The sequence below is a fragment of the Lentimicrobiaceae bacterium genome, assembly GCA_028697555.1.
In the GTDB taxonomy this organism is placed as follows: domain Bacteria; phylum Bacteroidota; class Bacteroidia; order Bacteroidales; family UBA4417; genus UBA4417.
In genome coordinates this window covers 1-42,117 of the sequence record JAQVEX010000019.1, presented here as the reverse complement: position 1 = coordinate 42,117, position 42,117 = coordinate 1, and the positions used below count along the sequence as shown (strand labels likewise).

Genomic DNA, 42,117 nt, shown 5'->3' with positions numbered 1-42,117 from the left:
ACCAATCACCAATCAGACAGTAATAGTATAATAAATGTTTAGAATAAAAACCACTTAGCTCAATCCTTCAATATTTCCATCAACAATTTTAATGTTTTTAGCTTGCGGTTCCTTTGGTAGTCCGGGAATACGCATCATTTCACCGGCAATAGCTACAATAAATTCCGAACCGTTGTTAATTACAATATCGTTGATTTTAAAAGTAAAGTCTTTTGCAACACCATATTGTTTCGGGTCGGCTGAGAATGAAAATTGTGTTTTGGCTATACATACGGGCATTTTTTCCAATTCTGTACCCCTTATTTTACCAAGTATCTTGAGAGCTTTTTCGTTGAAAACAACATTTTTAGCTCCGTAAATATTAAGAGCAATTTTATTAACCTTAGTTTCAATAGAGTCGTCATCATCGTATGTATAAATCAAATCTTTCGATGGATTGTTTTCAATAACGTCAACTACCAATTTAGCCATGTCAATAGCACCTTCGCCACCTTTGGCAAATCCTTCGTTTATAGCAAAAGGCACATTTTGGTTACGACAAAACTCTTCAATAAGTTTTAATTCTTTCTCTGTATCGGTATGGAATTTATTAAGAGCAACAACTACACTTTGTCCGAAATTTTTAAGATTATCTAAGTGTTTTTGCAAGTTCTCAAATCCTTTTTTAAGACCTTCAATGTTTTCCTTTTCAATTTCATTTATAGGTACATCGCCGTGCATTTTGAGTCCCTGTGCAGTAACAACAATAACAGTGAGTTTAGGTTTAAGGTTGTTTTTGCGACATTTGATATTAAAGAATTTTTCAGCACCCAAGTCGGCTCCGAAGCCTGCTTCTGTGATAACGTATTCGCCATAAGTCATAGCCATTTTTGTAGCCAAAACAGAGTTGCAACCGTGTGCAATATTGGCGAAAGGTCCACCATGAACGAAAGCCGGAGTGTTTTCGGTAGTTTGAACCAAGTTAGGCGAAATAGCATCTTTCATCAAAACAGTTATAGCTCCTTCAATTTCAAGGTCTCTTACTTTAAACGGTTCTCCGTCGAAGGTATATCCTAGCAATATATCGCCAATACGTCTTTCCAAATCGACTTCATCTACTGCAAGGCATAAAATAGCCATAAGTTCCGATGCGGCTGTAATATCAAATCCCGACTCCATTGGAACACCATTTGATGCTCCTAAGCCTGTAACCACATTGCGTAAATTACGGTCGTTAACATCAAGAACTCGTTTCCAAACTACTTCTTTTAAAGCTTTATTGCCCGTTCTGTTTCGCCAAATGTAATTATCAAGTATAGCCGAAATAGTGTTGTGAGCCGAAGTTACAGCATGAAAATCGCCTGTAAAATGCAAGTTTATATTTTCCATTGGCAATACTTGCGAATAACCACCACCGGCTGCCCCGCCCTTCATACCGAACACAGGTCCTAACGAAGGTTCACGTAGGGTAACTATTGCCTTTTTTCCTATTTTGTTAAGTCCTAAAGCCAAACTTATCGACATCGTTGTTTTTCCAATACCTTTCTTAGTCGGTGTTATAGCGGTAACCAATATCAAATTACTTTCGGCTACTTTTTCTTCGTCTATAAGTCGTACCGGCAGTTTAGCCATATACGGACCGTAATTTTGAACATCTTCCTTACAAACTCCTAATTGTTGAGCTACATTTTTAATTTTTTCAAGTTTAGTTTCTCTAGCTATTTGAATGTCTGTCTTCATTTCTTAGTATTATTAGTGATTTATAGTTAATATTTATGTAATTGTAACTGTGTACGTTTTGGCACAAAGATAATACCATTTGTTGTTTTTATGACCTTTTGTCTTTGATTATGAAATTAATTTTTGTTAATTTTCGCTCTCTCTGCTTTTGATAAGCATTGCAAATGATTTTAGGTTGAACAAGCCCAATAAAACCGCTAATAATAGAGAAATTAATCCTACTATTAAAAATTCGGCAATCCAATTATAATCAATGTACTTGAACACGACATTTACAGCAATTACAGATAATACAAAAGCTGTAACTCTTGCAATAAACATTTTTGAAATTTTGATTTTAAAAATTTTTATCACCAAAATAATTTGAACAATTGCCGTAAAAAACTGTGTTGAAACACTTGCTACAGCCGAACCCAAAGCCATGTACTTAGGTATTAGTATCAGATTTATTATCAAGTTTATAATCAATGCAATAGCCGATACAATATTGAGTTCACGCAGGTTGTTATTTGCCGTCAGAAGTGTCCCGAAAATATAAACCATGCCGACCGGAATACAGCACAATATTATTATTCTGAAAACAGCTGTAGATTCGGCTTGCTGACTATAATATAATAAATCGATAATATCTTTTCCGTAAAATGATGACTGAATGCCTGCAATAATTACAAATGTAAAGAGCAATATAAATGAAGTTTTGATTATTTCGTTAACTGATTGTCTTTCTTTTATTAATCTTGAAAAAATCGGTAATAAAAGAACCGAGAATAAATAAGAAACCATGTTCACAGCTTCCAACCATCGGAATGCCTTTCCGTAAACGTTTGCCTGACTTGTTCCCAAGTTATCTCCCAATAGTCTTTCTAACATAACGGCATCAATACGATTGTAAAAAGACATTAGTAGTACCAATAATGCGAAAGGCAGACTTTTTTTCAGTATTACCAAGAAAAAGGTGTAATTCCAAGTAAGTCTTCTGAATTTAGATTTTACCGCTACTATTATAAAGGCAACCAAAGCCGTTAGTACGTACGAAGCGGTTTGTGCGTAAATAAACCAAAGTATATCAAATTGCTTTTCGGTTATTCTGCCCCAAATCAAAACGCTACATATTATTATCATTAGGGTTCGGTCTAACACAGAAATAATACTATCGGTTTTAAACATCAACAAACCAGAAATATTCGACCTTAGATACAATATCAGCGAAGCTAAAAATTGATTTAGCGCTAAGAAAAACAAGAAATACAAATGTTGCTTATCGTAACCGATAATAAGGGCTACAATATAGATAAGAACAAAGTAAATCATTCCCAAAATAAACCTTATAACTATTAAGCTGCTAAAGTGTTTATTCAGAAGGAAACTGTTTTGTGCAATGTTTCTGTTGTTAAAATTTGTAATCCCAAAATCTAAAATAATATTGAAAAGGAAAGAAAAGTTAAGTATAGAAAAGTACAAGCCGTACTGTTCGGGCGAAACTATATTTTGAACAGTCCTGTCAATACCGAATATCCATATGGGTTTTACCAAGAAATTCAGTAAAAGCAGAAATATTAAATTAGTTACAAATTTTCGTTTAAACATTTTTGTTTGAAATAAAACAAACGTCAAAAGTAAACAAAATCTTAATTTGCAAGTGTTTTTATTTACAATAACGATAATTATGTATTTAAAATCATTGCTAGGCTGATAAATGGTGACTGGTGATTGGTGATGAGTGATGAGTGATGAGTGATGGGTGATGAAATTGAAATACTCAACACACGCAACACGCAACACGCAACACGCAACACGTACCGCTAACAGCCAAATAAATATTTTGTATTTTTACAGTCCGATATCTTTTTTAGATAAAAATTTATTAAATTTGCAACATAAAAACTAATAGATTTGAAAATAGCAGTTAATACACGATTATTACTTCCGGACAAGATAGACGGCATAGGCATGTTTACTCGCGAGACTATGAAAATAATTGTTCAGGAAAATCCGGAACACACGTTTTATTTTTTGTTCGACAGGTGTTACAATTCTGAGTATATATTTTCCGATAATGTTAAACCCGTTGTAGTGCCTGTTCCTACAAGGCGTCCTATACTGACTAATATTTGGTTTCATTATTGTTTACCTTTGGTTTTTAAAAGATTAAAACCCGATTTGTTTATATCTACCGATGGAATTTTGTCGGCTAACACAAAAGTAAAGCAACTTTCGGTTATTCACGATTTGAATTTTGAGCACAATCCCGACGACTTACCAAAAATTTATTTAAAATTTTACAAGAAAAACATACCTGCCAGCGTGAAAAGAGCGGTTAGAGTTGCTACCGTTTCTGAATTTTCAAAGCAAGATATTGCCAGAATATACAATTACGTCCTTGATAAGATTGACGTTGTGGGCAATGGAGCAAACGAGAAATTTGTACCAAGTGTTTTTTCGGAACGCAAAAACACAAAAGAAAAATACACCGATGGTGATGAATACTTTGTATTTGTCGGCTCAATGCACCCGCGTAAAAACCTAAGCAGATTGTTTTTGGCTTATGATGAGTTTTGCTCCGAAAGCCCCAGAAAAGCCAAGTTAGTTGTAGTTGGCAGAAAAATGTGGTGGACAAGCGAAATAAACAACGTGTACAATAACATGAAACACAAAGACAATGTTGTGTTTACAGGCAGAGTTCCCGACGACGAACTTGTTTTGTTGATAGGTTCGGCTTTGGCTAGTGTTTACGTATCGTTGTTTGAAGGCTTTGGTATTCCTATTGTTGAGAGTTTTGCTTGCAACGTGCCTGTAATTACTTCAAATATCACTTCAATGCCCGAAATTGCCGGCGATGCAGCTATTTTGTGCGACCCCTACTCTGTTGATAGTATAAAAAATGCTTTAATTACTGTTGCCAACAACGATTCGCTCCGACTAAGTTTGATAGAAAAAGGTACAAAACGATTAGAAAATTACTCTTGGGAAAAATCGGCTCAAAAGCTTTGGGCTTGTGCTATGAAAGCTATTGAAGAGTAAAACCACAGAACACGTATTTTAAGTTATAATATTAACTTCCGGACTTAGTGTTACGTTAAATCTATCGTAAACTGTGCTTATAATATTTTCTGCTAATTTGACTATATCGCTACCTTGAGCATCGCCGTAATGCACAAGAATTAATGCTTGTTTGTCGTACACGCCTACATTACCGAAGCGTTTTCCTTTAAAACCGCAAGTATCTATAAGCCAAGCTGCTGCTAGTTTTGAAGTGTCATTTCCCTGCTTATAATATGGCATATTGGGATATTCTTTCAACAGTTTTTGCAAATGTTCGTTATCTATAATAGGATTTTTGAAAAAACTACCTGCATTGCCCAAAACATCGGTATCAGGCAGTTTCTCTTGCCTTATGGCAATAACTGCGCTGTAAACATCTTTTATATCCGGATTTGTAATTCCTTGCTGGCTCAAATAGCCGTTAATATTGCCATAACTCGTGTTAACTGCACTATTTAAACTGAGCTTAAACGTAACCGAAGTAATAATAAATTGACCTTTAAGTTTTGTTTTGAAAATAGACGAACGATAAGCAAAATCGCAGTCGGATTTGCCTATAACTTCGGTTTTTAAAGTATTCAGATTTAAAAATTCTACTTCTTCTATAACATCTTTAGCTTCAACACCGTATGCACCAATATTTTGTATTGGCGAAGCTCCGACTTTTCCGGGAATTAGAGCCAAATTCTCTACACCGCCGTAGCCGTTATTAACAGCCCAAGTAACAAAATCGTGCCACACTTCGCCGGCTTCAACCTTAACAATGATGTTTTTATCGGTCTTGTTTAATATCTGCCAACCTTTTGTGTTAATGTGCAACATCAGTCCATCAAAATTTTTTGTTAACAAAATGTTGCTGCCACCACTTAAAATAAATAACTTTGCCGAAAAATTATCAAATATTTTATGATTAACAAGTTCGGATATTTGATCTCTGTTGTTTACAGAATAGAAGTATCGTGAGATGTAGTCAAGATTAAAAGTATTGTAATTTTTTAAATTAAAATTTTCGGCAAGAGTAATCATAGGTAAACTGATATAATAATTTTAAACAAAAGTAGTTATATTTTTAATAAACGTAGCGATGAAAAAAAAAGTATTAATATCGGTAACAAACGACTTGGTTAGCGACAACCGTATAGCCAAGACCGCCGATGTACTTTTTGATATGGGTTTTGAAGTTGTTATGATTGGCAGAAAAAGACGTAAAAGTCCGCCAATGCCTGAAAGGAAATACAAAACCAAACGAATGAAGCTTATTTTTGAGAAGGGACCTTTGTTCTATGCCGAATACAATATCCGCTTGTTTTTGTTTCTGTGTTTTAACAGGTTTGATTTGTTGGTAAGCAACGATTTAGATACTCTTTTGCCAAATTATCTCATTCATAAAATTAAGCGTACAAATTTGGTCTACGACTCGCATGAGTACTATACCGAAACACCCGAACTTACAGGCAGAAAAACCGTACAAAATATTTGGAAGTTTATTGAAAGAAAAACCGTACCCAACTTAAAACACTTGATTACAGTCAGCAATGGCATTAGTGATTTATTTTACCAGAAATACAATGTTAAATTTGAAGTTGTAAGGAATATCCCCCAACCTATTATTGTTGATAAAATCAAAAGCAGAAAGGAGCTTGATTTGCCTGAAAGCACTCCTATTCTACTGCTACAAGGAGCAGGAATAAATATAGATAGAGGTGCGGAAGAACTCGTACAGGCAATGCCAAAAATTGATGCTTTGTTATTGATTATAGGCTCCGGCGATGTTATCCCGAAATTAAAGAACATGGTTTCCGACATGAAATTGGAAGACAAAATTTGGTTCATAGACCGAATGACAAAGGAAGAATTGTACAGCTACACTAAAAATGCAACCATTGGTTTATCCATAGATAAAGATACAAATGTAAATTACCGCTACAGCTTACCCAATAAGCTATTCGACTATATTTATGCCGAACTTCCCGTTATGGCTTCCAATTTGGCTGAAGTGAGTAAAATTGTAAACGAATATCAAATCGGTTGTATATTACCAAGCCACAGTACAGAAGATATTGTTTATACTGCAAACAAAATGCTTAGCAACAAAGAACAATTAGGTATATTTGCAAAAAATTGCGTTACGGCTAAACAGTCTTTGAATTGGGAAACAGAAAAGCAAACATTAATAAAAATTTTTGAGAATTTTGTTTAATCATGTACATATAGTTTCGTTTAATGTGCCTTCGCCACCTAATTACGGCGGTGTTATTGACGTATACTACAAACTTAAACATTTGCACGAATTAGGAATAAAAATCCATTTGCACTGCTTTGTTTACGACCGTTTGCCCGACCCTGAGCTGAACAATTTTTGCGAAAAAGTTTACTATTATGACAGAAACACCAACCCTTTGCTCAATTTTTGCAAAACGCCTTATATAGTTTTAAGTCGGAAATCGGAAAAGCTGCTTAATAATTTATTGGCTGATGACGCTCCTATTCTTTTTGAAGGAATGCATTGTTGTTATTACATCAACAATGAAAAGCTCAAAGATAGACTGTTAATTTATCGCGAAAGTAATATAGAACATCATTATTACATGCAGTTGTGCAAAGCCGAAAATAAGATTTACAAAAAGCTATTCTATTTTATTGAAAGTCTGAAACTTAAGTGTTTTGAAAAACAACTTATGCACTCAAAGCTGATGTTTGTAGTTTCAAAAAGCGATTACGATTATTTGCAAAACAAATTTCAGGAAAATAAGGTCGTGTATCTTCCTAGCTTTCATGCCAATAATGAAGTAATATGCAAAGTCGGCAGAGGCGATTATGTTTTGTATCACGGCAATTTGTCGGTTGCCGAAAACGAAAAAGCCGCTATTTACTTGATAACAAATGTTTTTGAGCAAATGCCCGATACAAAATTTGTCATTGCAGGTTTAAATCCTAGTCAGCGATTAAAAAACAAAGTTGCGACATGCAATAACATTGAACTTGTCGAAAGTCCTGACAGTCAGACCATGCAAAATTTGATTTCCGATGCACAAATACATATTATGTTTACATTTCAGGCAACAGGTTTAAAACTCAAACTTTTAAATACCTTATATTCAGGAAGATACGTTATTTGCAACGATAAAATGCTAAGCGGAACAGGACTTGAAAATTTATGTATTACTGCCAATAATCCGAGTGAAATAATTTCTAAAATTAACAATTACATGAATACGGAATTTAGCGTTTCGAACATTGAAAAACGCAAAACGATATTATCTGAAAACTATAGTAATAAAAGAAATGCCGAAAAATTGGTTTCGGAAATAAAAGAGACGTTATTATAAATCTTCAAATCTAACGTCATCAACTTTACCCCTATCGCACCTTAAAATTCTGGCAGGAAACTGTTGTAGCAGTTGGTAATTGTGCGTAGCCATAAATACTGCCCTACCCGATTTGCTGATATCGTACAAAATATTCATAATTTCGTAAGAAGTTTCGGGGTCAAGGTTTCCTGTGGGTTCGTCGGCTAAAATTAGCTCCGGATCGTTGATTAATGCTCGTGCAATGGCTACACGTTGTTGTTCGCCACCCGAAAGCTCGTGAGGTTTTTTGAAACCTTTGGTAATAAGACCGACTTTGTCCAATACTTCGTTGAGTCTGTATCGCATAGCTTCTTGCTTTTTCCAACCTGTAGCACGCATAACAAATAGCAAATTGTCGTTAACCGAACGGTCGTATAGCAACTGAAAATCCTGGAAAACAATTCCTAATTTGCGTCTTAAAAATGGAATTTCTTTGCGTTTCAGTTCAAATAAATTTACTCCCGAAACATTAATTTCGCCTTGTAAAAGAGGAATATCGGCATAAATAGTTTTAAGCAGGCTGCTTTTCCCTGTTCCGGTTTTCCCGACCAAATACACAAATTCGCCTTTGTTTATGCTAATATTAACATCAGAAAGAATGAGTATATCCTTTTGATAAATGTAGGCGTTTTTAGCTTCTAAAATTTTATCTGTAATAATCATGCAACAAAGGTAAACAGAATACTTAGATAATTTTCAAATATAAATTATTTTATCAAACCTGCAAATCCCATGAAAGCCATAGAAAGCAGACCTGCCGTAATGAGCACAATAGGATGACCTTTCATTTTTTCGGGAATAGCTACAAGTTCTAACTGCTCGCGAATGCCTGCAAGAAGCACCAATGCAAGAGTGAAACCAAGTGCCGTTGCTGACGAATACACAACGCTTTCGATTAAGTTAAAGTCTTTTTGAATTGCCAAAATTGCTATACCTAATACAGCGCAGTTGGTCGTTATAAGTGGTAAAAATATTCCCAGAGCTTGATACAAAGCCGGTGCAGATTTCTTTAATATTATTTCTACTACTTGCACTAAAAATGCAATTATTAAAATAAATGATATTGTTTGCAGAAACTCAATATGCAACGGAATCAAAATGAAGTTGTGAACCAGATACGTTACCAAATTCGCCATAGCCATTACAAAAACAACAGCCATTCCCATGCCAAGCGAAGTGTTGACTTTGTTAGACACTCCCAAAAAAGGACATATCCCTAAAAATTGCACCAATACAACATTGTTGACTAATAAGGCTACAATTATAATTTTAATAATATCCATGTTTTTTTACGATTTTAATTTTTTATTGTTTTTATAAATTGCGAGTTATATCTAATTCTTTCTAAACACTTTTGTTAATGCTATTAAGTAGCCGAAAGTGAAAAATGCTCCCGGAGGCAAAACGAATAGCAGTATGGTTGTGGCATCGGCAGGAAGCAGTCTTATATCAAATATACTACCGTTGCCTAAAATTTCTCTAAAACTACCCATAAGTACAAGAGCCAGAGTAAAACCTATTCCCATTCCCAATCCGTCTAACATTGAAGGGATTATTTTATTATTCTGAGCAAAGGCTTCGGCACGTCCCAAAATAATGCAGTTTACAACAATTAGGGGAATAAAGATTCCCAACGAATTGTATAAATCCGGAAGGTACGCTTTCATAGACAAATCGACAATAGTAACAAAAGCAGCGATTACGGTAATAAACGCTACTATACGAACTTTGTCGGGTATAAAGTTTTTTAATGCAGAAATAAGTACATTCGAGCATAATAAAACAAAGGTCGTAGCTAATCCCATACCCAGTCCGTTTGTGGCAGAAGTTGTAACGGCTAATGTCGGACAGGTTCCCAACACTAGAACAAAAGCCGGATTCTCTTTTATTATGCCTTTAGTAAATTGTTTAACATTATTCATTTTAGTATATTTTATTACTATGCTTAGACATTTTTATTTAATAATTCTTGTAATGCGTTGTAAGCTTTTTGGACTCCGTCGCAGAAGGCTCTAGTTGTTACTGTTGAAGCAGTTATTGCATCAATTGTTCCACCGTCTTTTTTAACACCCAAATTGCTATTCGGAAGCTCTTTAATTTTCAGACCCGAAAACTGTTTCATAAAACCATCTTCCGTCATTTTTGAGCCCAATCCGGGAGTTTCGTTATGACCTAAAACAACTATTTTGTTTATGCTACAATCGGGATTGAATCCGACCATCAAGTCGAATCTGCCGCCGTAGCCCATATTGGTATACGTTTTTATCGCGTATCCCACAGTATCAGTTCCACTCATACCTACATATATCAATATGTCATTGATAGTTTGAGGATTTAGAGTTGGGTCATTATCAAAGTTTGGAATTACGTTTTTTATAGCTCCTACTTCCCTTTCCCTATTAGTTTTTTGTATAGGCTCTTGAGTTACGCCATAAACAAAACTTAGAGCCATAGCTACAACAGCAGTAATTATAACTAACGAAAGAACCATATTTGGTAATGTTGAAGGTAATTTCTTGCTCATTGTAATTTATTTAAGATTTAATTTTTACATTTTTAACTTTACCGAATCGCTTAGGCTTAAAACCTCTGTTGATAAGCGGAGTAAATGCATTCATAATTAATATAGCAAACGATACCCCGTCGGGATATGCTCCCCAGACCCTTATCAGCACAGTTATAACTCCGCATCCTACCCCAAAAATCAACATACCAACATTTGACATTGGCGTTGTTACCAAATCGGTTGCCATAAATATTGCTCCTAAAAACAAACCCCCTGTTAGTATGTGAAATAAGGGATTAATATATAAGTCGGGGTTGATTAGCCACAATATTCCTGTAAAACAAAAGACTGTGAAGATATAAGAAAATGGAATATGCCAAGTAATAACTTTCCGTATTAGTAGATATAATCCGCCAAGTACGAGGGCTATAACCGACATTTCGCCAAGCGAACCGGCTCTTTCACCTACAAGAAACTGCATATATCCCGGCATTTCTTGCATTATTGCTTCGATTGTTTTGCCTGCTTTAAGACCTTCTTTAACCAATGTTAGTGATGTAGCACCCGAATAAGCGTCAGCTGCGGGAAAAAATTGATTGGTTGGCGCAGGAAAGGTAGTCATATCGGCAGGAAAAGATATTAACAAAAATACACGTCCTACCAAAGCCGGATGAAACGGGTTGTTTCCTAAACCGCCAAACGACATTTTGGCAATACCTATTGCTACAATAGCCCCAATTACTATTTGCCACAAAGGCAAACTCGATGGAACATTAAATGCTAATAAAATTCCGGTTATCACGGCTGACCCATCGGAAATAGTGTTAGGCTTTTTTAATAGGAATTTGGTTATTAAATATTCAACTGCAACACAAGATACAACGGATACAGCTGTTACAATAAGTGATGATATTCCGAAAAACATTACCGCAACAAATAATGCAGGAACGAGAGCCAATACGACATTCCACATCATTTTTGGCACATTCTGATTATCGTGTATGTGAGGTGAACCTGATATTGTAAGCATATTCATATGTTAATTTTTTCTGTTTCTAATTATTTTTCCAACAGTATTTTTTCCAACTCTAATGTAATCAAGTAGCGGACGATGGGCAGGGCAAACGAACTGGCAGCTACCGCATTCAACACAATCCATAATGTCGTTATTTTCTGCTAATTCCCAATTTTTAACTATTGCTAATTTTTCTAATAAATAAGGTTCTAGACCCATAGGACAGGCTCTAACACATTTGGCACAACGTATGCAATTGACTTCAGTTTTTCTAGCTGAATCTTTTTCGTTGAGAAACAAAATCCCTGAAGTACCTTTTGCAACAACAGCTTCTGTTGAAAAAACCGCCTTCCCCATCATAGGACCACCGCTAACAACTTTATACGTATTGTTTGGCAGACCGCCAATATGGGTTATAATGTCATTTATTGGGGTACCTATTCTAATCGTAAAATTATACGATTTATCCAAAGATTTGCTAGCAACAGTTACAATACGCTTAATTAGAGGAATGTTTTTCATAACAGCCTGATAAATAGCATACGTAGTTCCAACATTTGAAACAACGCAACCAACTTCAAACGGTAGTTTTCCAGAAGGCACTTCCTTGCCTGTGATAGATTTTATAAGCTGTTTTTCTGCTCCTTGCGGATATTTTACTTTTAATGGAACTACCTGTATACCTTTGTACTTCTGAGCAATTTTTTGTATTGCTTCAATAGCACCGAGTTTGTTGTTTTCTATACCAATGTAACATTCATCAACTCCTATTGCTTTCATAATTACCGTAGCTCCAATAATAACTTCTTCGGGATGTTCAAACATTAGTCGGTGGTCGGCTGTGAGATACGGCTCGCACTCTGCACCATTTATAATAAGAGTTGTAACTTTTTTATCTTTCGGAATTGCAAACTTAACGTTGGTAGGAAACGTAGCACCGCCAAGACCTACAATTCCCATTTGCTGAATTTTATGGTTAATTGCTCCCGCATCTAAATCGGTTGTATTAATAATATCCGGCGAAAGGTCGGCAGTTTCAACCCATTGATCTTCTTCAGTTGAAATGAATATGCTTGTGGTTTTATATCCGCTTTGCGAAATATATTCATCTATTTTAGTAACCTTACCTGTTACCGAAGAATGGATGTTTGCTGAAACAAAACCTGAGGCTTCGGCTATTAGCTGACCTGTTTTAACAAAATCGCCTTTATTAACTATTGGTTTAGACGGACTACCTATATTTTGAGATAAAGGTATTACAACTTCTCTAACAATAGGAAATTCGCTTATTGGAATACTCTTTGCAAACTTATTTTCGGGTGGATGTATGCCACCTTTCCTAAATGTTTTAAGTTTCATTAATTCAACTTTTAATTTATATTTTACGATACAATTTGTTCTGTATTTTCTATTTCGTTATTTGTTTCAACTTTCTTCTTAGCCGGAAAATTGACTTCTAATATAGCTCCTGTCGGGCAAACTTCAACACACTTACGACATAGTTTACATTTCTCAAAATCAATGTAAGCGAGGTTGTTTTCAACAGTAATAGCATCAAAAGGACAGGTTTTGGCACATATTCCGCAACCTATACAAGCTACAGTGCAATTCTTTTTAGCAACAGCGCCTTTTTCTTTATTGACACACGATACAAATACTCTTCTGTCTTTAGCACCTTTTTGTCGAAGCTCAATGATACTACGAGGACATGCCTTAACGCAAGCACTGCATGCTGTACACTTTTCTTCGTCAACTACAGGCAAACCGGTTTCAGGATTGATATGTATAGCATCGAATAAGCAACTCTCAACACAATCGCCTAAACCCAAACAGCCGAACGAGCACCCCGACTCTCCGCTAAAAACCATTTGAGCATACAAACAACTGTTTGCTCCCTGATACATTGTTTTAGTGGAAGCATTGGCTTTGCTTCCATTACAACGAACAACAGCAACCGTAGGTTCGCTTTCTGTAGCTTGTAAACCCATAATATTGCCAACGGTTTTCATAGTTTTACTACCGCCAACAGGACAATTTAGCCCTTCAAGGCTTTCGGTTTTTACAATTTGTTCGGCAAAATTTCGGCAACCTGCATAACCGCATCCACCACAGTTTGCACCGGGCAACGCATCGCTAACAAGGTCAATGCGAGGATCTTCTACAACCTTAAATTTTTGTGCTACAAAGTAAAGGATTAAAGCAGCAAAGATGCCTATACCCGATAAGGCTATTACTGCAAAGATGATTGTCTGACTCACGACTTTTTTGTTTTAGTTTCTATAATTGCACAAAGATAACAATTAAATATTATTTTATTTTTAAACCAATAATATTTTACGATATTTTATTAACATTTTTTTGTTGAAAATTAATTTGCACAATTAACATACCTGCAAACATAACCAAACAACCTAATATTTCTTTTAAGGCAAACTGTTCGTGCAAAACTAACCACCCACCCACTAAAGCGAATACTGTTTCGAAACTCATTATCAGAGCTGCAAGCGAAGGTTCTACAAGTTTTTGTCCAACTACTTGTAGCGTATATGCTATACCTACCGATAAAATTCCTGCATATAAAAGAGGTATTAATGTGCTTTGCATGGTGCTTAGTGATACATCTTCAAATATCATCGCAGGCACAAAACTCAGCAATCCGGCAATCAAAAACTGCACAAATGCCAAGTTTAATGGCTGAACTTTTTTTAAACATTTGTCAATTACGTGTATGTGTACTGCCCAACATATTGCACTCAGGAACAACAATATATCGCCTTTCTCCAACCTAAATCCTTTTTGATATGTTAGCATCATAAGTCCTATGAGTACTACCAAAATTCCTATCCATTTTTTTCTGCTAATTTTATGACCCAATGCCAATCCTAATAAGGGAACAAATGCAATGTAAGTACCCGAAATAAATCCTGCCTTGCCTGCTCCGGTATATACTATTCCGGTTTGTTGCAATGTTGACGCAATAAACAATACCAAACCGGCATAAAAACCCATTTTAAAATCAGACTTTGATATGGATTTAATACCCGAACGAATGCATATAACAGCTAACACCGTAGCAGCACCAAGCAAAAACCTAAAAACATTAAAATAAAAGGGACCCATGGTTTCCATACCCTTTCGCTGAGCCACAAAGGCAAAACCCCATATAATTGCAGCAATCCACAGATATGCAAAGCCCGAAATATTTTTTAATGTCTGATTTTTATGTTCGCTGTTCATTTGAATGATTAATTTTGTGCAAACTTATACAATTTTTATTCTTGAAAAAAAATAGGTTTATTTTTATTGAAAGAATTAATTGGCTATTGGCTTTTGGCTGTTAGCTGTTGGCTTTAGCAATGAGCAATTAGTAATGAACAATTAGCAATTATTATTTAACAATTGCTAATTGCACATTGTTAATTGTAAATTGCTTTGCCCCACGCAACCCGAACCACGTAACACGTAACACGTAACACGTAACACGTAACACGTAAACAAATTTAACTCTAATTTTCGCAATATTTAGCCTATAAACGAGAATTATTTTAACAAATTTCATATTTTTGGAGTTTTGAAAGTGAAAGTAAATACAATTAAATAACCTTATAAACACATTTAAAAATGAATTTATTATTATTCAGTAACTCTACAAATGCAGGCGAAAATTATCTCGGTTGGACTCTACCTTATTTGAAAGATTTTATTTCGCGTAAAAATTTAAAAAAATGTTTATTCTTCCCTTATGCAGGTGTAACTGTAACGTGGGACGACTACACAAAAAAAGTTGCCGACGTATTTTCTCAATTCGGTTGCGAAATAATTGGTGTTCACACCCAAAATAACATTGAAGAAGCTATTAATCAGTGCGATGCGATAGTTGTTGGTGGTGGCAGCACATTCCGACTTGTACAAACTATGCAGGATAACGGTTCGCTTGAATTAATCAGAAAGAAAGCGCTTGAAGGCATGCCTTACATAGGTTGGAGTGCAGGTTCAAACATTACTTGTCCTACACTTTGTACAACCAACGATATGCCAATTATTGAGCCGAAAAGCTTTAAAACTTTAAATTTAATTCCATTCCAAATAAATCCGCATTATTTAGATGCTAATCCCGAAGGACACGGCGGCGAAACACGCGAACAACGAATTTTGGAATTTTTGGAAATCAATCAAAAAGTTACTGTTGTAGGATTGAGAGAAGCTACTGCTCTATCGCTTGAAAACAACAATTTAAAACTCATAGGCAAACGAAACATGCGTATTTTTAAATACGGAACCGAACCTATGGAAGTTGACAATGCTACCGATATCAACTATTTAATGCAATTAAACGCATAGTAATAAACTTTTCCGGATAAAATATATGAATCAAACCATATTAATTTTAGACTTCGGTTCGCAATACACTCAGCTTATAGCACGCAGAATACGTGAGCTCAGCGTTTACAGCGAAATTCATCCGTATAACAAAATACCAAAATTGGGTAGTAATATAAAAGGAATTATCCTGTCGGGAAGTCCTTTTTCAGTCTTAGATGAAGATGCACCGAATATAGATATCGATTCGTTAAGAAATCGCTATCCTATTTTGGGTATTTGCTACGGAGCTCAGTATTTATCTCATAATTTGGGTGGAAAAGTCGAAAAATCGACTGTAAGAGAGTACGGAAGAGCTAATTTGAGTTATATCGACAAGAATAGCGTTTTATTCAAAAATGTTGACCTTAACTCGCAAGTCTGGATGAGCCACGCCGATACTATTACTCAAGTCCCCGACAGTTTTAGTATTATTGCAAGCACTGCCGATGTTAAGGTTGCAGCTTATAAAATCAACAACGAAAACACTTTCGGATTACAATTTCACCCCGAAGTGTACCACAGCACAGACGGAAAAGCTATTTTGCAAAATTTTGTTTTAGATGTTTGCGGATGCGCACAAACCTGGACGCCTAAGTCGTACATTTCGGAAATGGTAAGCAAAATCAAAACTACCGTAGGAGACCAAAATGTTATTCTTGGCTTATCCGGTGGAGTTGATAGTACCGTTTGTGCTGTTTTGCTACACAAAGCTATTGGCGAGCAATTGCACTGTATTTTTATTGATAACGGTTTGCTTCGTAAAAATGAGTTCAGTTCTGTATTAGACTCATACAAAGGCATGGGCTTGAATGTAAAAGGCGTTGATGCCGGAAATAAATTTTTAACAGCTTTAAAAGGTATAAGCGACCCCGAAGCTAAGCGTAAGGCAATAGGTAGGACTTTTATAGAAGTTTTCGACGAAGAAGCTAAAAAAATTGACAATGCCAATTGGTTAGCACAAGGCACAATTTATCCCGATGTCATTGAATCGGTTTCGGTTAAAGGACCTTCGGTAAGTATCAAGAGTCATCATAATGTTGGCGGTTTGCCCGACTATATGAAACTCAAATTAGTTGAACCGCTCAGAATGCTTTTTAAAGATGAAGTCAGAAAAATTGGTACCGAACTTAACATAGACCCGAATATTCTTAACCGACATCCTTTCCCCGGTCCCGGCTTAGGTATCAGGATATTGGGAGATATTACAGCTGATAAAGTTAGAATCATACAAGAAGCAGATTATATTTTCATCGACCTTTTGAAAAAACGCGGACTTTACGAAAAAGTTTGGCAAGCAGCTGCAATATTGTTACCAATTAAAAGCGTCGGAGTTATGGGTGATGAACGCACCTACGAAAACGTTGTTGCACTTCGTGCAGTAACTTCCACCGATGGCATGACAGCCGATTGGTATCACCTACCCTACGATTTTCTAGCCGATGTCAGCAATCTGATAATCAATAAAGTTAAAGGCATAAACAGAGTTGTTTACGATATAAGCTCCAAACCTCCTGCTACTATTGAGTGGGAGTGATGTCAATTAGCAATTATCAATGAGCAATGAACAATTAGGGATTGTGAATGGTGGTGGCTTGTCCCGAGAATTCGGGAGTGACGGGTGAGTTAGGAGTTATGAGTTAGGAGTTAGGAGTTGAAACACTTCGGTCATTGAGCTAGTGCCCACCGAGCGTAGCCGAGGTGTCGAAATGCCGAAGTGCTGCGTATTAATTTCGTGCTTACGCTCTATTTGCAAAATCGAGCAAGCGAGGGGATAGAGCGAGTTACGGGTTGCGAGTTGCGTGTTACGTGTTACGGGTTACGAGTTGAAACACTTCGGTCATTTGTGCAACAATTTTAAAATAAACAAGTTATATTGTTAATAATCAAAATTCCTAAAACTTATCAAATTCTTGAAGTTTTAGGAATTTTGGTTTGGGAATATGGATAGTTTAGCAATTGAAGTACAATACTGCCTACGGTTTAGGCTAAAAGCTGGCGAGTATTTTGGAGCACGTCAACACCAACCTACGATAAAGTTTATTAGTTGCAATACTTTTCAAATTGGCACTTTCTGCTCGCTTGATTTTTACCTTTGTTACAGTCTAGTGTTCTGCCTTACGATATTGTGAGCCATTGTCAATATATAGGAACCTTGTCATTGGGCTTTAGTCTATATGACTTCTTGTTTTATTACTGAACAATATTATTTTTTAAAATGTTAGTAATTGTTCGATTTTCTTCCTAAACCAGTATGTAGAAGAAAGCTTTTCAGGCGATAGTTGAAATTCAGCAATAATTGTTCTATCAAATTCAGTTTTGAGACTGTATGATTTTAAAAATATTTCTACATCATTTGATTTAAGATAATCACAAACAATTTCATCTTTTTCACGAAACTTGTTGTCAGGCAATTTAAATTCCTGATATCCATTTCTTGCATTAGTCAGTTTCAATAGGATTGTATCATACCTCGAATTTTTCTGCTTAATCAATTCTTGCACGTATAATTCCCTATCAAAGCCTTTTATTTGCAACTCAGAAATGTTATCGGGATGATATAAGTAGTTTTCAAAGCAGTAGTAGTCAAGTATTATATAGTTACTGTATTGATTTTTTAATTTCATTATTTCGTTGTCTGTGAGAAAATCCCTATCCCTCAAACCAAAATGAGTTGGATTTGCAACCGTTTGTATAAAGACTCCACTACTATTTTTTTCTGGTATAAAGTGAATATTCTGAAAATTTAGTTTATTAAAAAATGTTGAGTTTTGGTTTTCGCAATAAATGATTATTTTCTCATCAATTCTTGGAATTATTAAATTATTAAACTCTTCGGTCAGAGAGGATAATTCATCCTTCATTTTTCTATATTTTTCAGAATCATAGTATTTACTATGGATTTTATCTTTCAGATTAGACTTATATTTAGATTGACCCAGGAAAACAGACTTAATGAGGGTACTGAATGTTTTGTTAATTTGTTCAACTTCTATATCAGCTTTCTTAATTTGTTCTTCATAATCAGAAATTCGAATTTTAACTTGTTCGATTTTTACACTAAGAGTTTCCTTTCTGCTACTAAGTTCTTGTATTCTCGAATTACGAACCAGTTCCAGCTCCTTCTCTATTTTCTTGTTTGTCTTATCTTGAAGTTCGTCAATCTTTTTATTTAATGTTCCAATTTCATTTTTGACCAAACTTAGTTCTTCTGACAAGCTTTCTTTTTTTTCTTTCTCTTGACCAAGTAGTTGTTTAGTTACTTCATATCTTTTAAATATCTCTTCTTTAATAAGTTTAGCGTTTTCTTCAACTGTGTTGCTTACTTTTATCTTTTGACGTAAAGCCTTATTTGTTAGAATTTCTGTAACAAGTTCGCTAGTAAACTTTTCACTATCATCGTACTGGGACATTGCATTCAAAATAGCAAGGCTCACTCTTTCAGATTCGCTATCAACTTCTTTGAATAGAAATGGTAATCTAAAATTGCCTAAAATAGCATTTTCAAATTTTTCTGTTCTAGGAACCCAGAATTGTAGCATTGAGATAAATTCATTAGGGTGCAAACATATGCTAATTTTGGTATTTGTGTCTCTGTATTGCTTATATTTATCATACTCAAGAAAGCTAAAATCTAACGTTAAAATCCAGTTGACGACATCTTTTGTAGAATCAATGTAGGCAGGTCGTTTATCTTTTACATAGTGCCACATTTTGCAATCATGATTGAATTTATCATAAATATTTCGCTTTCTCAATTCCTTTTCTTCTTCATTTAGTCCTACATATTTCCCTGCTCTGTCGTTACGGTCAAATCGATATTCAACCTGATCTAGTAAATCATTAACAACCCGTATATCTGTTGAGTATTTATCCATATTGTCCTGCTGTATTTCAATACCTTTTTTCCTGATATTTACTGTGAAATTATCTAGATAAGGGTCGAAGTAATCGTCTACGTCTAACATTATTCCCTTTTCGTGACACTTCTGAAAATACTTTTTTATAATACCAGAAAAATCCTCCGTATTTTCAGCAGCTATAGCTTGGTTTAACGATGGTTTAAGCTTTTTTAGATAATCTTTAAATTTTGAGATTAGATTTTGAAACTCCATTACCGTTACAGGTAATACATAGAACTTAACTTTTACACGATTTTTTATCTCATCTAGTAGTTCTACGAGTGAATATGCTGCTTCATTAGAAGGGTTATCGTGTAAATCAAGAAGAGTTAATAAAAAGTTCGTATCAACAAAGACTTTCAAATTGGTTTGCGATTTCGATAAAGCATACACTTTATCTACCGTTTTTTGATTTAGATTTGTGGATTCAACAAAAAAATACGCGTTTAATTGATGCAAGACATATTTTTTTACAAATTTATTGTTAAAATCAAAATAGTTTAGAAGCAATGTCTGAATTTTTACTTTATTTTCATTATAACGCGAGAGAAATGAATTAAACTGTCCGTATTGTTCAATTGAAATAGCATTTTCGCCACTAATTAATTCATAAGTTTTAGCTCCAATTTCTCTTATTAAAGGAATAATCAAGTGTTCATTTAACTCACTCCATAAATTTTTTGTTTGGATTTCCGGACATAATTTTCCGCAAAGTTCCTTGAATCTTTTTTCAGCTTCAAATTCAATGTTTTTTTGAAAATCGAATGACAATCTAAAATCTTCATATGTTTCATCAGATAAAGCATATAGCCCTTCGGATACCTTTACAACTTTTTTATGCAATTTCAAAAACTCAAACTGCTTAATAATTCTATTATTATCGAAATCTGAATTAAGCACTTTTCCTAAATTAGATAATAACTCATTTTCATTTTGTGGCACATTTTTATTAATTCCAAAAATTGAAATTAAAATGTTTTGAATAGATTTTTCCCACCAACCACTTTCGTTTAGCTTTACATGGTGAACTAGAGATATTATTTCTGAAGATAAAATTTTAGTCATATTTAGTATGTATTTTATTGGTCAATATTTCACTTTCATATTTTCATAATTATTTATCTTTCAATGCTTCAATATTGTTATTTGTTTCCTATGCTTTCCGTCGACACTTAATCCCCAAAACAAATATACAACAATTTTAAAATAAACAACTAATAAAATTATAAAACACACATTTATTTACCCAATAAACAAATTTAATATCACCTAAATATTATTTTTGTACTTATAGTTTACAACACAAATGGCTAAATCCGAAAAGAAAAAGAAGGTTTTTTTTAATAAGCTTTAAGGGTATATCTCTTTTGGAATATTGTTAGCTATTGGGCATTGTCTGATGCGTGTTGTCCCGAAGTTTCGGGATGTTGCGGGTTATCCCGAAACTTCGGGACTAAAAACCTTTTTACGCAGAATATGTATAAAAGAAACGTTAAAATTTCTGAATCCTGTAAGAAATTTAGTTTCTTTTATACGGTTTTTATTGCCATAGGGCAATAAAAAATTCCTTGTAAAAAGTGTCTTTTCTTTTGTTTCGTTTTCTTTGGACAAGCAAAGAAAATGAAAAAAACAAAATTAAAACCGTAAAAGTTTATTGATTGCAAAAAAAAAGCATAATTTGGATAACTGTTGGTTAGTACGGGGTGCGGTTAGTTCTGTCCCGAAATTTCGGGAGAGTTCTGAGTCAAGAGTTGAGAAACTCAATACTCCTAACTCGTAACTCGTAACTCGTAACTAACTCCAACTACTCATCTATTTTCGGCATTTCGATACACCGATATTTCACTTCGTTCAATATCGGCACTCAATGACCGAAAATATAAAACTCGTAACTAACACCGACCACTCACCACTCACCACTCACCACTCACCACTCACCACTCACCACTCACCACTCACCACTCACCACTCACCAATCACCAATCACTATCTCATGTGTGATATTCATTACTTGCTTGTAAACATGATTTACCCCACAATACTTTTCTAACGATAAGTTGACGGCTTTTTCAACTTTTTCTTTATCAATATTATTGCCTTTCAGCTTATATATAATGTGCATTGCTGTATAATGCTTTGGGTGTTCTTCGGTCATTTCGGCTTCAATAACTACGTCAAATTCGTCGAATTGTACCTTCATTTTGTTTAAAATAGACACGACATCCATTCCTGTACAACCAGCCAATGCAGTTACCATTAAAGGTTTTGGAAGTACTCCGCTGTCTTCTCCGCCGCTTGCGACAGCAGCATCCATCATAATTTCGTGATTGTTAACTTTCGATAGGAATTTCATCTTTCCTTGCCATTTAGTCTCAATAGTCTGTTTCATAATTAGTAATATTAGTATGTTAGTATAAAATGTAAATATAAATATTTTGCAAAAGTACAAAATATCTACACATCTATATGTTTTTATGTTTAGATTTGAAACTTTGTAAAACTTTTCTAATTGTCAAACTTTGTAGGTTATAAAAATGTTATATATTTGCAAGCGAAAATTGGTTCTATTAAAAGATTAAAAGGGAATGCCGTGAGAATCGGCAACAGTACCCGCTGCTGTAAGTTTTAAAAGCATTTTTATTAAGCCACTGTTTTTACGGGAAGGCAAAAATGTACGAAACAAGTCAGAAGACCTACCATTTTCAAATTACATAATACGACTTCCGGGATTAGAGGTCTGAGATGTGTCGATATTTCAGTATATTACCTCCACCCATTTCGTATTTTGTTATAAATAGATATTGAAGTATTTATTAATGAACAATTAAAATATAACAAAATGAGAAAATTTAATCTGTTGCTATTAGCATTAATTGCTATAATGCAAATAAGTGTAGCTCAAACAAAATTGAGCGGAGAGTACATAATTAGCCAAAACGCAGCACATAATCCAAATTATACGAGTTTTCAGGCAGCTATTAACGATGCCACAACCAAAGGTGTACAAGGTATAGTTACCTTTAAGGTTATGCCTGGCACTTATGAAGAGTTTTTAACTATTACGACTATTAACGAACTAAGTGCTGAAAATCAGATTGTTTTTAAAGGTATAGCTCCCGACAACCAACAAGTTGTTTTAACCGGAAATGCAGGATATTTAGAAAAACCAATAATTAAATTTTCGGCGGTAAGATACATTACTTTTAAAAACATGAAAATAGTTACAACATCAAGTAATTATGGGAATTTAGTTGTGTTTGAAAATAAAGTTAATAACTTGACCTTCGACAGTATATATTTTCATGGTATTGATGTTACAACTTCAACCTATAACAACGACAAACATATTATTTACGACAACAGCAAAAGTGCCGACTACACCGATTCGGATTTGCATTTTTTAAATTCGCAATTTGTAAATGGAAACATGGCTTTTTACTTACAAGGCAATAACGCTATAACTCCGCCCGACAGCAACTTAGTAATTGATAACTGCACATTTACAAACCAGTACACAAAAACTATTTATGCAACTTATCAAAAAAATGCTTCTATAAAAAACAACACAATTAGCAACAACGAAGATATAAAAAACGGATTTCAAGCTATTGATTTGTTTCGGGTTTACGACAATAGCGTAATTGAAAACAATATAATCAACATCGATTTTTCGACAAAAGACGGAACAGGCATAGAGGTTCGACCTGCTATTGGCTCAGCAACAGAACCTGTTATTATAAGAAATAATATGGTTAAAATTACTTCCAATTCCAACCTTAATTATGCTTTCAAACTTTCTAACAGTAGTAGCGAAAATGTAATTCTGGCTAACAATACTGCACTTATGCAAGGAACAGGAAGCGGTGCTGTTGTTTACATAGATGCCGTCATCCCTAACTTTAAAATGTACAATAATCTGTTTGTAAGCGAAAATAGCGGATACATCGTCAGGCATAATAAATCGGATATAAGTAATTTTACTTCCAACTACAACAGATGTCTTTTCAACGGTAACTATTACGGCAGAATCGGCTCAAACGAATATGCTACTTTACAGGAATGGCAAACGGCTTCCGGCAACGATAATAACACAGAAATTATAAGTACAAATCCTTTTATTTCGAATACCAATCTGCATATAAGTAATAGCACAAACCTTACTGTTGCTAATCCTTTGAGCTACGTAACTCACGATATCGACAACGAACTGCGTTCGACAACAACACCATGTGCAGGTGCTGACGAAATCGTTTCTGGTGGAAATCTTCCGCCATACGTTGCAAACCCTATAAGCGATGTTGTTTTTGAAAACGCAAACGACAGCACAATTATTTCTTTAAACAATACATTTGCCGACCCCGACGATCCAAATGAAAATATTGTAATAAGCATTGCATCTAATTCCAATCCGCAATTGGTTGAAGCTACGTTACTTGCAGGAAATAGGAATTTAAAAGTCAAACGAATAAGTCCCGATGCAGGCACTTCAACTATAGTTTTATCGGCAAACAGCAATGGACAAACTGTAGAGACTTCTTTTAACGTAATATGTAATGTTCCTGCAGTTGCTCCCGTTATTGCCAATCAGGTTGACCCTGTGAATTTTACCACGTATCCCGAAACTAAAACCATTAATCTTACCAATGCTTTTGCAGTTCCGGGCAACCCCAATGCCAACATGCAACTGGCAATTCAAAATTCTACTAACACTCATGTTCAGTCTTCTCTTTCTGCCAACATATTGACCTTACAGAGAATTAATCCAGTAGCTTTCACTAATCACGAAGTTGTAATACGTTGTACCTACAACAGCTTATTTGTTGATATGACTATTCTGATGTCGGGCACTGAAGCTACTGCAGCACACGGCACAGCGACTTTTGAAGATATTACCTTAAACAGTAACGGTACATGGACTCCACCACATACAGGTGAAAATGCTATGATTAGCGACACTTGGAGTTTCTATAACTATTATCACAGTTCGTATTGGGGTGGATTTACCGCTTCAAACAGGACAGATACGACATTAAGCGGAATGGCTGCTCAATATACTGCTATTGCAGGCGAAGGCGTAAACGAATCAGAGCAATATGCAGTTGGCTTTACAATGGGTTATCCTGCTGATGTAAAACCTGCCGATAATGATCCTGATGTTGTTTCAGGCTGCTACGTAACCAACAATTTATGGGCATACAGAGCAATTTTGGAAGGAGACGGTTACGGACCGGCTTTTGGCGGAAACTCAGGAAACGACCCTGATTATTTCAGAATTTGGGCTGTTGGAAAAAGAGAAAATAACACATACACCGACACATTGTACTACTACCTTGCCGACTACCGTTCGCCAAACAATTCGGAAGATTATGTTGTTAACACTTGGGAATGGTTCGACCTTTCTACTATGGGAATTATAAAATCCATACGCTTCGGGTTGCAATCGTCAAGAAGTAATGCTTGGGGAATGACTACACCAGCTTATTTTTGCATGGACGACTTCAACGGCATACCTCCTACTACACCGAACCAACCGCCTTATGTTGCTAACAGCATCGACGATGTGTTATTTACAACTTATCCTTGTTACGATACATTAGACTTAACTAATACCTTTGCCGACCCCGACGACCCAATCGAAAATATTGTTTTAAGCGTTGGTGGTAACACTAATCCGCAACTTGTTCAGGCAACTATTAACGAAAAAACTCTGTATTTAGAAAGACTTTCAAGCGAAAACGATACGGTTCTCATTACCATTAATGCCGAAAGCAACGGACAGTACGCAAATACATCGTTTAATGTGTTTTGTACCGACCCGCAAAACCTTCCGCCTTATGTGTTGAATCCTATTCCGGATGTTACTTTTGAGTACTATCCCGACTACGATACATTGGATTTGTCTAACACATTTGCCGACCCAGACGACCCAAGCGACAGTATAGTTTTAAGCGTTGCTAATAATACAAACCCTGAACTTGTTCAAACCATTTTAGACGATAAAACATTATACTTAGAACGACTTAGTGCCGATGTAGGCGATGCGGTTATCACCATAAATGCCAATAGTGCCGGACAAGAAGTAGCAACCATATTTACAGTACATTGCTTGCCTTTACCTAACCCCGAGCCATACTTGGCAAATCCAATCGAGCATATTTACATATACGATTATCCTTTCGATACTACGTTCAACCTGATTGGAACCGTTTCCGACCCTGATGTTTGCGACTCTCTGATAGTATATACAGTCATAAATAACAGCTCACCTAACGATATTGAAGCCGTGATTAACAACAATAGCAATATGACTATTTCCAGATTAAATCCCAATCATGCCGAAGTTGTTGTAACCGTCAGAGCTACCAGCAACGACCAATTTATCGACTTCGATATTGATATCACAAACGTGTTGTATGAAAACGTGTATTCGTATGATAATTCAACAGCAATATATCCAAATCCGACTTCGGATTATATTAAAATTAAGAGTTTGAAAGATTTTTCTAGATATATGATATTAAATTCTAACGGAAATGTTATTAAGAACAGCGTTCTTGATAATAAAATAATAGATGTCAGTAATTTAATGCCTGGAAATTACATACTTATAATTATTGATAACAATAGAAAACATACAACACATAAGTTTATCAAAATATAAAATGGCTCACGTGGTTTTTTAAATTTTTTTGTTTTAGTTAATATTAAACACTACACCATTTGCAATACAAGGAGCTATAACGCTCCTTGTGTTGTATTACGAAAATTTAATTAAATCAAGGACAAAATATCAAATTTCATTTGTACATTTGCACAATAAATATGTAACAATAAAAACAACAAAATATGATTACAAATAACTTTATTAAACGACACAACGGTCCTACCGAAGAGCAAATTAAACAAATGTTAAATGTTGTTGGTGCAAGTAGTCTCGACGACCTTATGAACCAAACCATTCCCGATAACATCAGATTGCCCAAGCCGTTAAATTTGCCCAAGGGCATGAACGAATTTGAATACATGAATCACATTACGGAATTAGCCGAAAAAAACCAAACATTCAAATCGTTTATCGGACAAGGATATTACGATACCATAACCCCGGGCGTAATAATGCGCAATATATTTGAAAATCCCGGCTGGTACACATCATATACGCCTTATCAGGCAGAAATATCGCAAGGACGTTTGGAAGCACTCTTAATCTTTCAAACTGTAGTCAGCGATTTAACCGGCTTGCCAATAGCCAACGCAAGTTTGTTAGACGAAGGAACATCGGCTGCCGAAGCTATGATTATGCTTTATAATACGGCTCCCAAAAATAAAAACGGCGAAAAACCAAATACTTTGTTAGTCAGCAATAAAACTTTTGTGCAAACTATCGACGTCCTTAATACTCGTGCTCATCGCCTTGGTATTAATGTAAAGTTAGTTGATGACAATGATTTTAATTTTACCGATGATGTTTTTGCTATATTGGTACAATATCCCGATAAAAACGGAAACATCAATAACTACAAAGCTTTATGCGAAGAAGCTCAAAAAAACAACGTAAAAGTAATTGTAGCTGCCGATATTTTGAGTTTAGCTTTGCTAACTCCTCCGGGAGAATGGGGAGCCGATGTTGTTGTTGGTAGCACCCAACGCTTGGGTATCCCAATGGGATTTGGCGGACCTCACGCTGGTTATTTCGCCACCAAAGATGATTACAAACGTAACATTCCTGGACGTATTATCGGTGTTACTATCGATAAAAAAGGAAATAAAGCTCTAAGAATGGCGTTGCAAACTCGCGAACAGCACATCAAACGCGAAAGAGCTACTTCAAATATTTGTACTGCACAGGCATTGTTGGCTACTATGGCAGGAATGTACGCAGTTTATCACGGTGCAGAAGGTATTAGAGAAATAGCCAGACACATTAATATTCTTACAGGTGTTTTGGCTCAGGAAATTGCAAAATACGGTTATAAACAAATTAATACGGACTTTTTCGATACATTACTAATCCAAATCCCTGATAATGCCAAGATTGAAGACATCAGAAAGATGGCTTTGGATAAAAAAATGAATCTACACTATGTTGATGAAAAACATATCAACATTAGTTTGGGAGAAACCGCATGCCTTAATGATATCAATACACTGTTAGAGATTTTTGCCAAAGCTGCTAACAAAGGGTTTACAAAGTTTGTCTGCAATCCTGAAGTTTGCAAACTGATAAAGACTTTTGACGAAGGTTTCAACCGCAAATCGCCATATCTGACCGATAGCGTTTTCAACGATTATCACTCCGAAACAGGTATGATGCGTTACTTAAAAATATTGGAAAACAGAGATTTAGCTCTAAACCGCTCAATGATACCATTAGGTTCGTGTACTATGAAACTTAACGCAGCTGTTGAAATGATGCCGTTGAGCTTCAGCAAGTTTACCAATGTGCATCCTTTTGCTCCTACCGACCAAGTCCAAGGTTATCTAGAACTTATCAGTAATTTGGAAAGAGATTTGTGCGAAATAACCGGCTTTGATTCTATGTCTTTCCAACCAAACTCAGGTGCTTCGGGTGAATATACAGGTTTGCTGGTTATTCGTGCATATTTGGACAGCATTAATCAAGGACATAGAAACATTTGTTTAATTCCATCGTCGGCTCACGGAACCAATCCTGCTAGCGCAGTTATGGCAGGAATGACGACTGTTACAGTTAAAAGCGACGAAAATGGTAATATCGACATAGAAGACCTTAAACTAAAAGCCGAAAAGCACAAAGACAACTTAGGTGCAATTATGGTTACCTACCCCTCAACTCACGGAGTATATGAAGAAGGTATCAGAAAAATTGTTGATATTGTTCACGAAAATGGCGGTCAGGTTTATATGGACGGTGCTAACATGAACGCACAAGTCGGATTTACCAACCCAGGTTATATTGGAGCCGACGTTTGCCACTTGAACCTACACAAAACCTTTGCAATACCTCACGGTGGTGGCGGTCCCGGTGTTGGTCCTATTGGAGTTGCAAAACACCTTACACCGTTCTTGCCGGGTCATAGCATTACAAAAATAGGTACCGATAAATCTATTAGTGCGGTATCTTCCGCTGCATTCGGTAGCGCTTATGTGTTGCCTATTACCTACGGTTACATTAAACTTTTAGGACAAGAAGGATTGGAAAAAGCTACACAGCTTGCAACACTTAATGCCAACTATTTGAAAAAACGTTTGGAAGGACATTACAAAGTTCTTTATACAGGCAAAAACGATCGCGTTGCTCACGAATTTATCATCGACTGTAATCAGTTTTTGAAAACTGCTAATATTACAGCTGCCGACATTGCAAAACGTTTGATGGACTATGGTTTCCACGCTCCTACTGTGGCTTTCCCCGTTATAGGTACTTTGATGATAGAACCTACCGAAAGCGAACCGCTTAGCGATCTTGACAAATTTGCAGAAGCTTTAATCGATATCAGAAAAGATATTGCTGATATTGAAAGTGGAAAGTGCGACAAAAACGATAACATCATTAAAGATGCACCGTTTACAATTGAAATGGCTACCGCCGATGATTGGGACAAGCCATATTCGAGACAAAAAGCTTTATTCCCACTAAATTGTGTTAAAATAGATAAGTACTTCCCAGCTGTAACACGCGTTGATGATGCTTACGGCGACAGAAACTTAATGCCGGTGTACTCGGATTTTGTTAGTAAAGACTAACGTCTTTTGGTGATTAGTGATTAGTGGTTGGTGAATGGTGTTATGCTCCGTTCACCCATCACCCATCACCCATCACCGACCACCATTTACCATTTACAATCCAAACATCTCAAGCGCCTTAATAGTTTCTTTATGTGCTGTGGGAGCGGCTGCAACTATTTCGGCTCCGAATAGGTAATTATTGCCGTTTTTAAAATCGCTGACTACCCCACCCGCTTGCTTTATTATGATGACTCCGGCGGCTACGTCCCATGGTTTTAGACCAAACTCGTAAAATCCCTGAAATCTGCCGCAGGCAGTATAAGCAATATCGACTGCTGCCGAACCTAAACGTCTGACTCCCGACGAATTGCTTAAAAAGTATTTAAACACTTTTACATACTCGTCCATTTTTTCGTACTCTTGATAAGGAAAACCTGTGGCAAAAAGCGATGAAATAAGTTCGGGTTTGTCGTGTACCGTAATGACTTCGCCATTCAAATACGATTTGGAATTTTTATAAGCATAAAAACATTCATCTAAATTTGGCTCATAAATTACACCGACAACAATTTCCGAATCTTCCATAAGAGCTATACTTGTGCAATATATCGGAACTTTATTAACAAAATTGGTTGTTCCGTCCAAAGGGTCGATAATCCAGTTGTATTTTTCGGCTCTGTGTGTTTCAACACCTTCTTCGGTGATAAATCCTGCTTCGGGCAATATTTTTTTCAATGCCTCGACTATCATTTTTTCGGCGTTAACGTCAACGTAAGTAACAAAATCGCGTACGCCTTTGTTTTTAATATCCGTAACCTTAATTTTTTCAATTTCGGTCATCAAAAAATTGCCGGCGACCTTTGATATTGCTATCACGCTGTCGCATATATCTTTATAATTTATCATGATAAAATTTTAACTGTAAAACATTCATCTTCAATATCTAACAATACAACGTCGGTAATTGTATTTACCAATTCCTCGTTGTATTCTGATTTTACTCTTATATAATTTTCGGTAAAACCGTGCATAATATTGTCTTTATTATCTTTTTCCCACAACACTTTAGCTTTCAAACCTTTATGCTTTTTATAAAATTCCGACTTTTTACGCAAACATAATTCATTCAACCTATCATGCCTCATGTTTTTTGTGTTGCCATCAACTTTAATATCAAAGCCGGAAGCAACCGTATTTGGACGGTCGGAATAGGTGAAAATATGCAAATCGCTTATGTTTAAAGATTTGATAAAATCGTAGGTTTCGTTGAATAATTTGTCGGTTTCGGTAGGAAAACCGACTATAACATCGGCGGCTATGTACGCATCGGGAATAACTTTGTTTATATACTTAACTTTTTCTTCAAAAACACTTCTTTTGTACTTTCTCCTCATATCTTTGAGAATAGTGTCAGAACCGCTTTGCAAAGGAATATGAAAATGCGGCATAATATTTTTTGCCGTCGCAGCCAAATCAATTATTTCAAAAGAAAGCAATTCAGGTTCAATTGATGATATTCTGAGCCGTTCTAATCCATCGACTTGCGAAAGCTGAACAAGCAAATCGTAAAAATTTTCGTTGTTAGGTTTGCCGAAATCTCCAATATTAACTCCCGTCAGAACTATTTCCTTAACTCCCGAACCGACAATCTCATTGGCTTGCGAAACAATATTTTTTATAGTATCGCTCCGACTTTTACCTCTTATATAAGGTATGTAACAGTACGAACAAAAATAATTACATCCGTCTTGAACCTTCAAAAAAGAACGTGTCCGCTGACCGATTGAGTATGAGCTAAAAAAGCTATTTACTTGTTTTATTGGACTTACGTCAACGTGCTTTTCGGAGTTAACGCTGTGTGCATTAAGTATATTTGAAAGTTGATTCTTATTTTCGTTGCCAATTACCCAGTTAACATTCTTCAGATTTAAGTATTTATCAGTATTTCCTTGCACATCGCAGCCAATAACACCAATTAGCGAATCAGGAAATCTTTTAGCCAAACTTCTAACTAAAGTAAGGCACTTTTTCGATGCAACCGAAGTAACCGAACAGGTATGAATAATAAAAATATCGGCATTGCTTTTAATATCAACTACTTCGAATTTATTTTTGTCTAAATTATTAGTAATGGCACTGGTTTCGGCAAAGTTTAATTTGCAACCGAAAGTATGAAAAGCAATTCTTGTTTTACTATTTACCATGTTGCAAAGGTACTTCTTTTGCTTTTTTAAAGTGTATATTTTTTATTTATTGTACTAGAAATATCTTTAATTATGAATTAGCTGTTGGCTGTTGGCTGTTGGCTGTTAGCCGTTGGCTTTTAGCTTCTGGTGATGAGTGATGAGTGATGAGTGACGAGTGGAATTAGTTACGAGTTACGAGTCGGGAGTTTTGAATTCAGAAACTCGGAACTCAGAACTCAGAACTCTAAACTTCCAAAAACCACCAATCACCATCCACCACCCACTAATCACCATTCACCATTCACCATTCACTATTTTAAAGTTTATCTGACTGTATTAATATTTCATTAATCAATTTTTCTTGTTAAAACTTGTTAAGAACTATTCTTAATTAAGAAAAGTTATTTATCTTTGCAAAGTATTAAATAAGAATTATTCTATTTTATGAAAACAACGGAAGAAATAGGAAATATTTTATCGGAAAAGGGCTTGAAAGTTACGCCTCAAAGGATTAGCGTGTATAAAGCGATTTACAATTTGCATACTCACCCAACCACCGAAGATATAATTGAAGAAGTGAAAAAAGACAATGCGTATATTTCTAATGCTACTGTTTACAACGTATTGGACAGCTTTGTCAAGAAAGGTATAGTTGAAAGAATAAAAACTGATAGAGACAAAATGAGATATGATTTAATGCTTGAAAACCATCATCATATATATTGTTCTAATAGTATGGAAATAATGGATTTTTATTCGGAAGATATTGATAAGTTCCTTGAAAAATATTTTACCGACAATCCGATAAAAAATTTTAATATAAAAAGCATACAACTCCAAATTAACGGAGAATATAAATGAAGTTAGAAATTAGAAATTAGAAATTAGAAATTAGAAGTTAGAAGTTGGAAGTTGGAAGTTAAAATATAAACAACAACAATGAAAAATTAAATAAAAACATATATAATAAATAGAAATTAAATTAAACAATAATCAATAAAAATTTTTAAAACAATGGAAGAAAACAAAATGAATGAAACTATTGCAATGCCACGTCTTGGCGAAAAAGCTCCTGAATTTACAGCTGTAACAACACAAGGTACAATTAACTTTCCGTCTGATTACAAAGGGCATTGGACTATCCTATTTAGCCATCCGGCAGACTTTACACCGGTTTGTACTACCGAATTTATGACCTTTGCTACAATGGCAGAAGATTTTGAAAAAGCTAATTGCAAACTTGTAGGTCTTTCGGTTGACGGACTTCACAGCCACATTGCTTGGCTTAGAACCATCAAAGAAAAAATCGATTACAAAGGAATGAAAAATGTTGAAGTTAAATTCCCTTTAATTGATGATGTTAGCATGAATGTAGCTAAAAAATACGGCATGATTCAACCCAACACATCTGCAACTTCGGCTGTTCGTGCGGTATTTTTCATCGACCCGAAAGGTATTATCAGAGCTATGATGTACTACCCACAAAGCACAGGACGTAATTTCCCCGAATTGTACAGAGTTCTTATTGCACTTCAAACCACCGATGAATTTGGCGTTGCAACTCCAGCCGATTGGCAACCAGGAGACGAAGTTATTGTACCTCCTGCAAACACGTGCGGTGTAGCACAAGATAGAACCGAAAAGCCAGGCGATATGAAATGCTACGATTGGTTCTTCTGTACAAAGAAGTTAGAAAAAGAAACTATCATGAAAAAATTAATCAAATAGCAAATGTGAATTTAGTTAATTTTAAAGCTGCCTCAGGTTTGGGGCAGCTTTTTTGTTCATCTTATTTATATAAACTGAATAAAGACTTGTTTCAAAAATTTTGTTTCAAGTGTTTTGGCTATTCGTCTTACAACCGTTCGCCTGATTTCCAAGTCGATGGGCAAATTTGGGTCTTGATGAGCAATATTAATGCGAGTCCCGATAACAAAATGAATTTCGTCCGATTCGATAAACATTTTTACAATCAAATCGGCGGGACCCTTCCCTATTCTATATTGTGGCGAATAATTATTCAAAATATCCGAAACCTTGCTGAGCGTAAGTATACCTTCGGTAACCAAGTCGATACCGGGCATATACGAAATTGGGGGAAGTTCATCATCTTCAAACTCAAAGCTATCAACAATTTCGACACCAAGTTCTCTTGCAACAATATCGCTTGTTGTAGCTCCGCAAACAATTTTTTTGCCTTCAAAATCTTTTATAATATTGCCTAATCTTACGTCGTTGACTTTTTCGTAAGGTGGACCGGTAGAAAGCAATAATTTACGCGGTTCGCGATAATATGTAACCAAGCAACTTGTATCGTCTTTTAACTTGTATCTGCCGTTAAGAACAGCCATATTGACGATTTTATTAGCCAACTGCGAAGCTGATATTGTAGTATCGGAACTAACCAATTTTAAAACATACTCCTGAACATTCTCTTCAGTCCAACCAAAAGGGTACTTTTCGCTTCCCATTCCCGACTGCGTAACTCCGTCGGAAGTGCTGATAATACGGTCTTCCTTTTGATGCTTAAACTTACACAGATGCAGTTTTTTCCCATAATTCTTCTCCGACTCTAAAACTATAGTTTCCCAATTGGGATCAAATAATTTTTTATTTCTAACAATAAAAGTTCTCGGATTGTCGTACTCAAGAATTTGAGTCTCGCCGTCGAAGTTTATATCAATAATTGTAAAAGTTGAATAACTTATTTTTCTTTCGCTACACTCCGGAAGTGTATTCATAATAATTTCGGCAATTTTCCTGAAATCTTTATATTCTTCGGTAAATTTTAAAGCCATAGTAGCCGTTAGAGTGCTTAAAACATTGGCTTTAACGCCATGTCCCATTCCGTCGCTCAAAACTGCAATTATTCTATTTTCTTCCAAAATTCTTTTCGACAGGAAAGTATCTCCACAAATACGTTCCTCATCGTGGTTTTTTTGAACAGCTCTTACCTCAACAAAAAATTGCTCTTCCATTAGCCATTATTGATTTTTATGTGACTCAATTATTGAATTAAGCATTTTTTCGGTATTAGCTCCTGCTTCACCCAACAAAAATGCTATTTTCTGCACTAAGTTTAAGTTTAAGTCTATAACTTCGGTTACTCTACTTACAACTTCCTCGCTTCTAACCTCTGGTGTGTGCATATCTCGCAGTACGCCGCCGGCTATTCTGTTTTTCTTAATGCTGAAAATATTCAGTAAAAGCAATTTATCGTTAAGTGGAATATCTCTACCCACAACGTCTTCATCGCTATTAATAACGTAAGTAAACAACTTATATACCTGAACAGGAAGTATTGTTTTTAAATCGGCTCCTTTTAAGCCGGGAATAATTTCGTTGATTTCCTTAACTTCATCTCCTAAAATATTAATAAAACTTTCGTTAGAAGTTAAGATTTTCAAGTCTTTATCTACTAAAAATATTGCCAACGGAAGTTTTTGAATAAGATTCTGAAAGTCTTCTAACTTGTCTTTATAATCTTGAGCTTCATTAACATTTTTTCTGTTAGCAACAAGCAAATCCGAATATTGCTTTTGAAGTTTTTCGTTGGTACTATTTAAAGTTGATATATATTCGTTTTTACTTTCAACCATATAGGTGGAGCACAAACTAGTGTTAATAACTTTATTGGCAACTGCTTCGGCAAAGTAATCGCAGTTTTTAAAGCCACAATTTCCACAATCTGCACTTTTATCACCATCTTTTTTTATGCTCTTCAAAATTTCTTGTTTTCTTTCTTTGCTGACAGCTGGGAATTTTTGATTGTTTTCGGCATAATCAATATCCAAGTCCAGGTCGGAGTACTTTTTAAGTTCGTTATTCCATTCGGCTATATTAAAGTCCTTCATACGTTTTAAAACGTATTTGTTGAGTGATGAAACTCTTTCCTGCCTTTTTTTATCGGTTTTCATGCCAAGACCCATAATACAGTCGTCGCAGTAAAACAAATTGAAATGCTTGTGAATATCTTCAAAATTGTTTTCAATTTCTTCTAAAGTTTCAATAACCGATTTGTTTCCTCGAGAGGTAATAACGTTACTGTTTAGCAATTGATAATCGATTCCCGAAGCTGTTAATATTCCTTCAGCTATGGGATAAATACCGCCTTTGTGCCCGTATGGTGGCGAAAAATCAGAGAACTCTATGGCGCTTTCTTTAATGTTGAAATGATTAAAAAGTTCTCTCAACTCTTTAAAAGTAAGCACCGTATCAATAATGCCGTCATACTGTTTGCGATGAATATCCATTTTGGCTGCAACACAAGGTCCAATGTACGTTATCTTTATTTCTTCGCCGTACAGCTGTTTCATTATTTTTGCAGTAGCTATCACAGGATTGACAATAGGAACCAAGTTTTCGACCAAGCCAGTATAGTATTTTTCAACAAGTTGCGTAACAACAGGGCAGCAGGAAAACAAATAATACTTACCCATAAAATTGTTAACGAGTTCGTTGTATTTTTTCCCGACAACATCAACTCCAAAAGCTACTTCATGAATGTTTTCAAAGCCAATAGATTGTATCATTTTTACAAACTTGCGATAATCGGCAATATCTGCAAATTCGGCGGCAATAGCCGGATCGACAATAGCAACAACCTTATTCGACGATTTTATTAAATTTATTGTTTCGGGTTTCGAGTCGTAATAAGTTAATGCATTAATCTTGCATGCAATTACACAATCGCCGCAACCTGTGCATCTATCGGAATTGATAGTTGGAAAACCTTCGTTTGACGATATTGAAATAGCTTGAACAGCACAATTCCTAATACAAGCATAGCACTTGATGCATTTTTGGTAGTCTATAGAAATAAATGGACTATTCATAAATTAATAATTTAACAGATCCAACTTAAAAAATTCATCAAGAATAGATTTTATATTGTTTTCGTTAACATTTTCCAAAACTTTACCGTCAAGCATAATTGTGGGACCATTGGCACAATTGGCAAAACAGCGTTTACCATAAAATTTAACCTTAGCCTCTAATCCGTTTTCTTTTAAATAGTTTTTTATAATTTTAACCAAGCTTTTATTACCCCTCGAAAAACACGAACTACCTAAACAAATAACAAATTCGGGTATTTTATAATTATCCATATTAAATTCTTGATAATCTTCCATTGTTTGTTTTTTTGTGAATACAAATATACATTATTTTTCGTGTTGATGGAAAAATTAACAGTTTGGCAAAACTATTTTTGAAAACAAACTATTTCCACACTTGTAATTATAAGGGTTTTGTAAAATGTTTAGAATTTGTAAATTTTTTATAATATTAAAATAAATATATATGTCATCAACAAAGTTGTAATTTTATTATATATTTGTATAAAAAATCCGACAATGTCCGACACAATAAAATCAATTATCATAAGCTATCCTCCTGATGCTCAGGAGCAGTTACTATCAATACTTCAATCGTTGCAAGACGTAGAAGGTTACCTTACCGAAGAAGCCATATCGGAAGTATGCAGTTACCTTAAAATTCCTAAAACAAAGGTCTACGGTATTGCCTCATTTTACGACCAATTTAGGTTTAAGCCTAAAGCTAAAGTTATTATCAAAGTTTGCCATGGCACATCGTGCCATATAGAAGGGGCTGTCAAGCTTGTTGATGAAATTAAAAATGTTATTGGTATTGGCATTGGCGAAACAACCAAAGACAATAAGTTTAGTTTGGTTACAGTTGGCTGTATGGGTGCTTGTAGCAAATCGCCTGTGATTAGCTTTAATGACGAATTTTATATTTTATCGAATCCCAAAGAGATAAGACTTATTATTGAAAAATATCAAAACGAATATTAACACCTAAACATTAATTAAATGTCAGACTCATTACTTGCACAAAGCCTAACAGCATCGGAAAATTTGCTAAGCGCTGCCGAATACGATAACAAATGCAGCATTGCAAGATACGATATTATTAACCGACCTGTTGTGTACATAGGATTGGGAACATGTGGAATTATATCGGGTGCTAACAAAACAAAACAAGCCATTGTTGATTATTTGAATGAAAAGAATGTAGAAGCCGATATTGTTGAAGTCGGCTGTATTGGAATATGCTCGTACGAACCTATTGTTGATATTCAAATTCCCGGGAAAGCTCGTATTTCTTTCAAAAACATATACTCCGATATGGTTGAAAAACTATTGGACGACGTTTTTAATCAAGTTATACCAACATCGTGGGTTATTGGTCAGTATCAATCGGACATACACTCAACATGGGAAAATATACCTTTTATAAATCAAATACCATTTTTAAAATATCAGCATCGTATAGTTTTAAAAAATTGCGGTATTATTAACACAAACTCTATAGACCATTACATTGCTTTGGGTGGCTTTTCCGCTTACAAAAAATGTATCAAGAATTACAGCCCCGAAAAAGTCAGAAACATTGTTACCGAAAGTGGCTTGCGTGGTCGAGGTGGAGGCGGTTACCATACAGGTCTTAAATGGGAAAATGCCTGCAAAAGCGATAATAAACAAAGATTTCTGATATGCAATGCTTCCGAAAGTGATCCTGGTTCATTTATGGATAGAGCTATTATTGAAGGAGACCCGTTTCTGTTGCTTGAGGGAATTGCTATTGCAGCATACGCTATAGAAGCATCAAAAGCTATTGTTTACATAATGACCGAATATACCAATGCCTACAACAAAATAAAGCAAGCGGTTGATATTATGAAACAGAATAAGCTTTTAGGCAGTAATATTTTTAATTCCAATATTGATTTGGAAATAGATATTATTAAGAGTCCTGGAGCCTTTGTCAGTGGCGAGGAAACCGCTCTTATAAACAGCATAATGAGCAAACGAGCAATGCCTCATCATAAACCGCCTTACCCAACCGAACAAGGCTTGTTTAATAGTCCTACGGTTATAAACAACGTTGAAACCTTAGCCAATATCCCAAATATATTACTTTACGGACCAAATAAATTTAAAGAAATAGGCACACCCCTGGCTTCCGGCACAAAAGTATTTGGAGTTTCAGGTAAAACTGATATTACCGGACTAGTGGAAGTGGTTATGGGTACAAAACTACATGATATTGTTTATAAAATTTCGGGAGGAATAAAACAAGGTAAAGATTTTAAAGCTATTCAAATTGGCGGACCTTCCGGAAGTTGTTTACCCTACTCTATGCTCGATATTGAAGTGGGCTACGAAACATTGTGGGAGCATGATACAATTTTAGGTTCGGGAGGTATAGTTGTAATGGACGAAACAACTTGCATGGTCGATATTACAAAGTTTTTTATGTACTTTTTGCAAAAAGAAAGTTGCGGCAAGTGTATTCCATGCCGAGAAGGTAGCAGACGTATATACGAAATACTTCAAAGCATTACAAGTCGTTCCAAATCGAAAGACGAAAACGAAGAGCTTAAAATATTTAAAAGTGTATTGCAACTGACCGAACTTGCTAAGGTTTTAAAAGACACTTCGTTGTGCGGCTTAGGGAAAACAGCTCCTAATCCATTGCTTAGTGCACTTAAATATTTTAAACACGAATTTGACGAACATATTTTTGACAAAAAATGCCGTGCAGGTTTTTGTACCGAACTTAAGCTTTATGCTATAAACACCGATAACTGTACTGGCTGCACTCTATGTCTGAAAAAATGTCCTTCAAATGCTATTGTTGGGCAACCCAGGCAACCACACTATATTGTTGAAGATAAGTGTATAGGTTGCGGTATTTGCGACGAAGTATGCAAATTTAATGCTGTTTTCATTCAATAAAACAACAAGATTATGAATTTTGAAATAGAAGTAAACGGAAACTTAATTAAGGCAAAAAACGGCGAAACAATTTTGCAAGCCCTTAATAGAAACGGCATACAAGTGCCCACACTATGCCATCTTAAAAACTTAAACCCAACCGGAGCTTGCCGAATGTGTGTTGTAGAAGTTGAAGGAAAAGAAAGCCTTATACCTGCTTGTTCTCATCCGGTTGAAGAGTGGATGAAAATTAAAACTCACTCTACAAGAGTTATAAAGGCTCGTAAAATGAATGCCGAACTGCTACTTAGCAATCATCCCGAAGAGTGTTTGTTTTGCGATAGAAACGGGAACTGTGAATTGCAAAAAATAAGTGAAGAAATGAACGTTAAAGAACGACATTTTTTCAAGAAAACAGAAAAGTACAGAGCTGATTATACAAATATTTGTTTAATTCACGACCCCGCAAAATGTATTCTCTGTGGCAGATGTATTAGAGTGTGCGAAGAAATTCAGCATATTACAGCTATCGACTATTTGGAACGCGGTAGCGATATGGTGGTCGGTACAGCTTTTCACCAAGGACTTGATAATTCGGCGTGTATAAGTTGCGGACAGTGTATATTGGTTTGCCCTACCGGAGCCTTGTCGGAAAACCAAGATCAAGATATTATTATCGATTCACTTAGTAATCCCGATACAAAATCCGTAATACAAGTTTCTCCTTGTGTAAGCTTTTCAATTGCCGAAGTTCTTAACCTAAAACCAAGCTACAACCTTCATAATGTAATATACTCGGTATTAAGAAAAATTGGTTTTAATCGTGTTGCCGATGCAGCCATAGCATCTGATATTATTGCTATTGAACAGGCTAAACGTATTTTGGAAGCGAAAAAAAATGCTAACGGAAAACCCGAATTTGCAAGTTGTTGCCCGTCGTGGATTTTATACGCGCAAAAGCATTCGCCGGATTTTCTTCCTTACATTTCACCATTACCTTCGCCAATGTCGTTAATGGGTTTACTTATTGATAAAATGAGTGTCGAAAAAAAATCGTCGGACTGTAAGTTTTTTTCAGTAGCAACCACGCCCTGTATTGCTAAAAAACACGAACTAAAAGTATCTTTTCACAATAAATTCGAAAACAAAATTGATGAAGTTATTTCTACTCAAGAGCTTGCTAAGCTTATAAAACTAAACGGCATAGATTTTAATGATATTACAAGCCACCAAGATGATGAAATTATTAATTTTTCACCAACCGGTTCGGGCACAATAACTGCTGTATGTGGCGGATTTACCGAAATTATTATACGTACCTTGTATTATCTTATTACAAACTCTGATTTTGATAATCGTGAAATTAAAGAAATTAGAAATCCGAAAGGACGAACGGAATATTTTATAGAAATTGGCGGATATAAGTTCGGTTTTGCTATAGTTAACGGCATTAGTAATGTTGGCACATTGCTCGATGAATTTAGAAAAGGCAAAAACGACATAGATTTTGTTGAAGTTGCTGCCTGCAATAATGGTTGCATCTCGGGCGGCGGACAACCTATAAACACCAAAATAGATTTCACTAAAAGCAGAATTGAAAATATTTACAACTACGAAAAAGAAACAAATTCATTTTATCCGTACAATAATAAGAATGTGTTAGATTTGTACGAAAATAATATAAACAACAACTTGTTGAAAAAGCTTAATGTTAATATATAAAATCAATATCTCCCTATGAAACGAAACAAAATACTTATCATTGACGATGATATAGACTTTATTAACAAATTGAAAGCAAGGCTTAAACAGCATGGCTACGAAATAATTTATGCTGAAAATCAACATGAAGGCGAAAAATTAATTAAAGAAGTTGAGCCTAATTTATGTGTTGTTGATTTGGTTATGGATTCACAAATTAGCGGTTTTATACTGTGTTACAAAATAAAAAAACACAACCCTGAAATCCCTGTAATTATTGTTAGTTCGGTCAGCTCCAAAACTCGTATAAAATTCGATATTACCCACGAAAATCACAAACAGTGGATATATGCCGACAGTTATTTAAACAAGGATGTGGGACTTGACGAAATTGTATATACGGTCAACTCGTTTATGAGCAAAAAATAATAGATTATGCAAAACAAAAAACTGCCTGAAAACCATAGACTAAGAAACCAAATGCAGACAGCTAATCAATAATAGTTTCATGAATATTTTTTACGACATTGATAAAGCACACGAAATAGTCAGACCTGTTGTTACTGTCGGCACTTTCGACGGAATTCACGTCGCTCACAAACAAATTATCGATGAATTGAATAATTACGCCGAAAAAATTGGTGGACAAAGTACTTTGATTACTTTTTTTCCTCACCCAAGACAAGTTTTACAACCTATAAGCGACTTCAAGTACATTCTTACACAAAACGAAAAAATTGAACTACTAAAACAAACATCTTTTAAAAACCTTATCATCATTAACTTTGACCTGAATTTTGCCAAAACGAATTATCAGGATTTTGTTGTGAATTATTTGGTAAATAAATTAAACATTTCGGCTATTGTTTTAGGCTTTGACCATCATT

The 42,117-nt window shown here is 35.3% G+C and carries 32 protein-coding genes and 1 riboswitch; of the genes, 14 read left to right on the top strand and 18 right to left on the bottom strand.

Translation table 11 applies throughout. The features are described 5' to 3' along the window. Positions 1 to 54 precede the first annotated feature (54 nt). A complete protein-coding gene (locus PHP31_04375; GenBank protein ID MDD3738510.1) occupies positions 55 to 1,719 on the bottom strand; it encodes a formate--tetrahydrofolate ligase in 1,665 nt (554 codons plus the stop codon). A 126-nt stretch (positions 1,720 to 1,845) separates the two neighbouring features. Next, positions 1,846 to 3,306 carry an oligosaccharide flippase family protein gene (locus tag PHP31_04370; GenBank protein MDD3738509.1) on the bottom strand — a complete coding sequence of 487 codons (1,461 nt, stop codon included), beginning with the start codon at positions 3,304 to 3,306 and terminating at the stop codon, positions 1,846 to 1,848. 306 nt (positions 3,307 to 3,612) lie between these two features. On the opposite strand from PHP31_04370, the gene PHP31_04365 reads away from it, so the two are divergent. After that, positions 3,613 to 4,740, top strand: a complete 1,128-nt coding sequence (locus PHP31_04365) for a glycosyltransferase family 1 protein (GenBank protein ID MDD3738508.1) — start codon at positions 3,613 to 3,615, stop codon at positions 4,738 to 4,740. Between the two features lie 18 nt (positions 4,741 to 4,758). On the opposite strand, the gene murB is transcribed toward PHP31_04365, so the two are convergent. Next, positions 4,759 to 5,787, bottom strand: coding sequence for a UDP-N-acetylmuramate dehydrogenase (gene murB, locus PHP31_04360; protein MDD3738507.1), 1,029 nt, complete (start codon positions 5,785 to 5,787; stop codon positions 4,759 to 4,761). 58 nt (positions 5,788 to 5,845) lie between these two features. Here murB and PHP31_04355 point away from each other — a divergent pair, with 58 nt between their 5' ends. Together PHP31_04355 and PHP31_04350 are read left to right on the top strand one after the other, a co-directional pair. Beyond that, on the top strand, positions 5,846 to 6,961 hold the full coding sequence (locus PHP31_04355; GenBank protein MDD3738506.1) for a glycosyltransferase: 1,116 nt from the start codon (positions 5,846 to 5,848) through the stop codon (positions 6,959 to 6,961). Then, positions 6,954 to 8,090 carry a glycosyltransferase gene (locus PHP31_04350; protein MDD3738505.1) on the top strand — a complete coding sequence of 379 codons (1,137 nt, stop codon included), beginning with the start codon at positions 6,954 to 6,956 and terminating at the stop codon, positions 8,088 to 8,090. Before PHP31_04355 ends, PHP31_04350 begins: the two co-directional genes overlap by 8 nt. Here PHP31_04350 and PHP31_04345 read toward each other — a convergent pair. The 8 genes from PHP31_04345 to PHP31_04310 form a co-directional block, all read right to left on the bottom strand. Beyond that, a complete protein-coding gene (locus PHP31_04345; GenBank protein ID MDD3738504.1) occupies positions 8,085 to 8,774 on the bottom strand; it encodes an ATP-binding cassette domain-containing protein in 690 nt (229 codons plus the stop codon). The genes PHP31_04350 and PHP31_04345 overlap by 6 nt on opposite strands. A gap of 44 nt (positions 8,775 to 8,818) precedes the next feature. After that, positions 8,819 to 9,394, bottom strand: a complete 576-nt coding sequence (gene rsxA, locus PHP31_04340) for an electron transport complex subunit RsxA (GenBank protein ID MDD3738503.1) — start codon at positions 9,392 to 9,394, stop codon at positions 8,819 to 8,821. A 51-nt stretch (positions 9,395 to 9,445) separates the two neighbouring features. After that, positions 9,446 to 10,033, bottom strand: a complete 588-nt coding sequence (locus tag PHP31_04335; protein MDD3738502.1) for an electron transport complex subunit E — start codon at positions 10,031 to 10,033, stop codon at positions 9,446 to 9,448. Positions 10,034 to 10,056: 23 nt separating this feature from the next. Beyond that, entirely contained in the window at positions 10,057 to 10,635 is a 579-nt protein-coding gene (locus tag PHP31_04330; protein MDD3738501.1) for an RnfABCDGE type electron transport complex subunit G, read from the bottom strand. Positions 10,636 to 10,645: 10 nt separating this feature from the next. Next, positions 10,646 to 11,653: an RnfABCDGE type electron transport complex subunit D gene (locus tag PHP31_04325; GenBank protein MDD3738500.1), complete on the bottom strand. Its 1,008-nt coding sequence runs from the start codon at positions 11,651 to 11,653 to the stop codon at positions 10,646 to 10,648. A gap of 3 nt (positions 11,654 to 11,656) precedes the next feature. Beyond that, positions 11,657 to 12,991 carry an electron transport complex subunit RsxC gene (gene rsxC / locus PHP31_04320; GenBank protein MDD3738499.1) on the bottom strand — a complete coding sequence of 445 codons (1,335 nt, stop codon included), beginning with the start codon at positions 12,989 to 12,991 and terminating at the stop codon, positions 11,657 to 11,659. A gap of 23 nt (positions 12,992 to 13,014) precedes the next feature. Further along, a complete protein-coding gene (locus tag PHP31_04315) occupies positions 13,015 to 13,890 on the bottom strand; it encodes a Fe-S cluster domain-containing protein (protein ID MDD3738498.1) in 876 nt (291 codons plus the stop codon). 76 nt (positions 13,891 to 13,966) lie between these two features. Further along, positions 13,967 to 14,869 carry a DMT family transporter gene (locus tag PHP31_04310; GenBank protein ID MDD3738497.1) on the bottom strand — a complete coding sequence of 301 codons (903 nt, stop codon included), beginning with the start codon at positions 14,867 to 14,869 and terminating at the stop codon, positions 13,967 to 13,969. 384 nt (positions 14,870 to 15,253) lie between these two features. On the opposite strand from PHP31_04310, the gene pepE reads away from it, so the two are divergent. Both pepE and guaA read left to right on the top strand, forming a co-directional pair. Next, entirely contained in the window at positions 15,254 to 15,973 is a 720-nt protein-coding gene (pepE, locus tag PHP31_04305) for a dipeptidase PepE (GenBank protein ID MDD3738496.1), read from the top strand. A gap of 25 nt (positions 15,974 to 15,998) precedes the next feature. Next, positions 15,999 to 17,528: a glutamine-hydrolyzing GMP synthase gene (guaA, locus tag PHP31_04300; GenBank protein ID MDD3738495.1), complete on the top strand. Its 1,530-nt coding sequence runs from the start codon at positions 15,999 to 16,001 to the stop codon at positions 17,526 to 17,528. A gap of 676 nt (positions 17,529 to 18,204) precedes the next feature. Here the strand turns inward: guaA and PHP31_04295 are convergent. Together PHP31_04295 and PHP31_04290 are read right to left on the bottom strand one after the other, a co-directional pair. After that, positions 18,205 to 20,958 carry a hypothetical protein gene (locus PHP31_04295; protein MDD3738494.1) on the bottom strand — a complete coding sequence of 918 codons (2,754 nt, stop codon included), beginning with the start codon at positions 20,956 to 20,958 and terminating at the stop codon, positions 18,205 to 18,207. Between the two features lie 904 nt (positions 20,959 to 21,862). Next, positions 21,863 to 22,282 (bottom strand): OsmC family protein, encoded by a 420-nt coding sequence (locus PHP31_04290; protein ID MDD3738493.1) that lies wholly within the window; start codon positions 22,280 to 22,282, stop codon positions 21,863 to 21,865. Between the two features lie 153 nt (positions 22,283 to 22,435). Continuing rightward, positions 22,436 to 22,609: riboswitch (cobalamin riboswitch) on the top strand. Positions 22,610 to 22,732: 123 nt separating this feature from the next. Between PHP31_04290 and PHP31_04285 the strand changes: the two genes are divergently transcribed. Continuing rightward, positions 22,733 to 26,554 (top strand): DUF4465 domain-containing protein, encoded by a 3,822-nt coding sequence (locus PHP31_04285; protein MDD3738492.1) that lies wholly within the window; start codon positions 22,733 to 22,735, stop codon positions 26,552 to 26,554. Positions 26,555 to 26,739: 185 nt separating this feature from the next. After that, positions 26,740 to 29,619 carry an aminomethyl-transferring glycine dehydrogenase gene (gcvP, locus tag PHP31_04280; GenBank protein ID MDD3738491.1) on the top strand — a complete coding sequence of 960 codons (2,880 nt, stop codon included), beginning with the start codon at positions 26,740 to 26,742 and terminating at the stop codon, positions 29,617 to 29,619. 93 nt (positions 29,620 to 29,712) lie between these two features. Here the strand turns inward: gcvP and PHP31_04275 are convergent, their stop codons facing one another. Together PHP31_04275 and mtaB are read right to left on the bottom strand one after the other, a co-directional pair. Next, the gene (locus tag PHP31_04275) at positions 29,713 to 30,507 is read right to left on the bottom strand and encodes an inositol monophosphatase family protein (protein MDD3738490.1); all 795 of its coding nucleotides are present in this window, start codon (positions 30,505 to 30,507) and stop codon (positions 29,713 to 29,715) included. After that, positions 30,504 to 31,805 carry a tRNA (N(6)-L-threonylcarbamoyladenosine(37)-C(2))-methylthiotransferase MtaB gene (gene mtaB, locus PHP31_04270; protein ID MDD3738489.1) on the bottom strand — a complete coding sequence of 434 codons (1,302 nt, stop codon included), beginning with the start codon at positions 31,803 to 31,805 and terminating at the stop codon, positions 30,504 to 30,506. The genes PHP31_04275 and mtaB overlap by 4 nt, the downstream gene beginning before the upstream one ends. A gap of 426 nt (positions 31,806 to 32,231) precedes the next feature. Between mtaB and PHP31_04265 the strand changes: the two genes are divergently transcribed. Continuing rightward, the gene (locus tag PHP31_04265; GenBank protein MDD3738488.1) at positions 32,232 to 32,648 is read left to right on the top strand and encodes a transcriptional repressor; all 417 of its coding nucleotides are present in this window, start codon (positions 32,232 to 32,234) and stop codon (positions 32,646 to 32,648) included. Between the two features lie 153 nt (positions 32,649 to 32,801). Further along, a complete protein-coding gene (locus tag PHP31_04260) occupies positions 32,802 to 33,515 on the top strand; it encodes a peroxiredoxin (GenBank protein MDD3738487.1) in 714 nt (237 codons plus the stop codon). A gap of 65 nt (positions 33,516 to 33,580) precedes the next feature. Here PHP31_04260 and PHP31_04255 read toward each other — a convergent pair whose 3' ends face one another. The 3 genes from PHP31_04255 to PHP31_04245 are packed head-to-tail and all read right to left on the bottom strand — an operon-like array spanning position 33,581 to position 36,919. Beyond that, complete coding sequence (locus PHP31_04255) at positions 33,581 to 34,765, bottom strand: SpoIIE family protein phosphatase (protein ID MDD3738486.1); 1,185 nt, start codon at positions 34,763 to 34,765, stop codon at positions 33,581 to 33,583. A gap of 6 nt (positions 34,766 to 34,771) precedes the next feature. After that, positions 34,772 to 36,622, bottom strand: coding sequence for a [Fe-Fe] hydrogenase large subunit C-terminal domain-containing protein (locus PHP31_04250; protein ID MDD3738485.1), 1,851 nt, complete (start codon positions 36,620 to 36,622; stop codon positions 34,772 to 34,774). Positions 36,623 to 36,625: 3 nt separating this feature from the next. Further along, positions 36,626 to 36,919, bottom strand: coding sequence for an NAD(P)H-dependent oxidoreductase subunit E (locus PHP31_04245; GenBank protein MDD3738484.1), 294 nt, complete (start codon positions 36,917 to 36,919; stop codon positions 36,626 to 36,628). A 222-nt stretch (positions 36,920 to 37,141) separates the two neighbouring features. Between PHP31_04245 and nuoE the strand changes: the two genes are divergently transcribed. The 5 genes from nuoE to PHP31_04220 all read left to right on the top strand — a co-directional run. Beyond that, on the top strand, positions 37,142 to 37,603 hold the full coding sequence (gene nuoE / locus PHP31_04240; protein ID MDD3738483.1) for an NADH-quinone oxidoreductase subunit NuoE: 462 nt from the start codon (positions 37,142 to 37,144) through the stop codon (positions 37,601 to 37,603). A gap of 18 nt (positions 37,604 to 37,621) precedes the next feature. Next, complete coding sequence (locus tag PHP31_04235; protein ID MDD3738482.1) at positions 37,622 to 39,550, top strand: NADH-ubiquinone oxidoreductase-F iron-sulfur binding region domain-containing protein; 1,929 nt, start codon at positions 37,622 to 37,624, stop codon at positions 39,548 to 39,550. A 12-nt stretch (positions 39,551 to 39,562) separates the two neighbouring features. Beyond that, positions 39,563 to 41,251, top strand: a complete 1,689-nt coding sequence (locus tag PHP31_04230; protein ID MDD3738481.1) for a [Fe-Fe] hydrogenase large subunit C-terminal domain-containing protein — start codon at positions 39,563 to 39,565, stop codon at positions 41,249 to 41,251. Positions 41,252 to 41,266: 15 nt separating this feature from the next. Next, entirely contained in the window at positions 41,267 to 41,659 is a 393-nt protein-coding gene (locus PHP31_04225) for a response regulator (GenBank protein ID MDD3738480.1), read from the top strand. Positions 41,660 to 41,738: 79 nt separating this feature from the next. After that, positions 41,739 to 42,117: riboflavin biosynthesis protein RibF (locus tag PHP31_04220; GenBank protein ID MDD3738479.1), on the top strand; the 379-nt coding region annotated here is incomplete at its 3' end.

What these genes read in the sequence shown, in the direction of transcription:
- PHP31_04375 (MDD3738510.1), bottom strand. Translation starts at nt 1,719, where the DNA reads ATGAAGACAGACATTCAAATAGCTAGAGAAACTAAACTTGAAAAAATT.
- PHP31_04370 (MDD3738509.1), bottom strand. Translation starts at nt 3,306, where the DNA reads ATGTTTAAACGAAAATTTGTAACTAATTTAATATTTCTGCTTTTACTG.
- murB (MDD3738507.1), bottom strand. Translation starts at nt 5,787, where the DNA reads ATGATTACTCTTGCCGAAAATTTTAATTTAAAAAATTACAATACTTTT.
- PHP31_04355 (MDD3738506.1), top strand. Translation starts at nt 5,846, where the DNA reads ATGAAAAAAAAAGTATTAATATCGGTAACAAACGACTTGGTTAGCGAC.
- PHP31_04345 (MDD3738504.1), bottom strand. Translation starts at nt 8,774, where the DNA reads ATGATTATTACAGATAAAATTTTAGAAGCTAAAAACGCCTACATTTAT.
- rsxA (MDD3738503.1), bottom strand. Translation starts at nt 9,394, where the DNA reads ATGGATATTATTAAAATTATAATTGTAGCCTTATTAGTCAACAATGTT.
- PHP31_04335 (MDD3738502.1), bottom strand. Translation starts at nt 10,033, where the DNA reads ATGAATAATGTTAAACAATTTACTAAAGGCATAATAAAAGAGAATCCG.
- PHP31_04330 (MDD3738501.1), bottom strand. Translation starts at nt 10,635, where the DNA reads ATGAGCAAGAAATTACCTTCAACATTACCAAATATGGTTCTTTCGTTA.
- PHP31_04325 (MDD3738500.1), bottom strand. Translation starts at nt 11,653, where the DNA reads ATGAATATGCTTACAATATCAGGTTCACCTCACATACACGATAATCAG.
- rsxC (MDD3738499.1), bottom strand. Translation starts at nt 12,991, where the DNA reads ATGAAACTTAAAACATTTAGGAAAGGTGGCATACATCCACCCGAAAAT.
- PHP31_04310 (MDD3738497.1), bottom strand. Translation starts at nt 14,869, where the DNA reads ATGAACAGCGAACATAAAAATCAGACATTAAAAAATATTTCGGGCTTT.
- pepE (MDD3738496.1), top strand. Translation starts at nt 15,254, where the DNA reads ATGAATTTATTATTATTCAGTAACTCTACAAATGCAGGCGAAAATTAT.
- guaA (MDD3738495.1), top strand. Translation starts at nt 15,999, where the DNA reads ATGAATCAAACCATATTAATTTTAGACTTCGGTTCGCAATACACTCAG.
- PHP31_04295 (MDD3738494.1), bottom strand. Translation starts at nt 20,958, where the DNA reads ATGACTAAAATTTTATCTTCAGAAATAATATCTCTAGTTCACCATGTA.
- PHP31_04290 (MDD3738493.1), bottom strand. Translation starts at nt 22,282, where the DNA reads ATGAAACAGACTATTGAGACTAAATGGCAAGGAAAGATGAAATTCCTA.
- PHP31_04285 (MDD3738492.1), top strand. Translation starts at nt 22,733, where the DNA reads ATGAGAAAATTTAATCTGTTGCTATTAGCATTAATTGCTATAATGCAA.
- gcvP (MDD3738491.1), top strand. Translation starts at nt 26,740, where the DNA reads ATGATTACAAATAACTTTATTAAACGACACAACGGTCCTACCGAAGAG.
- PHP31_04275 (MDD3738490.1), bottom strand. Translation starts at nt 30,507, where the DNA reads ATGATAAATTATAAAGATATATGCGACAGCGTGATAGCAATATCAAAG.
- mtaB (MDD3738489.1), bottom strand. Translation starts at nt 31,805, where the DNA reads ATGGTAAATAGTAAAACAAGAATTGCTTTTCATACTTTCGGTTGCAAA.
- PHP31_04265 (MDD3738488.1), top strand. Translation starts at nt 32,232, where the DNA reads ATGAAAACAACGGAAGAAATAGGAAATATTTTATCGGAAAAGGGCTTG.
- PHP31_04260 (MDD3738487.1), top strand. Translation starts at nt 32,802, where the DNA reads ATGGAAGAAAACAAAATGAATGAAACTATTGCAATGCCACGTCTTGGC.
- PHP31_04255 (MDD3738486.1), bottom strand. Translation starts at nt 34,765, where the DNA reads ATGGAAGAGCAATTTTTTGTTGAGGTAAGAGCTGTTCAAAAAAACCAC.
- PHP31_04250 (MDD3738485.1), bottom strand. Translation starts at nt 36,622, where the DNA reads ATGAATAGTCCATTTATTTCTATAGACTACCAAAAATGCATCAAGTGC.
- PHP31_04245 (MDD3738484.1), bottom strand. Translation starts at nt 36,919, where the DNA reads ATGGAAGATTATCAAGAATTTAATATGGATAATTATAAAATACCCGAA.
- nuoE (MDD3738483.1), top strand. Translation starts at nt 37,142, where the DNA reads ATGTCCGACACAATAAAATCAATTATCATAAGCTATCCTCCTGATGCT.
- PHP31_04235 (MDD3738482.1), top strand. Translation starts at nt 37,622, where the DNA reads ATGTCAGACTCATTACTTGCACAAAGCCTAACAGCATCGGAAAATTTG.
- PHP31_04230 (MDD3738481.1), top strand. Translation starts at nt 39,563, where the DNA reads ATGAATTTTGAAATAGAAGTAAACGGAAACTTAATTAAGGCAAAAAAC.
- PHP31_04225 (MDD3738480.1), top strand. Translation starts at nt 41,267, where the DNA reads ATGAAACGAAACAAAATACTTATCATTGACGATGATATAGACTTTATT.